60 protein-coding genes and 1 pseudogene (1 of these 61 cut by a window edge) are annotated in these 57,243 nt (G+C 45.4%); 49 read left to right on the top strand and 12 right to left on the bottom strand.

What is annotated here, in order from left to right; translation table 11 throughout:
- The 7 genes from MHH76_RS07870 to splB all read left to right on the top strand — a co-directional run.
- Positions 1-272, top strand: the end of a protein-coding gene (locus MHH76_RS07870; protein WP_020451175.1) for a LacI family DNA-binding transcriptional regulator. The gene continues 700 nt to the left of window position 1, outside the view; only the last 272 of its 972 coding nucleotides appear in the window; its start codon lies off the left edge, out of view; the stop codon is at positions 270-272.
- Between the two features lie 137 nt (positions 273-409).
- Entirely contained in the window at positions 410-1,255 is an 846-nt protein-coding gene (locus MHH76_RS07875; RefSeq protein ID WP_003181243.1) for a transcription antiterminator, read from the top strand.
- A gap of 223 nt (positions 1,256-1,478) precedes the next feature.
- Complete coding sequence (gene ptsG / locus MHH76_RS07880) at positions 1,479-3,575, top strand: glucose-specific PTS transporter subunit IIBC (protein WP_020451176.1); 2,097 nt, start codon at positions 1,479-1,481, stop codon at positions 3,573-3,575.
- Between the two features lie 100 nt (positions 3,576-3,675).
- Entirely contained in the window at positions 3,676-3,942 is a 267-nt protein-coding gene (locus tag MHH76_RS07885; protein ID WP_003181247.1) for a phosphocarrier protein HPr, read from the top strand.
- Complete coding sequence (ptsP, locus tag MHH76_RS07890; protein WP_020451177.1) at positions 3,942-5,660, top strand: phosphoenolpyruvate--protein phosphotransferase; 1,719 nt, start codon at positions 3,942-3,944, stop codon at positions 5,658-5,660. The genes MHH76_RS07885 and ptsP overlap by 1 nt, the downstream gene beginning before the upstream one ends.
- A 120-nt stretch (positions 5,661-5,780) precedes the next feature.
- Positions 5,781-6,014: a transcriptional regulator SplA domain-containing protein gene (locus tag MHH76_RS07895; RefSeq protein ID WP_023857298.1), complete on the top strand. Its 234-nt coding sequence runs from the start codon at positions 5,781-5,783 to the stop codon at positions 6,012-6,014.
- A 73-nt stretch (positions 6,015-6,087) separates the two neighbouring features.
- A complete protein-coding gene (splB, locus tag MHH76_RS07900) occupies positions 6,088-7,116 on the top strand; it encodes a spore photoproduct lyase (RefSeq protein ID WP_023857297.1) in 1,029 nt (342 codons plus the stop codon).
- Between the two features lie 97 nt (positions 7,117-7,213).
- Here splB and MHH76_RS07905 read toward each other — a convergent pair whose 3' ends face one another.
- Positions 7,214-7,816 (bottom strand): GNAT family N-acetyltransferase, encoded by a 603-nt coding sequence (locus MHH76_RS07905; RefSeq protein ID WP_043054301.1) that lies wholly within the window; start codon positions 7,814-7,816, stop codon positions 7,214-7,216.
- 119 nt (positions 7,817-7,935) lie between these two features.
- On the opposite strand from MHH76_RS07905, the gene MHH76_RS07910 reads away from it, so the two are divergent.
- The 3 genes from MHH76_RS07910 to MHH76_RS07920 all read left to right on the top strand — a co-directional run bounded on the left by MHH76_RS07910 (position 7,936) and on the right by MHH76_RS07920 (position 11,679).
- On the top strand, positions 7,936-9,906 hold the full coding sequence (locus MHH76_RS07910) for a methyl-accepting chemotaxis protein (RefSeq protein WP_023857295.1): 1,971 nt from the start codon (positions 7,936-7,938) through the stop codon (positions 9,904-9,906).
- A gap of 101 nt (positions 9,907-10,007) precedes the next feature.
- Positions 10,008-10,793 (top strand): SDR family oxidoreductase, encoded by a 786-nt coding sequence (locus MHH76_RS07915; RefSeq protein WP_023857294.1) that lies wholly within the window; start codon positions 10,008-10,010, stop codon positions 10,791-10,793.
- Positions 10,794-10,806: 13 nt separating this feature from the next.
- Complete coding sequence (locus tag MHH76_RS07920) at positions 10,807-11,679, top strand: NAD(P)-dependent oxidoreductase (protein ID WP_043054302.1); 873 nt, start codon at positions 10,807-10,809, stop codon at positions 11,677-11,679.
- Positions 11,680-11,723: 44 nt separating this feature from the next.
- Here MHH76_RS07920 and MHH76_RS07925 read toward each other — a convergent pair whose 3' ends face one another.
- Entirely contained in the window at positions 11,724-12,485 is a 762-nt protein-coding gene (locus tag MHH76_RS07925; protein ID WP_020451183.1) for a CAP domain-containing protein, read from the bottom strand.
- A gap of 348 nt (positions 12,486-12,833) precedes the next feature.
- Between MHH76_RS07925 and MHH76_RS07930 the strand changes: the two genes are divergently transcribed.
- Positions 12,834-14,942 carry a penicillin-binding protein 2 gene (locus MHH76_RS07930; RefSeq protein WP_043054303.1) on the top strand — a complete coding sequence of 703 codons (2,109 nt, stop codon included), beginning with the start codon at positions 12,834-12,836 and terminating at the stop codon, positions 14,940-14,942.
- 160 nt (positions 14,943-15,102) lie between these two features.
- Complete coding sequence (locus tag MHH76_RS07935) at positions 15,103-16,911, top strand: PAS domain-containing protein (protein WP_043054304.1); 1,809 nt, start codon at positions 15,103-15,105, stop codon at positions 16,909-16,911.
- A 25-nt stretch (positions 16,912-16,936) separates the two neighbouring features.
- Here MHH76_RS07935 and MHH76_RS07940 read toward each other — a convergent pair whose 3' ends face one another.
- Positions 16,937-18,106: an aminotransferase A gene (locus tag MHH76_RS07940; RefSeq protein ID WP_020451186.1), complete on the bottom strand. Its 1,170-nt coding sequence runs from the start codon at positions 18,104-18,106 to the stop codon at positions 16,937-16,939.
- A 191-nt stretch (positions 18,107-18,297) separates the two neighbouring features.
- On the bottom strand, positions 18,298-18,453 hold the full coding sequence (locus MHH76_RS07945) for a hypothetical protein (RefSeq protein ID WP_020451187.1): 156 nt from the start codon (positions 18,451-18,453) through the stop codon (positions 18,298-18,300).
- Between the two features lie 174 nt (positions 18,454-18,627).
- Here MHH76_RS07945 and MHH76_RS07950 point away from each other — a divergent pair, with 174 nt between their 5' ends.
- The 3 genes from MHH76_RS07950 (at position 18,628) to MHH76_RS07960 (ending at position 21,559) form a co-directional block, all read left to right on the top strand.
- Complete coding sequence (locus MHH76_RS07950; RefSeq protein ID WP_020451188.1) at positions 18,628-19,152, top strand: RDD family protein; 525 nt, start codon at positions 18,628-18,630, stop codon at positions 19,150-19,152.
- A gap of 96 nt (positions 19,153-19,248) precedes the next feature.
- Positions 19,249-20,568, top strand: a complete 1,320-nt coding sequence (locus tag MHH76_RS07955; RefSeq protein WP_020451189.1) for an MFS transporter — start codon at positions 19,249-19,251, stop codon at positions 20,566-20,568.
- 73 nt (positions 20,569-20,641) lie between these two features.
- Positions 20,642-21,559: a chemotaxis protein gene (locus tag MHH76_RS07960; protein WP_020451190.1), complete on the top strand. Its 918-nt coding sequence runs from the start codon at positions 20,642-20,644 to the stop codon at positions 21,557-21,559.
- Positions 21,560-21,587: 28 nt separating this feature from the next.
- On the opposite strand, the gene MHH76_RS07965 is transcribed toward MHH76_RS07960, so the two are convergent.
- From MHH76_RS07965 to MHH76_RS07980, 4 genes are all read right to left on the bottom strand, one after another.
- The gene (locus MHH76_RS07965; RefSeq protein ID WP_020451191.1) at positions 21,588-22,049 is read right to left on the bottom strand and encodes a YkyB family protein; all 462 of its coding nucleotides are present in this window, start codon (positions 22,047-22,049) and stop codon (positions 21,588-21,590) included.
- A 141-nt stretch (positions 22,050-22,190) separates the two neighbouring features.
- Positions 22,191-23,492 (bottom strand): MFS transporter, encoded by a 1,302-nt coding sequence (locus MHH76_RS07970; RefSeq protein WP_020451192.1) that lies wholly within the window; start codon positions 23,490-23,492, stop codon positions 22,191-22,193.
- An 88-nt stretch (positions 23,493-23,580) separates the two neighbouring features.
- Positions 23,581-24,078 (bottom strand): L,D-transpeptidase family protein, encoded by a 498-nt coding sequence (locus tag MHH76_RS07975; RefSeq protein WP_020451193.1) that lies wholly within the window; start codon positions 24,076-24,078, stop codon positions 23,581-23,583.
- A 177-nt stretch (positions 24,079-24,255) separates the two neighbouring features.
- Positions 24,256-25,113, bottom strand: coding sequence for a metallophosphoesterase (locus MHH76_RS07980; RefSeq protein WP_268441287.1), 858 nt, complete (start codon positions 25,111-25,113; stop codon positions 24,256-24,258).
- Positions 25,114-25,259: 146 nt separating this feature from the next.
- Here MHH76_RS07980 and fadH point away from each other — a divergent pair, with 146 nt between their 5' ends.
- From fadH to rok, 18 genes and pseudogenes are all read left to right on the top strand, one after another.
- Positions 25,260-26,024: a 2,4-dienoyl-CoA reductase gene (gene fadH, locus MHH76_RS07985; protein ID WP_020451195.1), complete on the top strand. Its 765-nt coding sequence runs from the start codon at positions 25,260-25,262 to the stop codon at positions 26,022-26,024.
- Between the two features lie 68 nt (positions 26,025-26,092).
- Positions 26,093-27,313: an EAL-associated domain-containing protein gene (locus MHH76_RS07990; RefSeq protein ID WP_020451196.1), complete on the top strand. Its 1,221-nt coding sequence runs from the start codon at positions 26,093-26,095 to the stop codon at positions 27,311-27,313.
- A gap of 109 nt (positions 27,314-27,422) precedes the next feature.
- A complete protein-coding gene (locus MHH76_RS07995; RefSeq protein WP_020451197.1) occupies positions 27,423-28,049 on the top strand; it encodes a DUF3993 domain-containing protein in 627 nt (208 codons plus the stop codon).
- 457 nt (positions 28,050-28,506) lie between these two features.
- A complete protein-coding gene (locus MHH76_RS08000; protein WP_003181299.1) occupies positions 28,507-28,749 on the top strand; it encodes a DUF1797 family protein in 243 nt (80 codons plus the stop codon).
- Positions 28,750-28,760: 11 nt separating this feature from the next.
- Complete coding sequence (locus MHH76_RS08005) at positions 28,761-28,910, top strand: hypothetical protein (RefSeq protein ID WP_020451198.1); 150 nt, start codon at positions 28,761-28,763, stop codon at positions 28,908-28,910.
- Positions 28,911-28,967: 57 nt separating this feature from the next.
- The gene (locus tag MHH76_RS08010; RefSeq protein WP_020451199.1) at positions 28,968-29,486 is read left to right on the top strand and encodes a ribonuclease H-like YkuK family protein; all 519 of its coding nucleotides are present in this window, start codon (positions 28,968-28,970) and stop codon (positions 29,484-29,486) included.
- A 138-nt stretch (positions 29,487-29,624) separates the two neighbouring features.
- Positions 29,625-29,804, top strand: a complete 180-nt coding sequence (abbA, locus tag MHH76_RS08015) for an antirepressor AbbA (protein WP_003181305.1) — start codon at positions 29,625-29,627, stop codon at positions 29,802-29,804.
- A 180-nt stretch (positions 29,805-29,984) separates the two neighbouring features.
- The gene (cbpB, locus tag MHH76_RS08020) at positions 29,985-30,428 is read left to right on the top strand and encodes a cyclic-di-AMP-binding protein CbpB (protein ID WP_020451200.1); all 444 of its coding nucleotides are present in this window, start codon (positions 29,985-29,987) and stop codon (positions 30,426-30,428) included.
- 142 nt (positions 30,429-30,570) lie between these two features.
- Positions 30,571-31,446, top strand: a complete 876-nt coding sequence (locus MHH76_RS08025; RefSeq protein ID WP_025811363.1) for a LysR family transcriptional regulator — start codon at positions 30,571-30,573, stop codon at positions 31,444-31,446.
- Between the two features lie 130 nt (positions 31,447-31,576).
- The gene (locus MHH76_RS08030; RefSeq protein WP_020451202.1) at positions 31,577-32,056 is read left to right on the top strand and encodes a flavodoxin; all 480 of its coding nucleotides are present in this window, start codon (positions 31,577-31,579) and stop codon (positions 32,054-32,056) included.
- Positions 32,046-32,940 (top strand): annotated as a pseudogene (locus MHH76_RS08035) (exo-alpha-sialidase). The gene MHH76_RS08030 and the pseudogene MHH76_RS08035 overlap by 11 nt, the downstream one beginning before the upstream one ends.
- Before the next feature lie 29 nt (positions 32,941-32,969).
- Complete coding sequence (locus MHH76_RS08040) at positions 32,970-33,422, top strand: flavodoxin (protein WP_020451204.1); 453 nt, start codon at positions 32,970-32,972, stop codon at positions 33,420-33,422.
- A gap of 106 nt (positions 33,423-33,528) precedes the next feature.
- Positions 33,529-34,239 (top strand): 2,3,4,5-tetrahydropyridine-2,6-dicarboxylate N-acetyltransferase, encoded by a 711-nt coding sequence (gene dapD, locus MHH76_RS08045; protein ID WP_020451205.1) that lies wholly within the window; start codon positions 33,529-33,531, stop codon positions 34,237-34,239.
- A 69-nt stretch (positions 34,240-34,308) separates the two neighbouring features.
- The gene (locus tag MHH76_RS08050; RefSeq protein WP_020451206.1) at positions 34,309-35,433 is read left to right on the top strand and encodes an N-acetyldiaminopimelate deacetylase; all 1,125 of its coding nucleotides are present in this window, start codon (positions 34,309-34,311) and stop codon (positions 35,431-35,433) included.
- A gap of 62 nt (positions 35,434-35,495) precedes the next feature.
- Positions 35,496-35,741, top strand: coding sequence for a YkuS family protein (locus MHH76_RS08055; protein WP_003181323.1), 246 nt, complete (start codon positions 35,496-35,498; stop codon positions 35,739-35,741).
- A gap of 295 nt (positions 35,742-36,036) precedes the next feature.
- Positions 36,037-36,579 carry a biofilm-specific peroxidase AhpA gene (ahpA, locus tag MHH76_RS08060; protein ID WP_020451207.1) on the top strand — a complete coding sequence of 181 codons (543 nt, stop codon included), beginning with the start codon at positions 36,037-36,039 and terminating at the stop codon, positions 36,577-36,579.
- 89 nt (positions 36,580-36,668) lie between these two features.
- Positions 36,669-37,127 carry a redoxin domain-containing protein gene (locus MHH76_RS08065; RefSeq protein ID WP_020451208.1) on the top strand — a complete coding sequence of 153 codons (459 nt, stop codon included), beginning with the start codon at positions 36,669-36,671 and terminating at the stop codon, positions 37,125-37,127.
- Positions 37,128-37,673: 546 nt separating this feature from the next.
- The gene (rok, locus tag MHH76_RS08070; protein WP_020451209.1) at positions 37,674-38,261 is read left to right on the top strand and encodes a transcriptional regulator Rok; all 588 of its coding nucleotides are present in this window, start codon (positions 37,674-37,676) and stop codon (positions 38,259-38,261) included.
- Between the two features lie 144 nt (positions 38,262-38,405).
- On the opposite strand, the gene MHH76_RS08075 is transcribed toward rok, so the two are convergent.
- Complete coding sequence (locus tag MHH76_RS08075) at positions 38,406-39,362, bottom strand: sporulation protein YknT (protein WP_020451210.1); 957 nt, start codon at positions 39,360-39,362, stop codon at positions 38,406-38,408.
- 152 nt (positions 39,363-39,514) lie between these two features.
- On the opposite strand from MHH76_RS08075, the gene MHH76_RS08080 reads away from it, so the two are divergent.
- The 6 genes from MHH76_RS08080 to moaD all read left to right on the top strand — a co-directional run bounded on the left by MHH76_RS08080 (position 39,515) and on the right by moaD (position 43,729).
- On the top strand, positions 39,515-40,102 hold the full coding sequence (locus tag MHH76_RS08080) for a molybdenum cofactor guanylyltransferase (protein ID WP_023857285.1): 588 nt from the start codon (positions 39,515-39,517) through the stop codon (positions 40,100-40,102).
- A 105-nt stretch (positions 40,103-40,207) separates the two neighbouring features.
- Positions 40,208-41,221: a molybdopterin-synthase adenylyltransferase MoeB gene (locus MHH76_RS08085; protein WP_026579783.1), complete on the top strand. Its 1,014-nt coding sequence runs from the start codon at positions 40,208-40,210 to the stop codon at positions 41,219-41,221.
- Positions 41,222-41,239: 18 nt separating this feature from the next.
- Positions 41,240-42,532 carry a gephyrin-like molybdotransferase Glp gene (glp, locus tag MHH76_RS08090; protein ID WP_020451213.1) on the top strand — a complete coding sequence of 431 codons (1,293 nt, stop codon included), beginning with the start codon at positions 41,240-41,242 and terminating at the stop codon, positions 42,530-42,532.
- Complete coding sequence (mobB, locus tag MHH76_RS08095; RefSeq protein WP_020451214.1) at positions 42,499-43,026, top strand: molybdopterin-guanine dinucleotide biosynthesis protein B; 528 nt, start codon at positions 42,499-42,501, stop codon at positions 43,024-43,026. The genes glp and mobB overlap by 34 nt, the downstream gene beginning before the upstream one ends.
- Positions 43,005-43,499, top strand: coding sequence for a molybdenum cofactor biosynthesis protein MoaE (locus MHH76_RS08100; RefSeq protein WP_020451215.1), 495 nt, complete (start codon positions 43,005-43,007; stop codon positions 43,497-43,499). Before mobB ends, MHH76_RS08100 begins: the two co-directional genes overlap by 22 nt.
- Entirely contained in the window at positions 43,496-43,729 is a 234-nt protein-coding gene (gene moaD, locus MHH76_RS08105) for a molybdopterin converting factor subunit 1 (protein ID WP_020451216.1), read from the top strand. Before MHH76_RS08100 ends, moaD begins: the two co-directional genes overlap by 4 nt.
- Positions 43,730-43,759: 30 nt before the next feature.
- Here moaD and MHH76_RS08110 read toward each other — a convergent pair whose 3' ends face one another.
- A complete protein-coding gene (locus MHH76_RS08110; protein ID WP_020451217.1) occupies positions 43,760-44,137 on the bottom strand; it encodes a hypothetical protein in 378 nt (125 codons plus the stop codon).
- A gap of 266 nt (positions 44,138-44,403) precedes the next feature.
- Here MHH76_RS08110 and MHH76_RS08115 point away from each other — a divergent pair, with 266 nt between their 5' ends.
- The 10 genes from MHH76_RS08115 to lepB all read left to right on the top strand — a co-directional run bounded on the left by MHH76_RS08115 (position 44,404) and on the right by lepB (position 56,529).
- Positions 44,404-46,161: an ABC transporter ATP-binding protein gene (locus MHH76_RS08115; RefSeq protein ID WP_020451218.1), complete on the top strand. Its 1,758-nt coding sequence runs from the start codon at positions 44,404-44,406 to the stop codon at positions 46,159-46,161.
- A 12-nt stretch (positions 46,162-46,173) separates the two neighbouring features.
- Positions 46,174-47,994: an ABC transporter ATP-binding protein gene (locus MHH76_RS08120; RefSeq protein ID WP_020451219.1), complete on the top strand. Its 1,821-nt coding sequence runs from the start codon at positions 46,174-46,176 to the stop codon at positions 47,992-47,994.
- A 125-nt stretch (positions 47,995-48,119) separates the two neighbouring features.
- Complete coding sequence (locus MHH76_RS08125; RefSeq protein WP_043054305.1) at positions 48,120-48,815, top strand: Yip1 family protein; 696 nt, start codon at positions 48,120-48,122, stop codon at positions 48,813-48,815.
- On the top strand, positions 48,816-49,952 hold the full coding sequence (locus tag MHH76_RS08130) for an efflux RND transporter periplasmic adaptor subunit (RefSeq protein WP_020451221.1): 1,137 nt from the start codon (positions 48,816-48,818) through the stop codon (positions 49,950-49,952).
- Complete coding sequence (locus tag MHH76_RS08135) at positions 49,949-50,641, top strand: ABC transporter ATP-binding protein (protein WP_020451222.1); 693 nt, start codon at positions 49,949-49,951, stop codon at positions 50,639-50,641. Before MHH76_RS08130 ends, MHH76_RS08135 begins: the two co-directional genes overlap by 4 nt.
- Positions 50,638-51,831: an ABC transporter permease gene (locus MHH76_RS08140; protein ID WP_020451223.1), complete on the top strand. Its 1,194-nt coding sequence runs from the start codon at positions 50,638-50,640 to the stop codon at positions 51,829-51,831. The genes MHH76_RS08135 and MHH76_RS08140 overlap by 4 nt, the downstream gene beginning before the upstream one ends.
- Positions 51,832-52,229: 398 nt before the next feature.
- Complete coding sequence (locus MHH76_RS08145; RefSeq protein ID WP_020451225.1) at positions 52,230-52,985, top strand: DeoR/GlpR family DNA-binding transcription regulator; 756 nt, start codon at positions 52,230-52,232, stop codon at positions 52,983-52,985.
- The gene (gene pfkB, locus MHH76_RS08150; protein WP_020451226.1) at positions 52,982-53,893 is read left to right on the top strand and encodes a 1-phosphofructokinase; all 912 of its coding nucleotides are present in this window, start codon (positions 52,982-52,984) and stop codon (positions 53,891-53,893) included. Before MHH76_RS08145 ends, pfkB begins: the two co-directional genes overlap by 4 nt.
- Before the next feature lie 13 nt (positions 53,894-53,906).
- Positions 53,907-55,805: a PTS fructose transporter subunit IIABC gene (locus tag MHH76_RS08155; RefSeq protein ID WP_020451227.1), complete on the top strand. Its 1,899-nt coding sequence runs from the start codon at positions 53,907-53,909 to the stop codon at positions 55,803-55,805.
- Between the two features lie 163 nt (positions 55,806-55,968).
- Positions 55,969-56,529 carry a signal peptidase I gene (lepB, locus tag MHH76_RS08160; RefSeq protein WP_020451228.1) on the top strand — a complete coding sequence of 187 codons (561 nt, stop codon included), beginning with the start codon at positions 55,969-55,971 and terminating at the stop codon, positions 56,527-56,529.
- 45 nt (positions 56,530-56,574) lie between these two features.
- On the opposite strand, the gene MHH76_RS08165 is transcribed toward lepB, so the two are convergent.
- Together MHH76_RS08165 and MHH76_RS08170 are read right to left on the bottom strand one after the other, a co-directional pair.
- Entirely contained in the window at positions 56,575-56,844 is a 270-nt protein-coding gene (locus MHH76_RS08165) for a hypothetical protein (protein ID WP_020451229.1), read from the bottom strand.
- 12 nt (positions 56,845-56,856) lie between these two features.
- Positions 56,857-57,099, bottom strand: coding sequence for a hypothetical protein (locus MHH76_RS08170; protein ID WP_020451230.1), 243 nt, complete (start codon positions 57,097-57,099; stop codon positions 56,857-56,859).
- Positions 57,100-57,243 lie beyond the last annotated feature (144 nt).

The following is a 57,243-nucleotide window of genomic DNA, read 5'->3' on the forward strand; positions in this document are numbered from 1 at the left end:
AGAAGCCGACAGCTGTTTTTATCGCCAACGACCAAGTAACAGCTGGTATGTTTCTTGAAGCGCAGCGTCATCAGGTGGATATTCCCGGAAGCCTCGCCATTTTAAGCTGTGACAACCAGCCAATCAGTGAAGTGCTGGGCATTTCAACGATCAAAATTAATATAAAGGAAATGGGGAAGCATGCGTTTCGCCTTTTGCGAAAAAGAATCGGCGGTGCCGGCCCGGAAAAACAGACCGTTCCATACAAGCTGATCAAAAGGGCGACTGTGTAATGTAATCAAAACATCAATCATTTTCCAGACAGTGATCAAATTTCGACATTTTTCATCAAAAAGGTCAAAATAAATTGACGCGCTTTCATGAGTTTTGTACGATATGAGAGATTGATGACAAAAAGGAGCTGAGGATCGTGAACAGATCCTTTACCGTTGAAAAGGTACTCAACAACAACGTTTTAATCGCTCTCCATGATGATTACAGAGAAGTTGTCTTGATTGGCAAAGGAATCGGTTTTGGCAAAAAGCGCGGAGATCTTATCGAACATGAGAACTATGAAAAAATGTTTATCTTGGAAAATGATAAGGAACAATCGCAGTATAAGAAGCTCCTCACTTATGTCGATGAAAAAATGGTTGATATCGCCAATGATGTTATCTACCATATCGCGCAAAAAATCGGCCAGCCGCTGAACGAACACATTCATGTCGCGTTGACGGACCATATCGCATTTGCGGTTAAGCGCTTAGAAAAGGGATTTGATATGAAGAATCCGTTTTTGCTTGAGACGGAATCGCTTTATCCGAAGGAATACGAAGTCGCCAAAGAAGCCGTCGATATGATAAATGAAAAATCAGACATTCAGCTGCCTGAAGGCGAAATCGGGTTTATCGCACTTCATATCCACAGTGCGATGACGAACCGCCCGCTTTCTGAAGTCAATCAGCATTCCCAACTGATCTCCAGGCTTGTCCAGGTCATCGAGGATTCGTTCCAGATGCAGGTCAACAGGGAAAGTGTGAACTATTTGCGGCTGATCAGGCACTTGCGCTTTACGATCGACAGGATTAAACGGGACGAGCCGATTCAGGAGCCGGAAAAATTAATGTTATTGTTGAAAACGGAATATCCGCTGTGTTACAATACTGCTTGGAAGATGATCAAGATCTTGCAGCAAGCGCTCAAGAAACCGGTTCATGAGGCAGAAGCCGTTTATTTGACATTGCATTTGTACCGTTTAACTAATAAAATTTCATAACGCCTTTATAACGTGTTACTGATTCGATCAGGCATGAGTGAAAAAAGGGAAGAAATGAAGACGCTGTCTTTTGTTTCTTAGTGTACCCGCTTTCACCCATGCCTTTTTTGTCGTTCTAAAGGCGAAATGTAAACGGTTTATTTGGATGAAAAAGCAGTCTTTTGAACGAAGTTGTCATGAATTTTTGCTGTAAGGTCAAACTATCCTTAGAGGGGGTTAAAACATGTTTAAATCGCTATTTGGCGTTCTGCAAAAAATTGGACGGGCGCTGATGCTTCCTGTTGCGATCCTGCCGGCTGCAGGGATTCTGCTCGCGCTTGGTAATGCCATGCAAAATCCGCAGATGACAAAAGTCGCACCATTCTTAACGAACAGCACCGTTCAGCTTGTTGCGAAAGTGATGGAAAGTTCAGGTGACGTCGTGTTCACCAACTTGGCGCTCCTTTTCGCAGTCGGGGTTGCCATCGGTTTGGCTAACGGCGACGGTGTTGCCGGAATCGCCGCTATTATCGGATATCTTGTTATGAATGTCACGATGAGTGCAGTGCTTCTTCAAAACGGTTCGATTCCAAGCGACGCAGTTGAAAGAGCACAGTTCTTTACTCAAAACCATCCGGAATACACGACAATGCTCGGCATACCGACATTGGCAACGGGGGTATTCGGGGGTATTATTGTCGGTGTCCTGGCCGCTGCCATGTACAACCGATTCTACACAATCGAGCTTCCGCAGTATTTAGGATTCTTTGCCGGAAAGCGCTTTGTTCCGATCATTACATCGATTTGTGCATTGCTGCTGGGACTCGTCATGCTGTTTATCTGGCCGCCGATCCAAGGCGCGCTGAACAGCTTTTCGACAAACTTGCTTGCAGCAAATGAAGCGGTCGCAGCTCTCATTTTCGGAATGATTGAGCGGGCCCTCATCCCGTTCGGTCTGCACCATATTTTCTACTCGCCGTTCTGGTACGAGTTCTTCAGCTATACGAATCAGGCGGGAGAAATTGTCCGCGGTGACCAAAGAATTTTCATGGCGCAAATCAAAGACGGCGTCGATTTGACAGCGGGTACATTTATGACCGGTAAGTATCCGTTCATGATGTTCGGTCTTCCTGCGGCAGCGCTCGCTATTTATCATGAGGCAAAACCGCAGAACAAAAAGCTTGTTGCCGGTATTATGGGTTCAGCAGCATTGACATCATTCTTAACAGGGATCACTGAGCCGATCGAATTCTCATTCTTGTTCGTCGCTCCGATTCTGTTTGCGATTCACTGTGTGTTTGCCGGCCTGTCATTCATGATGATGGACATTTTAAATGTTAAGATCGGGATGACATTCTCCGGCGGTTTGATCGACTACTTCCTGTTCGGAATTCTGCCGAACCGTACAGCTTGGTGGCTTGTCATTCCTGTCGGTTTAGTCCTGGCTGTCGTCTACTACTTCGGATTCAGATTTGCCATCCGCAAGTTCAACTTGAAAACGCCTGGACGCGAAGATGCAGCTGCAGAATCCGCTGATGAAGGCAAAGAAGCAGCAGGAGATCTTCCTTATCAAATTCTAGAGGCGATGGGTGACCAAGAAAACATCAAACACCTTGACGCTTGTATCACAAGACTTCGCGTCACAGTCAACGATCAGAAGAAAGTTGACAAAGAGCGCTTGAAAAAACTCGGCGCATCCGGCGTGCTGGAAGTCGGCAATAACATCCAAGCGATTTTCGGACCAAGATCCGACAATTTAAAATCGCAAATGCAAGACATTATGTCAGGCCGCACGCCGCGTCCTGAAAAAGCACCAAACGCTGCCGAGGAAGTAGAGCAGCAAATCGAAGAAGTCATGGTCGAGCCTCTTCAAAATGAATCAGGTGAAGAAGTATTCGTTTCACCGCTTGCTGGTGAGCTTCATCCGATTACAGATGTTCCGGATCAAGTATTCTCCGGAAAAATGATGGGCGACGGATTCGCGATTCTTCCTGCAGAAGGCACAGTTGTGTCACCTGTAAGAGGGAAAGTGCTGAACGTGTTCCCGACAAAGCATGCGATCGGTCTGCAGTCTGACGGCGGCAGAGAAATTCTGATCCACTTTGGAATCGATACGGTCAGCCTGAAAGGTGAAGGCTTCACTGCATTTGTTTCTGAAGGTGACCGGGTTGAGCCGGGCCAGAAACTGCTTGAAGTCGACATTGAAAAAGTGAAGGACAGCGTACCTTCCCTGATGACGCCGATCGTGTTCACGAACCTTCAAGAAGGCGAAAGCGTGAGCTTAAAGGCAGAAGGCAATGTCAGCCTGACACAGGACGATATCGTCCGCGTTGAAAAATAAATTCACAAAATGGCCGTACTTGTCAGATGACATGTACGGCTGTATGATATAATATTGTGAATGTACTAAAAGCTTTAAATTAAAAGGAGATTGATAAAAAATGGCACAAAAAACGTTTAAAGTAACTGCAGATTCTGGAATCCACGCTCGTCCAGCGACTGTTCTTGTACAAACAGCAAGCAAATATGATGCAGATATTAATTTGGAATATAACGGAAAAACCGTCAACCTTAAATCAATTATGGGTGTTATGTCACTAGGTATTGCTAAAGGTGCTGAAATTACGATTTCTGCTTCCGGCGCTGATGAAAATGATGCTCTTTCCGCACTTGAAGAAACAATGAAAAGCGAAGGTTTAGGCGAATAATGCTTGAACTAAAAGGAATAGGCGCTTCAGCCGGTATTGCGATCGCCAAAGCATATCGGCTTGAGGAGCCTGATCTAACGGTTGAAAAGAAAAACATCTCTGATTCTGATGCGGAAGTAAATCGTTTTGAAGACGCCATCGAGCGTTCTAAAAAAGAGCTTGAAATCATTAAAAACCATGCATTGAAAGAGCTTGGAGAAGATAAAGCGGAAATCTTTTCTGCACATTTGTTAGTATTAAGCGATCCGGAACTGTTAAACCCGATTAAAGACAAAATCAAATCGGACTCCGTCAACGCGGAATTCGCTTTAAAAGAAACGGCCGACATGTTCGTCACAATGTTCGAGTCGATGGATAACGAATATATGAAAGAACGCGCCGCAGACATCCGCGATGTCACCAAGCGTGTCACAGGGCATCTTCTCGGCGTTGAAATTCCGAACCCGAGTCTGATTTCCGAAGAGGTCATCATCGTAGCCGAAGACTTGACACCGTCTGATACAGCGCAACTAAACCGCAACTTTGTTAAAGGGTTTACAACAGATATCGGCGGACGGACGTCCCACTCAGCCATCATGGCGCGCTCGCTTGAAATTCCGGCCGTTGTCGGCACAAAAGCGGCAACAAAAGGCATTCAAAACGGCGTAACAGTGATCGTTGACGGTATCAATGGCGATGTCATCGTTGATCCTGCCCAGGAAACAATCAGCGAATACGAAGAAAAGCATCAAGCCTTCCTGGCGCAAAAAGCCGAATGGGCGAAGCTTGTCAATGAACCGACTGTAACGAATGACGGACATCATGTGGAACTTGCCGCTAATATCGGTACACCTGATGATGTAAAAGGCGTTCTGGAAAATGGAGGAGAAGCAGTCGGCCTTTACCGGACTGAATTCCTTTACATGGGCAGAGACCAGCTTCCGACTGAAGAGGAGCAATTTGATGCCTATAAAACCGTTCTTGAGCGTATGGAAGGCAAATCAGTTGTCGTTCGTACTCTTGATATCGGCGGAGACAAAGAGCTTCCATATTTAGAACTGCCAAAAGAAATGAACCCTTTCTTGGGATACAGAGCGATCCGTCTTTGCCTTGATGAGCAAGAGATTTTCAGAACGCAGCTTCGTGCGCTGCTTCGGGCAAGTACATATGGAAACTTAAAAATTATGTTCCCTATGATCGCGACTGTAAATGAATTTAAAGAAGCGAAAGCGATTCTTTTAGAAGAAAAAGAAAAGCTGAAAGCTGAAGGTCAACAAGTTTCCGAAGACATTGAAGTCGGTATGATGGTTGAAATCCCTTCAACAGCGGTGATCGCTGATCAATTCGCTAAAGAAGTCGATTTCTTCAGCATCGGAACGAATGACCTGATTCAATATACGATGGCTGCTGACCGGATGAATGAGCGGGTATCTTACCTATACCAGCCGTACAATCCTGCGATTCTCCGCCTGATCACGCTTGTCATTGAAGCGGCCCATAAAGAAGGAAAATGGGTCGGCATGTGCGGCGAAATGGCGGGAGATGAAATCGCGATCCCAATCCTGCTCGGTCTTGGACTGGACGAGTTCTCAATGAGCGCGACGTCAATCCTGCCGGCAAGAACGCAAATCAGCAAGCTTTCTAAAAAAGAGACGGAATCGTTCAAAGAGCAAATTCTGTCCATGAGCACAACAGAAGAGGTTGTACAATTCGTAAAAGAAACCTTCAATATGGCATAAGCGATTGAAAATCCGGACCGGCATAACCAATGCCCGTCCGGGTTTTTTTGTTGATCTGAATGATCTCGGCTGCGGCGGAAATAATACATGTGACCAATAGTTAGAAAGGGGGATTTTGATATGCCCAGGCAGCCATTCAAACCGGGTGATGAGGTCTATGTCATTTACCGGAACCCGCATGCCGCCAATGTCGCGCATATAAAGGAAGCTGAAGTCGTTGATCACCCGCTTCACGAAGGTGAACTGGCATTGTTTATGTATGATACATATCACGCCTTTGCCGAAGATGATGCAGTTTTTTCTTCATATGAAGAGGCGGAACGGCTTTACCGTGAGTTATTTGACGGGGTATGAAAATATTACCGGTATATCACATCCTCTAAATGCAAAAAGTAACGGAAATAAGCAAAGGATGTGTCTGTTTCCAATGGTAAAACCGTTTGTTCCCCAGCTCGTCTATATTGAACCGAGAGCGCTGGAATACCCGCTGGGAAAAGAGCTGAGGGATAAATTTTCAAACATGGGGCTTGAGATCAGGGAAACGACTTCACACAATCAGGTGAGGAATATCCCGGGGGAAGGCCACCTGCAAAAATACAGAAATGCGAAATCCACTTTGGTCATCGGCGTCAGAAAAACATTGAAATTCGATTCATCAAAACCGTCCGCAGAATACGCGATTCCGTTTGCAACAGGGTGTATGGGTCACTGCCATTACTGCTATCTGCAGACGACAATGGGCAGCAAGCCGTATATCAGAACGTACGTCAATGTGGAGGAAATACTTGATCAGGCGGACCAGTATATGAAAGAACGCGCTCCCGAGGATACGCGGTTTGAAGCTTCTTGCACATCTGATATTGTCGGGATTGATCATTTGACACACACATTAAAGCGTGCAATTGAGCATTTCGGTCAATCCGACCACGGTAAATTGCGTTTCGTGACAAAATTCCATCATGTCGACCATTTGCTTGATGCCAAGCACAACGGAAAAACGCGTTTCCGCTTCAGCGTAAATGCCGATTATGTCATCAAAAGTTTTGAACCCGGCACATCCCCTTTGGATAAACGGATCGAAGCCGCCGTGAAAGTAGCGGAAGCAGGCTATCCGCTTGGTTTTATCATCGCTCCGATTTATATTCATGACGGCTGGCAGGAAGGCTACAGAGTGCTGCTCGAAAAGCTCGATCGTGCGCTGCCGCAGCATGCTAGGCGCGACATTACCTTTGAAATGATCCAGCACAGATTCACGAAGCCGGCAAAAAGAGTCATTGAAAAAAACTATCCAAAGACAAAGCTCGAACTGGATGAAGAAAAACGGCGCTATAAATGGGGCAGATACGGGATTGGCAAATATATATACCAGAAGGATGAAGAAGCAGAGCTTCGCAGCGCCCTTGAAACGTATATTGATAACTATTTTCCCGAAGCAAAAATCGAATATTTCACATAACAGAGCTTTAGCCGGAAAAGCTCTGTTTTTTGTTTTGAGATGTTAAAAAAGGGTTTTTCCACTCCATTAAGACCGCATAATGAAGCGATTCCTCATCTTAAATGTAGCCGGGAATCACGCAAACCGGCGATCGTCCGCACTGGAGCAGGAATGAGAGCACGGGATCGCGCTTTTCCCCGTCCAATACAGCTTGAACATACTGTTCGGGCGTCATTTCTTCAGCCGACTTGTGATAATGGGGAATCCGTCCGCCGCCAATGAGCCGCTTGAGCCCTTTAAAAACCGTCAGTTCATACATGGACTGCATCAGCCGCTTTCCGATGCCGAGTTTTCGATAGTGAGGGGACACGGAAATATCGACGACATAAAGGGAGTTTCCATCGTTTTGATGTGTGCCGATATACCCGTTGTCTGTCACTTCGTCCCAGCTGTGGTGAGGATGATGCGGATCAAAATCAGTCATGAGCGCCGTCATCGAACCGATGATTCGGCCTTCGGAAACCGCGCAAAGTGCACCATCGGGAAATCGTTCAATATGGGAATGGAGCTGCTTTTCATTCCACAAAAGGTCTTCCGGAAACGGAGGCGGAAAGCATTCTCTTTGGAGTGCAATCAAATCGGGAATATCTTTGTTGTTGTAATTGCGGATGTCCACCTGCTGATAAGAAATGCCGTTATCGACGTAAAACTGTTTATAGATCGCCCATCACTCCTTTTGATATTTCCTTCATTATACCGTTATTTTAGCAGGCTATCTTAATTTTGCGAAATTTTGGCCGATAAAAAGAATATGAAGGTGCATGTAAAGGAGGGTTTCATTTGTTTAAAAAACTGCATGTCAAAATTGCCGGATTTGTTGCCATCCTGCTGATTTTGACGGTTATCGTCCTACAGTTTTCCACAACACATTTGTTGAAATCGATGCTTGAAGATCAAGCAAAAGAATCGACTTCAAGTCTGCTTAACTCGATCAAAGGTAATATCGAGCTTCAATTAGAAAACTATGAAATCGCTTTAAATCGTATGAGCGACAGTCGAATGGCGCAGTCATTTTTAGAAGATGATCAAAATAAATTATTGGGCAGACTGATCAACGACGAATTAAAGCAAATCAAGGATAAAAACGAATTTGTCACCAATGCGTATATAGCGACTTCAAAAAAAGATATATGGATATACCCGAAAGCCGAATTTGATAAAGATTTTGACCCGACGACCCGGCCCTGGTACACATCGGCTGCCAAAACGTCTGATCAAGTGATCTGGACAGAGCCGTATCAAGATGTCGTGTCTGGAGAGATGATGGTCGCAGCGGCTAAAGCAGTCGTTGTCGACAATAAAGTATTAGGCGTCATCAGCTTAGATATTTCATTGAATTCATTAAACAAAATTATCGAAAATCAAAAGATGCCATATGACGGCTACGCATTTATTTTGGACCAAAACGGGACAATGCTTGCCCACCCGTCAAAACAAGGTGACGATATATCGAAAGACAAAACATATCGGGACATCCCGTCATCCAAAGACGGAATCAAAGTAGGCAAAGATACTGTGATCGCTTATCAGACCGTCGGTGGTACGGGCTGGAAAGTCGGTACGCAATTCGACACGGCGAAGCTGATGTGGGTCGCACAGGAAATGAACAAAATGGTCATGATCGTTTCAATCATTGCTTTGGCAGCGGCGATCATTTTAAGCTATTTCCTTGCCAAAACGATCACAGGCCCGATTAAGCAGCTGATTGCCAAAACAAAGGCTGTCGCGGGCGGTGATTTGACGGTCCAGACAGCAGCTGCCTCAAAAGACGAAATCGGTATATTAACAAAAGACTTCAACAAGATGGTCGAAAACATGAAAGAAATGATTGTGCAAGTCGGAACCTCGTCCGGAAAAGTATCGAAAACGACCGATCAATTAAGCGCTGTTTCAAAAGAAACGGTTTCTGCGAGCGATGAGATTGCCAAAGCAATCGAAGAAGTGGCGACAGGTGCGACAGAACAAGCGGCAGAGATCGAAAATGTAAATGAACAATCCGAACGGCTATCTGTCAAAATTAAAGAAATTGAACATCATGCCGACAGCATCAAGAAGCTTTCGAGAACATCAGAAGATGCAAGCTATACAGGAATCGATGCCCTCGGGCAGCTGCTTGCAAAATCAAATGAAGCCAACTCGGAGACGAAGAAAGTGGAACATATGCTTTTGCAGCTTGAAGAAAAAACGAAAAACATTGAAGAGGTTGTTACAGCCATCTCGGCGATCTCTGATCAAACAAACCTGCTTGCTCTGAACGCCAGCATTGAAGCAGCCCGTGCCGGCGAAAGCGGACGCGGTTTTGCGGTAGTTGCAGATGAGGTGAGAAAGCTTGCCGAACAATCGGCGGTCTCTTCACAGCATATCAGTGAAACGGTCAAGCAGATTCAGCTGGAAACGAAAGAAGCCGTATCAGCGATGACGGAAGCAAGCAAGATGAATGAAGAGCAAAATGGAATGATTCATGAGACAGGAGAAGCGCTCAGCAAAATTACTGCAGAAATGCAGGCGCTCGTCAACTCAATTGACCACATTTACTCTGAAATCTCTGGTATGAGCGGAGAACAGCAAAAAATGTCTGATTCGATCCAAAGCATTTCAGCTATTTCCCAGCAGTCAGCAGCGGCTGCGGAAGAGGTCAGCGCTTCGACAAACGAGCAGCTGACAGCGCTGGAAAGCATCGCCAAATCGGCTGAAGCGCTGAGTGAGGCCAATCAAGAATTATTAAATGCGATCAATAAGTTTAACGTGTAATAAAGAAGTCCCTCTTTTTGAAAGAGGGACTTTTTCAACGCTCACAATCCCAATTTTCAGAATATACATGTTACACTATAAATATGAAGGGAGTGATGATTGTGGACTTAAAGATGAATGGCAAAACGGCGCTTGTGGCAGCAAGCAGCAAAGGACTAGGCAATGCGATTGCAAAAGCCCTTGCGAAAGAAGGGGCAAATGTCATGTTGTCCGGGAGACACGAAGCGGACTTGAAAAAAGCTGCGGAAGAGCTGAATGGACTTGGCGGCGGATCTATCTCATATCAAGTATGCGATCTTGCAGATGCTGACGGGATCAAAGCGCTCGTTCAAAAGACCGCTGATACATTTGGAACGATCGATATGCTCGTCAACAATGTCGGAGGACCGAAAGGCGGCAGCCTGCTCGATCTGACAGACGCTGACTGGACTTCTTCATTTGAATTGCATCTGCTCAGCTATGTCCGTTTAATCCGCGAAGCTTTTCCATATCTAAAAAAGGATGGAGGCCGCATTGTTAATATCGCTTCTTCATCAGTCAAGCAACCGATTCCGGGGTTGCTGCTTTCCAACACGTTTCGAATGGGAATCGTCGGTCTGACAAAATCCATTGCGGAAGAGTTGGCCGAACACCGCATTTTGATCAACACGCTCGCCCCTGGGAGAATCGCGACAGATCGCGTGGCAGAGCTTGACCGGCTCAAAGCCGAGAAAACAGGCCTTTCCGAGCAGCAGGTGAAGGAAAGCTATGAGAAAGAGATTCCGCTCGGCTCCTACGGAAAACCTGACGACTTTGCACAATATGCAAGCTTTCTTTTATCAGAATGCAATACATATATGACTGGACAGACTCTGCTGATAGATGGCGGAATGGTAAAAGCAATTTAAGGGGGATGACATCATGAAAAAAACGATCGGATTTATCGGACTCGGTGTAATGGGAAACAGCATGGCCTCGCATATTTTAGCTGCAGGCTATCCCGTCAGCGTCTATACGAGAACAAAACAGAAAGCGGACAGCCTTGTGGAAAAAGGGGCGGAATGGAAATCATCCGTCAAAGCACTGGCGCAGTCGTCTGATGTGATCATCACAATGGTCGGCTACCCAAAAGACGTTGAAGAAGTTTACTTTGGAAGCGAAGGCATTATTGAAAATGCCAAAACAGGTTCTTACCTCATCGATATGACGACTTCCAAGCCTTCTCTCGCCAAACAAATCGAGGCTGCTGCAAAAGAGAGAGGACTTTACGGTTTAGATGCTCCGGTTTCAGGCGGGGACGTCGGCGCGAGAAACGGCACGCTCGCCATTATGGTCGGAGGAGAACGGAAAGCCTTTGATGAATGCTACCCGATCTTTTCGATCATGGGTGAAAACATTCAATATCAGGGGCCGGCCGGAAGCGGCCAGCATACGAAAATGTGCAACCAGATTGCGATTGCTGCAGGTATGATCGGTGTCGCAGAAGCGATGGCCTACGCCAAAAAATCCGGACTCGATCCCGACAATGTGTTAAAAAGCATTACGACCGGCGCTGCGGGAAGCTGGTCCCTCTCAAATCTCGCGCCTAGAATGCTGAAAGGCGACTTTGAACCGGGCTTTTACGTCAAACACTTTGTTAAAGACATGGGCATCGCGCTAGAAGAAGCGGAGTTGATGGGCGAGAAAATGCCGGGGCTCGAGCTTGCGAAAAGCCTTTACGACACCCTTGTGGAAAAAGGCGAAGAAAACAGCGGCACCCAAAGTGTGTACAAGCTTTGGACAGAATATAAATAACGAAAAAAACCACTTGCTCAATGCAAGTGGTTTTTTGCTGGTTCTTATTTTCCGATGAACTGCTGAGTCCAGTAGTTGCCGTCTTTCACATATCCAACACCGATATGCGTGAAGTTAGGGTTCATAATGTTTTTTCTGTGACCTTCACTGTTCATCCAAGCTTTGACAACTTCCTGAGGCGTTTTTTGGCCTTTCGCGATGTTTTCTCCGGCAGTGCGGTATGTGATGCCGAATTTCTTCATCATGTCAAATGGAGAACCGTAAGTCGGGCTGTTGTGATCAAAGTAATTGTTATCTTTCATATCTTGAGATTTCGTGCGGGCAACCTTGCTCAGTTTTTCATCCAAAGTAAGAGGTTTTAGCCCTTGTTTCTTTCTTTCCGCATTCGTCAGCTCAACAACTTCTTTTTCATACGCGCTTACAGAAGAAGATGAAGGCGCTGTATTTTGCTTTTGCTGTGAAGTCTGCTCTTTTGAAGCCGCAGGCTTTGAAGCTTCCTGTTTTTGAGTCTGCGTGCTTTCAGGCTTTGAAGCTTTAGGTGCAGAAGACTTCGGTGCAGAAGCTTTAGGCTGTTGAGTGGCTTGTTTCTTATAAGAATGAAGCAGGGACTGAATTTTTTCCTGGTCAGCTTTAGAAAGCTGGTTCATGTTTTGGATATTCAGTTTGCCTGCGAGATCAGTTACATTTATGGAATGAACGGTTTTGACTTGTACTTGCTGCTGCTCTTTAGCGTCAGCGTGTTGAACGCCGCTGAATGTGAAGAGCGTTGCTGCAGCTGCTGCTGATAAAAGAAAAGCTTTTTTCATAAACAGTAATCCTCCTAAATGTTGTAGTTGTTGTTGTTTCGTACACTAGAATCATAACACGGCTTTTTTGAAATAATAGATCCATATATTCCCTTTGACAAGGTATTATTGTTAATTTTGACATAAAAAAAGAAAAATCCTTTGCTGCCAATATGCAACCAGATCGCTCTTTTACGCGTCTTGTCATAAACGTGGTAAAATTTAAATGTGTTAGCTAAATTTTAATATAAAAAGAGATTGACAGCTTTTTTAAAAACTTTAGATTGTAACAACCATTACAAAAGTGTTACAATATATCTCAGTTAATTAATGTAAAAATTGAATATTGTGAGAGGAGAGAGAGTTTCAGTGACAGAATCTCAACATGATCCGGCTGAAATCAAAAAGAGCAGGCGTTCGCGTTTATGGCGGATCAACCTGTACTTCTTTGCGGTGTTCACTTTGTTCGCTGCGCTGATTGTCAAGCTGGGCCTCGTGCAAATCGTCAATGGAGAAGCGTATGAGCAGGAAGCTTCGAAAACCGAGGCGAAAATTGCGTCATACCCGGCGCCGCGGGGTAAAATGTATGACAGATACGGGCGGGTGGTTGTCGACAACCAAAGCGTTCCCGCGATCACATATACGATGATGACAAGCACAAAAACGGAGGAAAAAATCAGCACAGCCAAAAAACTCGCAGAATTGATCGATATCGATACTTCGTTTCTGAAAGAAAGAGATTTGAAAGATTACTGGCTTGCCAGACATCCGAAAAAAGCTGCTGCACTTCTGAAAGACGGCGAGAAAACCCTCAAGTCTGATCAAACATACAAGCTGCAGGTTGACCGAGTTCCGGCAGAAGAGATCAAAGCGCTGGAAAAGGACAAAGACGAGCTTAAAGTCGCCGCGATTTTCAGAAGGTTTTCAGGCGGCTATGCGTATGAGCCGCAGATCGTCAAAGCGATGAGCCCGAAAACCGAGGGGAAAAACGATGCGCAGCTCCTTGATGAGAAGGCTTCAAAACAGATGCCGGCCAACGATTTAACGTATGAGGAAGTCTCACGCGTTTCCGAGCATCTTGAAGAGCTTCCCGGCGTTGACGTCATCATGGACTGGACCAGGAAATATCCTTATGAAAAAACGCTCTACTCCATTTTCGGAGGCGTCACAACGCCTGAGCAAGGGCTTATCAAGGACCGGGAAGACTTCTACCTGACAAGGGGATATGCCCGGAATGACAGAGTGGGAAAAAGCTATCTCGAGTATCAATATGAAGAATATTTAAATCCGAAAAAAGCGAAAGTGCAATATACAGAAAACCGCTCAGGCAAGGTCATCAGCCAGGAAACGGTTGATGAAGGAAGACGCGGCTACGATCTGCAGCTGACATTCGACATGGAGCTCCAAAAGAAAGTCGAAGAAGCTATCGAAGAGGAGCTTAATAAATTCCGCGGCTCAAACTACATGCTGGACAGAGCGTTCGTCGTCATGATGGACCCGAATAACGGAGATATCCTGTCCATGGCCGGAAAGCGAATCATCGACGGCAAAATCACCGACTATTCAATCGGCGCGTTTACGACCCAGTACGAAATGGGATCGGCAGTTAAAGGTGCGACCGTGCTGGCCGGCTATCAGGACGGTATGCCACATGGGCAGAGTTATTTTGATAATGGAAAATTGACATTTGCAGGTCCTGTTGAGAAAGGCTCTTACACAACCTCTATAGGTTGGGCTAATGAGGTTAGAGCACTGGAAAAAAGTTCAAACGTTTATATGTTTTATGTAGCGATGAGAATGGCAGGGATCACATATAAACCGGGCGGCCCCCTTCCTGCAAACCTCGAAGATTTAAATAAAATGAGGTATTATTTCAATCAATTTGGCCTTGGGGTAAAAACAGGCATCGACTTGCCGCAGGAGTCGGCTGGAATGCAGACAAACCCAAAGATTGTCGGGGGACTCCTGCTCGATGAAGCGATCGGCCAGTTTGACACGTATACGCCTTTGCAGCTCGCTCAATATGTTTCAACGATTGCCAACGGCGGATACAGGTTACAGCCGAGAGTCGTGAAAAGCATTCATCAGCCTGAAAGTGAAAAACTCGGTTCAGTCATTGAAGAGCGCTCTGCCAACGTTTTGAATCGTATCAACAATTCCCAAAGCGACATCGCCATCGTCAAGCAAGGATTTAAACGAGTAACCCAGACGGGAACGGCCGCGGGAACATTCGGTTCGCTTGACGTATCAGGCAAAACTGGAACGGCACAGACGCACTACTACGGCACAAACCGAAACTGGTGGGGGAAAGAGACTTATAATATCACTTTTGCCGGCTATTATCCGTCGGAAAATCCGCAGGTCGCCTTCAGCGTTGTCGTCCCGTCTGTTGACGACAAAACGAAGATGAACAAAAACATCGCCGCCAAAATCGTCAAAGCCTATGTCGATCTGCAAAAAAAATACAGCAAGGATTAGACAAAAAAGAACACGGATTTTTTCCGGGTTCTTTTTTTGTTATCAAAATTTGACGAATGCTAGAAGTTTTGAAGGAGATTTCTCGCATTTTAGCGAATCCTTTTAAGCAAAATAGTTTTAATGAATGCTGGTCATGAATAGGGTATAAAGGAGGGATATGATGGAACAAAAAACAAAACGTTTTGAGCAATATAAGCCACATATGAATTTACAGGCAGTCCTGTCAGCTAACGGCCGTTTTATATACATATCTGCAAATTGCAAAGAACTCTTAAGCTACCAGCAGAATGAACTGATCGGTACGTATTTGAAGGACTATTTACACGAAGACGATCTTTTTCTGGTAGAAAGCTATTTTTACAATGAGCATCATTTGCTGCCTTGCACCTTCAGATTTGTGAAAAAAGACTACACGATGATCTGGATCGAAGCATCGATCGATTTCGTCACGACCCATGTTGGAGAAAAAGAACGCGAGATTGTACTCAAAATGAAAGTGTTTGAAGACCGTCCCTCTAAGAAAAGCAGCTCCATAAAAGAGGAAGACACACCGGAAGAAGCTGCCAGGCTGCCGGCAAAAGAGGAATTCGAAGCCTTGGTGGAAGGCTTGCCAAACCCTCTGTGCATCAGCGTTCAAGGGGAAATAGTCTACGTCAATGACGCCATGGTCAACCTGCTCGGAGCCGAGCACAAACGGCAAATTATCGGAAAGTATTCCTACGATTTTATCGACAAAGAGTACCATGACATCGTCAAAAACCGTATCAAGCGGATGCAGCAGGGACTTGATGTCGGAATGATCGAGCAAACTTGGCATAAGCTCGACGGCACGCAGATTCACCTCGAAGTCAAGGCGGCACCGACCATTTATCAAAAACAGAAAGCGGAGCTGCTCCTGCTCATTGACATTTCATCGAGGAAGAAATTTCAGACCATTTTGCAAAAAAGCAGGGAGCGCTATCAGCTCTTGATTCAAAACTCAATCGATACGATAGCCGTTATTCATAAAGGTAGATGGGTCTTTATGAATGAATCAGGCATTCGTCTGTTTGAAGCAAAGACGTATGAGGATTTAATCGGCAAAGATATTTATGAACATCTGCATCCGTGCGATCACGAAGATGTCAAAGCGAGGCTGGAACGGATTACAGACCGAAAATCCGAATCTGAAATCATAAAGCAGACGTGGTATACATTTGAAAAAAGGCTCATCTATACAGAAATGGTTTGCATCCCTACGACATTTTTCGGGGAAACGGCCGTTCAGGTGATTTTAAGGGATATTTCTGAACGCAAGCAGACCGAAGAGCTGATGGTCCGTTCGGAAAAACTGTCGATCGCCGGACAGCTTGCAGCCGGGATCGCCCACGAAATCCGCAATCCGCTCACCGCGATCAAAGGGTTTTTACAGCTGATGAAGCCCACGATGGAAGAAAATGAACATTATTTTAATATTATCTTTTCCGAATTAAGCAGAATCGAACTGATCTTGAGCGAGCTTCTCATGCTGGCAAAGCCGCAGCAAAACGCATTGAAAGAAAAGCTAGATCTGATCAGGCTGATCCGCGAAGTGACGGCCCTTTTAGAAACGCAGGCCAACTTAAACGGCATTTTGATCAATACGATCCTCCCGGACAATATCTATATTAAAGGGGATCAAAATCAATTAAAGCAAGTGTTTATCAACCTGATCAAAAACGCCGTCGAATCCATGCCGAACGGCGGTACGGTCCATTTGACCGTCAGAGAAACCGAAGATTCGGTCATCGTCGAGGTGGAGGACGAAGGAGAAGGAATACCTGAACATGTCATGAAGCGAATCGGCGAGCCGTTTTTGACGACGAAGGAAAAAGGAACAGGCCTCGGTTTGATGGTCACCTTCAATATCATCGAAAATCACAACGGAACAATCGAAGTCGACAGCAAAGCAGAAAAAGGCACGACATTTAAGATTTCATTTCCAAAATAAAAAACAACGGCGTAAAAGCCGTTGTTTACGTAGTCTGTATCGATTGCCTCTTATTGAAAACAAAGGACTCCAGCCGGTCAAGACCTTCCCTTAGCGTATCAGGAGAATATGCGTAAGAGATCCTCACATAGCCTTCCCCGTATTCAGAAAACGAGCTGCCCGGCACGATCGCAAGCCCCTCTTCCTCAAGAAGCGACATGCAGAAATCAAAGGAAGACATTCCAAACGATTTGATGGACGGGAAAATGTAGAATGCTCCCGACGGTTTAATCACATCGAGGCCCATTGTCACAAGTCTGTCGTACACGTAGTCAAGCCGTTTTTTATATTGCTCGCGCATGATCAGCGCATCATCAAACCCGTTGGTGACGGCTTCCAGAGCTGCTTTTTGAGAGATCGATGAAGCGCATGATACGTTGTATTGATGGACTTTTAAAATATGTTTGGCGATTTCCTTCGGCGCGAACAAAAATCCGATTCTCCAGCCTGTCATGCTGTGGGATTTGGAAAGTCCGCCGATGACGATCGTCTGGTCCCTTAACACAGACGCGATGGAGTGGTGCGGTCTGTCAAAAGTGAGTTCGCTGTATATTTCATCCGAAAGCACAAAGACGTTTCGACCTTTTAAAAGGGAGGCGATGTCCTTCAGCTCTTCTTCGGACAGCGTCATTCCCGTCGGATTTGACGGATAAGGAAGAACAACACATTTTGTCTTCGGCGTCAGCGCTTCCTCGATCAATTTTGCTGTCAGCTTAAAGCCGTGAGACGTGGTGTCAATGATCAATGGAGACGCTCCGCACATTTTGATGATCGGCTCGTATCCGGGGTATACCGGCCCCGGAAGAATGACTTCATCGCCAGGTGATAAAATCGTGCGGAATGCCGAATCGATGGCCTGGCTGGCTCCGGTCGTCACAATGATCTCGCTTTCCGCTTCATAATTTAAATCGGCTTTTTTCTTCATATAAAGCTGTACAGCCTGCCTCAGTTCGGGATATCCGGCGTTGTGAGTGTAAGATGTTTGATTCTCATCTATCGCTTTTTTGGCGGCCTGTTTGACATGGTGGGGGGTGAAGAAATCAGGCTGGCCGATTGTTAAAGAGATTACGTTTTCGTACTGGGATACGAGGTTTGAGAACTTGCGGATCCCTGAGATTTCGATTTCTTTTACATTTGGATTAAGCAAATGTTCCATTTAGCATCACCTTAAAAATGTTATGGTTTATCTTATTTTACCATCATCAGACCAATTGTCATCTTTTAATCAATCAATTTTATAAAAACTCGTAACAAGTATATGCAAAACAATGCAAGGTATGCGGACATGCGGATGGCAGCAGATAGAAAAATAAGACAATCAAACGATTGTCTTACGTTATATTTCGTTTAGTAGCCGTAATCGAAGTCAACATCTTCTTTCCACGAAATATATATTTGTTCTTCACTGTCTGAAGCATCCTTGAGCATTTCTGTGTAAACAGCACGGCTGACCCCTTCTAAAATGGTCATTTCATGATTTTTAATCGTTACAATTGTTCCCATCATAAACACCTTTCCTGAAAAATCCTTGACCATTGTAACACGATAAATGTCAAAGTCAATGAAAAACTTGTGAGCCGTACATTAATTTAACTTTAAAAAAACGTGATACGTATTGATAATATTCAGCGAATCTTAGTAGTATATAGAAGTCAAGATGTTAGGAGGAAAAGCACATTGGAATTGGAATTAGACAAACACGAAACTGCTCCTGAAAGGAGCGAGTATGCCGGAATCGGCGCGCGTTTTGTAGCTTCCCTGCTCGACGGATTGATTCTCGGGATTCCCGCATATATTTTCACGTACGTTTTAACAGCGGCGTTGATGTTGGGAAATTCGGATATCATGCTCATGATGGAGACTGATCCCGAGTATTTGAGCGATCAGGAAATCTTTACGTTTATCATCAGCATGTTCAAAACCATAGCGATCGTTGGAAGTATTACTTTTATTGTTTATTTTCTTTATTACACGCTGATGGAATCATCCAAATGGCAAGGGACGCTCGGCAAGAAAATCATGAACGTTCAGGTGGCGAAAGCAGAAGGCGGAAGAATCTCTTTCGGCCGTGCGGCCGGAAGGTTTCTGGCCAAAAGCTTTCTTTCTCCGATTTTATTGGTCGGCTACATTATGGCCTTTTTCACAGAAAGGCGCCAGGCGCTTCATGATATGTTGGCAGGAACCATTGTCGTAAAAAAATAACGGGTAAAAGACAGCACGCTTTCAGCATGAATGCGTGCTGTCTTGTTCAGGAAAATGTTTCACGGCAGGAATAAAAATAAGGAGGCATCAATCCAGATGGATACTCAGCCGGAACGTGAACAAGCTGTAAAGCGGGCGCAAAGAACGGGAATCAAGCTCTTTTTGACGTTGCCGATTCTATCTTGGGCGTTATACGATTTTGCAAACACGATTTTTTCATCAAACATTGTGACGATCTTTTTTCCTTTTTATTTGCAGGAGGCAGTCGGCGAAAACGCCAGCATGAATCAGGTGGCAAGCACTTTTATCTCCTATTCGAACGCAGCCGCAAGCTTCCTGCTCGTCATTTTCACGCCTTTATTCGGGGTGTTGATTGACCGGACGGGCAGAAAGAAAAAATACATCGGTCTGTTTACGATGATTTGTGTTTTGTGCACCATCTTAATGGGGGTTTTTGCGGGCGCTTCGTTTCAGAAGGACATATACGGGCTTCCGTTATCTTTGATCCTTGTTGTTGTCATGTTTGTGACCGCAAAGTTTTTCTATCATTCAAGCTTGGTGTTTTATGATACGATTTTGGCTGATTTGGGTACAAAAGAAGAAATTCCTCTCTTATCAGGATTCGGGATTGCGATCGGATATATCGGTACTTTGGCCGGCTTAACGGTTTACCTTCTGGTCGGGAACCAGGATTTTCACCGTGCTTTCATCCCGTCGGCTCTCTTGTTTTTACTTTTTTCACTTCCGTATTTGCTCTTCACGAAAGAGAAAAGAAAACCGGAACCGAAAGAAAAAAAATCGTTTTTCAGCGGATACAGGGAAATCGTGCAGACGTTCAAGGACATTCGCCTGTACAAACCGGTCTTCTTGTTCATGATCGCCTACTTTTTCCTGAATGATGCGCTTGCTACAGCAATAGCCATGATGGCGGTTTATTCAAAAACGGTCATCGGTTTTACGACCGGTCAATTTGTATTACTTTACCTTGTTTCAACGGTCTCAAGCATCATCGGTTCATTTTTGCTCGGCTTTGTAACAAAAAAGATCGGCGCTAAACACGCAGTCAGTCTTGTCGCCGCCATTATGATCACCGCTTTGACGATTGGAGCATGCACGACGTCAACAGTCTTGTTTTGGATTGCGGGAAGCCTTTTCGGTATCTCGCTTGGAGGCACATGGGTCGCATCAAGGACACTGATTATCGAACTGACGCCCGAGCATAAAAGAGGCGAATTTTTCGGATTGTTTGCTTTGTCGGGGAAAATCTCTTCCATTTTCGGTCCGGTCCTGTACGGATCGATTACTTTGCTGTTCAGGGATTTAGGGAACATGGCCAGCAGAATGGCTTTCGGATCTTTAGTGTTATTGGCAGCGATCGGCCTGATCATTCATCAAAATGTTAAGGCAAAAGCTTAACCCAGAGCATCAACTTTTAACAAAAGACGCCGATATAAAAAGTAAACACAAAGTAGGATAGAGAGGGATATCAGTGTCTTCAAACCAACAGGAAATTTTATTAAGTTCGGGAACCAATGAATTAGAAATCGTGAAGTTCGAAGTTGGTCTCAACATTTTCGGCATAAATGTCATGAAAGTCAGAGAAATCATTCAGCCGGTTGACATTACGAAAGTGCCTCATTCGCACAAGCATATGGAGGGCATGATCACATTGCGCGGGGAAATTCTTCCCGTCATTGATTTATTCTCTTTCTTCGGCGTCGAACACGGTGAGGACGAGCATCAAGAAAAATACATTGTGACGGAATTCAACAAGCGGAAAATCGTCTTTCACACTGGATCGGTTTCGCAGATTCACCGGGTGTCGTGGGAAGAAATCGAGAAGCCGACCGCTTTAAATCAAGGAATGGACCGTCACCTTACCGGCATCATTAAGCTCGACGGCACAATGATTTTCCTGCCTGATTACGAAAAAATCATTTTTGATCTTGAGTCTGAGTCAGGTACGGACCCTTATCAAATGAAAGATGAAAAATTTGATCAGAGACGGACTGACAAAAAGCTGATGATTGTCGAAGACTCTCCGCTCCTCTTGCGGCTTTTGGTGGAAAAGCTGAATGAAGCAGGGTATAACAACATCGTGTCTTTTGAAAACGGAAAAGAGGCTTACGAACATGTGCTTCAATTGATGGAAGACGGCACAGCCCTTCACGAAAAAGTCGATCTCATGATCACGGATATTGAAATGCCGCAGATGGATGGACACCGGCTCACAAAGCTGTTAAAAGATAACCCGCTGAGTTCGGAGCTGCCGATCTTGATTTTCTCTTCTTTGATTACAGACGATCTTCGCCATAAAGGGGAACAAGTCGGAGCTGACGAACAAATCAGCAAGCCAGAGCTCAACGAACTGATCGAAAAGCTTGATAAATATATTTTCAAGAACTAAAAAAAGCCTCTTTTTGAGGCTTTTTTTATTAAAAATAGCTTTCGCCAAGCTTCTTGAAGACGGGCTTTGAGGCAGGGCGCTTCCGGTTTGTGACGAGCGGTTTTTCCTTAATTCCCGTGTAGTTTTGAAGAAGCTGTTTCGCTATATTCAAGGACATATGAGCTTTAGGGTTCCGATACGAATGATTTAATGTACCTAAGTGTGGAAGGCTTGCGAAGTCTTCTTTTGTTGGAGGCATGTGAAAAAAGTAGTCTCCGAGAGAAATCAGCACATCTGACTGCTGCTGGCTGAATCTTGGATTTTTCGAAAAGTGAAGGCCTACCTTTTTACCCTTTCCTTCATTAAGCAGCTTTTGCAAAGCTTTCTTTTTCAGAAGATACAGGTATTTGGGATTAGTCGCGGTTTTTGCATGGCGATTAACTGTATAAATCGCTTTTGAAAGGTTTTCAACTGTCGGTTTTAATTCTTTCGTATGATTATGGTCGTCCATTTTTTCTCTCCTATCCATTCGTTTCTAGATCACCTCCTAAAGTTGCAAGGCTTATGTCTAAATTATACGAAATAGAACAGAAAATGCAAATATCTCATAGAAAAAACGCGCGATTTTTTAAGGAATCGCGCGTTTTCATCTTTATAAAACAGAGTTCATTTTTGCTTTTGTATTTTTTTGTCTCTTCAGCGCCGCTTGAACGTCGATTTCCGCGTTCTCGGCGCTTAATTTAGGCAGGACGATAAAATAGTACATCGCCGCCAGCAGAATAATTCCCGCCAAACCGTAATATATATAATCCACATCGGCGATGATTCCCGGGAATAAAACAGCGATCACGCCAAGCGCTGAGGATTGCGCCATCATTGTCAGCGGATCGGTCCACCCGCTGACTCTTCCCATCAGCCTTGGGTGGACGATTTTGGGAATCCAGCCGCCAAGCGCTGTGTTGATCGGTCCGATGCATATCCCGGCAAGAAACGCAGCCGAGTAATATACGGGCAATTGATCTGTAAAGCCAAGCAAAATGATAAAGGCACCCGCAATAAAAATCGGGACTGACATCATGTATGCCGGCTTCACTTTTTTTTCAAGCAGAGCGGCGACGGCAATCCCTGTCAAAAGTCCGATACCCAGTACGATTGTAAAGAGGGATGTGTGCCACTCATAACTGTCAGGGGACAGCTCATACTTCATTTTAAACATCGGCAGAACCGAAAGTCCCCCGCTGACAAGTCCGAAGATAAAATATCCGAATACGAGAGAGGCAAGCAATTTATTTTTTAATATATAAACGATGCCTTCCTTAAAATCGTGCATCGAATCTTTGACGGTCATGTTTTTCCAGCCTTTTTGCCCGTTCGGCTGCCGCGCTTCTAGCGGAATATCGCAGGAACGGATTAAAAAGCCGGATACGATAAAGCTCACAAAATCAAGAGCGATAGCACCATGCAGGCCGATCGTCTTGTACATAAAAGCTCCAATTCCTACGCCGAACAATAGAAACAGGCTGAAAAGCATCTGGTTCAGTCCGGCTGCCTTTGCATACTGATCCTTTCTTAAAATGGCCTGGACCAAACTTGCTTCGGCCGGGTAGAAAAATTTTGTAACCGCGCTTCTGATAAATAGAACTAAAAACACAAGCGGTATGATCTGAAGATACAGTACAAAGAAAAGAACGACAGTCAATCCCGCTCTGATCCAATCACAGTTTTCCGCGACTTTCTTGCGGTCAAAACGGTCAGCGACCACCCCGACGATAAAGAATACAAAAACCGTCGGCAAGGAATACATCAGCTCGGCGATTGTCGTGTAGGCCGGCTGGCTGCTGAACCGGTCGAGCAAGAAAAAAGCGAAAGCCATGTTTCCGACTGTCGTTCCCATTTGAGAAGCGAAAGCTGCGAAAAAAAGTCGGACGAAATTACGATTTTTAAAAAGATCCATATATACGCTCCTTACCCTAAAGGTCCCATTATATCTTAATACAAGATGTTGTATTGTTCAAATTGCATTTGTCTGGAAATGTACTGGTCTAAGGTGTAATGGACACTCGGGTTCCGTTGGGTACGATAGAAGCAAGTTCCAGAACATCCTGATTGTGCATGCGGATACATCCCCTTGAAACAGCTTTGCCAATTGACGCCGGGTTATTCGTGCCATGGATGCCGTAGTGCTGTTTTGAGAGGCTCAGCCAGTAGGCGCCGAACGGGCCGCCCGGATTTGGCTGCCGGTTGACAATGACAAATTCGCCTCTCGGCGTCTGTGTGAGGATTTTTCCGACGGCAATCGGATATGTTTTTACAAGTCTGTTTTGCTCATATAATCTGAGCGTTCTCCCGCTGAGAGACACGACAATCCGGTAAGGGATTGTGTCCGGGTTTCTAATGCCGGGAATGATAATCGATTGGCCTGCGGACACTTGGCCGCCGTTTAAGCCCGGATTCGCCTGCAGCAAAGCCTGCCGGGTCATTCTGAAATCGGCGGCGATGCTTTCCAGAGTTTCTCCAGATTTTACTTGGTACATCAGCAATAATCAGCACATCTCCTTTTCAAAACGAAAAGAGAGCCTTTTCCGCTGCTAATATATAGACGGAAAGAGGCTGGGGAAGTTTCGTTTTTTTAATGAGGATTGGATGAAATGAGCGGGAATGCTTTTACTTAATGTATGCAGATGCCTTTCATTTTGAGCCAAAAGGCCGGTTAAGGATTAAGTGGATTCAAGCTGGAACACGGTGATTTCAGGCTTTGACAAAAAGCGGAGCGGCAGCCTGGTCGTGCCGATTCCTCGATTGACATAGATTTTCATTCCAGCTGTTTCATACATCCCTTCCGTATAAATTTCTCCGTACGGAGGCGTGATTAAAGGACCAAATACGGGAATCTGAATTTGTCCGCCGTGGGTGTGTCCGGATATTTGCAAATTGACGGGGGATTGTTTTACCGTTAAAGCAGCGTCTGGCTCATGGACGAGCAAAATCGAGAAGGCTTTTTTACTCAGTTTTGACAGGATGCCTTCATAGTCGGGGCTGCCGAGCATCAAATCATCGAGTGACGCGATCTCTATTACGCTTCCGTCTATCAATTCAAGCTTCATGAAGTCGTTTCGCAGCACCTGAAAACCGGCCGATGCCATGAGCGTCTGATAGACTTTTGTTCCATAGCCGCCGTGATCATGGTTTCCGAATATGGCAAGCTTTCCATAGGGGGCTGAAAGCTTTTTTAAGGCGTTGACAGCATGCTCGTGTTCCCGGTAGCGATGCGGTTTATCTATTAAATCCCCGCTGAATACGATAAGGTCCGGGGAAAGGGCGTTCACTTGGCTGACAACATTTGAAAGCTCGTCTGCTGTAAAGTATTCGCTTAAGTGGGTGTCGCTGAACTGAACGATCCGAAACTGGTCAAACCCTTTAGGAATGAGACGATGCCGAATGGGAATCAAGTTTGTTTCAAGCATGTGCGGCTCGAGATAGCGCGCATAGCCCAAGCCGCCGGCAGCGGTAAAGAGCCCTGCTGCAGCAAGGCCTAAGAAGCCTTTTAAAAATTGTCTTCTGGACGGATTTTTCATAAGCAACCAACCTTTAATAGAATCTCTACATTATATCATCCAGAAAAGCCATTTTAGGACAGTCCGCGTGTTTTGTTAATTTTTTTTAACTTATATGATAAACTATGAATTGAATGAATACTCATTCATAAACAAGGGGGATGGATATGGACAGAAAAGTTGTAATCGTGACCGGCGGGTCGAGCGGAATGGGAAAAGCGATCGCCAAAAAGCAAGTCGAAGAAGGCTGGAATGTGATGATTACAGGCAGAACGCAAGAAACGCTTGAAGCGGCCAAAGAAGAAATTGAAACATTTACGGGGCAGGTGGCTATATGCCGGATGGATGTCAGGTCTGTTGAAGATGTGGAACAGATGATCACAGAGACGGCAGGACGCTTTGGTACGATCGACGCTTTGGTTAACAATGCCGCAGGGAACTTTATCTGCCCTGCTGAAAAACTGTCGGTCAACGGCTGGAAGGCGGTCATCGATATCGTGCTGAACGGCACATTTTATTGCAGCCAGGCAGCCGGCCGCTACTGGATCAAGGAAAAAAAACGCGGCCAGATTTTAAATATGGTCGCGACATATGCATGGGGCGCGGGTGCCGGTGTCGTTCATTCCGCGGCGGCAAAAGCAGGTGTCCTGTCGCTGACGAGGACGCTTGCCGTCGAGTGGGGAAGTGCATACGGGATCAGATGCAATGCCATCGCGCCCGGTCCGATCGAGAGGACGGGCGGTGCCGAAAAATTGTTTGAATCGGAAGAAGCCGCGCACGCGACAATCAAAAGCGTTCCGCTCAACAGGCTGGGAACTCCTGAAGAAATCGCGGGACTCGCCGCATTTTTGCTTTCTGAACAGGCGGGATATGTCAACGGGGAGTGTGTGACGATGGACGGCGGCCAATGGCTGAATCCCCGTCCGTTTTAAGATTTCAAATTCAAAGGTGCGGGCCAGTATGGTATAATCAGACAAAGATTAGAAGCAGGTGATATGCCATGTTGGATCCACTCGATATTTTAACGAACATTGAAGATGTTATTCCATACTATCAGCCGATCTTCAGTGCTGAAGAACAAAAGGTGATCGGCTATGAAGTGCTGGGGCGTATCAAGGTAGAATCTGAAGTGAAGAGTCTCGGGCCGTTTTTTTCTGATCCGACAATTCCTGAAGAATACAAGAAAGAGGTTGATCTCAAGGTGATTCGCCAGGCGCTTGATCATTTTTTGGAGAGCGGGCGCGACCTGCTCATCTTCGTCAATCAAGATGCAAATGTGCTGATGATGGATCACGGTGAATCGTTCCTCGACCTGTTGATGGAATATCAGGATAAAGGGCTCGAGCTCAACCGTTTCGTTATCGAAATCACGGAGCAAAAGTTTGAAGGGGATATTGAACAGCTGCATCATTTGCTGACCTATTACCGTACATACGGAATTAAAGTCGCTGTTGATAATATCGGAAAGGAAAGCAGCAACCTCGACAGAATCGCTCTTCTTTCCCCTGATCTGTTAAAGATCGACCTTCAGCCGCTCAAGCTGTCTTCTCCTTCGCCATCCTATGAATATGTGCTTTACAGCATATCACTCCTTGCCAGAAAAATCGGCGCCGCATTGCTTTACGAGGATATTGAGGCGAGCTTTCAGCTGCAATACGCATGGAGAAACGGAGGCCGGTATTTTCAGGGGCAGTATCTTGAAGTGCCGAAGGATGAATTTATCGAACGGAATGTATTAAAGGACCGGCTGCATGCCGAGTTTCACCAATTTATCACACATGAGAAGAAGAAGCTAACCATTTTGTACGACCACTCTGAGCAGTTTTACAAACGGATTCATCAGCTTGTCACATCGCTAAAGAAAACAGCTCAGTCAGACGATGAGTTTCTCTTCAATCTCGGAAAAGAACTGACCGATTGCAGCTTTAGAATTTACATGTGCGATGAAGACGGGATTCAGCTGACGAAAAACGTGTTTAAACATGATGGAGCATGGATATTTCAGCCTGAGTACATCGGCAAAAACTGGAGCTGGCGCCCTTATTTTCTCGAGAATATCATGAGGATGAGAACGATGAGAAAAGGGTTTTTCAGCGATTTGTACAGCGATATCGAAACGGGGGAAATGATCAGAACATTTTCCTATCCGATGGATGAAGAATTGTATCTGTTCATTGACCTGTCCTACTCATATTTATACGAACAAGACGGATTAATTTAAGCGGCGGCCTTTCGCCGCTTTTTCTTTTCGAAAAAATGAATCCCGAGAGGTTTGTTTTGCGTATATAAAGGAAAATGTGAATATATATGCTAAAAAAGGGGCGGATCATATGAAGAACGTTTGGTCATCCTTACTGTGCGGACTATTGACTGCGGCTTTTGTATTCCTCTGTGCGGATTTTGCCGAAGCCGGAGAAAAACCGACAAGAGCGTCGTTATTTGAGACCCTTCAATCCGTATCCGACGTCCATTTTCAGCTGACCGAAAAGGAAAGAACGAAAAAAGACATGATATCCCTCTTGGAACCTTATATGGAACACGCCATGGCAGCGAAGTACGTGGAGGCGAACGCCTTCCCCGAACAAGCGGGGTGGATTTTTTACGGGACAGACGCGCCGGAAGTTGCAATCCCTTTCTTCAGCTATGATGAAAACACAAAAGTGGCGGTGAAAGACGGAAGCTATACCGTATACGAATGTGTTGGAGATCAAGACCGCGGTCCTGTTTCATATCAAAAAAATTATCAGACGGTGACGCTAAAGAATATCGGCGGCAGCTTCAAAGTAACGGCTATCGGCCAATCTGATACAAAACCGGCTGGAGAAGACATGATGGCCGAACAACCGGATGAGAAAGAAACAAACTCGAATTTTGCGGATAACAAGAAAGAAGACCACGCTGTATTCCCGCTGTTTGTCATCGATGTTAACTGGACATTGGCCGAACTTTTCAGCTAGAAAAAGAATTTTTAAAAAATTCATTGACAATGATACTGATAATCATTATCATTTAATTATAGAGAGATGAACCTCTCTGTTCCCCAACCCCTCTATCAGATCAAGGTTTTAAAAAACTTGGCGCTGCCCCCGCCAAGTTTTTTATTTGCGTGGAATCCTGCATTGCAAATGGCTGCGGGATTTTTGGGCTTTAGGTGTGGGACAGGAATAAGACAATCCTGTTGCCCCATAAATCTAAATTGGTGGTTAAAAAGGCTCCTCTGCAGTCAAAAAAATATTTTTCATGTATGACATGAAAAAAGAAAACTCAAACTATGAAAAGCGGTTTTTCTTTTTCATGATCAGAAAGGAAAAATGTCATCGGCTGATACTTTGTGGTATGATGCGTGTAGAACTTGTATTATAATTAATACTTGTTGATCCTGAAGTTGTTTTTTTGAAAGGAGTCTTTTTTAGAATGTCACAATTAATGGGTATCATCACGAGACTGCAGAGCCTGCAGGAGACTGCGGAGGCTGCCGGAGAACCGACGCAGCGCAATTTTGAAGTAAACGGAGAAAAAATTTGCAGCGTAAAATATTTTGAAAAAAACCAAACATTTGAGCTGACAGTTTATCAAAAAGGCGATAAGCCTACCACATTTCCGTTTGACAACATCGATATGATTTCAATCGAAATCTTTGAACTGCTTCAGCAATAGGAGGATATGGCATGAAAGCTTTTCCAAGCGTTATTTGTCCGAATTGCAAAACAACCGAGCATATGGATCAAGTGCTGACAGCCCAGTCCAATCAGAATGTAATTTACAGATGTGACAGCTGCGGGTTCAGCTTGAAAAATATACCGACCAAAAAAGGATAGCAGACAGACGAATCGTTCCATCTTCGGTGCAGATCAAAAATGAAAAGGGGCATTCCAATGGCTGATTCTTTTCTTTTTTATAATCTTTCTGAAGATCAAATGACATTTCCTGAAGTGATCGGGAGACTGAAGGCGTTCATACGCCAAGATCCGCGGGCAAGCTATCTGCTGTCCGTCGGAACAGACTCGCAAATACATCAGAACTGCACAAAGTTTATCACGGCTATCCATTTGCACCGCAAGGGCAAAGGAGCGTGGGGCTGTCTGAAAAACACGGTTGTCAACAGACCGATACATAGCCTCAGGGAGAAAATATCGCTTGAAACAGCTTACAGCCAAGAGATTGCCGCATATCTTTTAAATGATTACTTTAATGAAATTATGGATCTGCTTCTTCCGTTTACAGACGAGGGAGCAGATTTAACCCTTGAAGTTCATTTGGATATCGGAAAAAAAGGAATGACAAAGGATTTAATCCAGGAAATGACGGGCCGGATCACCTCCATGGGAATCTGTGCCAAAATTAAACCTGACTCCTATACAGCTTCAAGCTATGCAAACCGGTACACAAAATAATTGTTTGAAAGAAAATCGAACAGATGTCGAAATGTGCGGTTGACGTTTGAATTGCAATTTCATATTCTAGCCCTATAGAAACTAGAGAGAACATATTGTTTCTGACTCTAGCTAAATCAATTAGGGGGCTGGTTAAGAATGGAACGCTTTTCAGAAGAAGAGAGAAAACTGTTGCTGAACGTACTTTTGGACCATGAGTATGCCGTAGAGCTACTAAGCAGTGAGATCAATGATATAGAAACGGGTACAAAAAATGTGGATAGCCTGACATATAAAAAACTGGTTACCTTATACGACCGTGTCCGGTCTGAAAATTAGGTCAGATTATATCAATTGATACTCATTAGAGTATCTTTTTTGTTTCCTAAAAGGATATGGAATGATAAACTGACCTTGGAAGAAAGGAAAGTTTTCGACAAATATTGATATCGTTTATATTATTGTAGTATAGGGAAAATATGCGTTGATGGATTAAAGCTGAAAAGGAGTCGAAAAATCATGATTAGTATGCAATCAGATGAACTTCTTGAAACGACAGTAGGTCAGTTTATGATCGATGCTGATAAAGTAGCCCATGTTCAAGTCGGAAATAATCTGGAACATGCCCTTCTCGTGTTGACGAAAACCGGATATACCGCGATCCCTGTACTTGATGCTTCTTTCCGTTTGCACGGATTAATCGGAACGAATATGATCATGGATAAAATCTTCGGCTTGGAACGAATCGAATTTGAGAAGCTTGACAAGATTCATGTTGAAGAAGTCATGCTGACAGACATCCCACGCTTGAAAATTGACGACCCGATCTTAAAAGGATTCGGACTGGTCATCAACAACGCGTTTGTATGTGTCGAAAATGAAGAGCAGGTTTTCGAAGGCATATTTACAAGGCGTGTCGTGTTAAAACAGCTGAATAAGCATTTGAGAACGTTGAATAAATAGGCGCGGCAGCGGCCTATTTTTTATTTGCAGCGCTCCACCAAACCCTCCGCACATTCTCCGAAGCCTGACTTTCCGCTTGATTAAAAAACAGCCGTTTGATTAAATGTATGATAAGAAAAACTTATTGGAATGAGGAATGTCCATGCAGCTTCAAGAGCTCCACATGCTTGTCGTTCTGGCGGAAGAATTAAATATGCGGAAAGCGGCTGAACGCCTGTTTGTTTCCCAGCCGGCTTTGTCCCAACGCCTGCAGACCATTGAGAAATCATGGGGAACGAAAATTTTTTTGAGATCGCAAAAAGGGCTGACGGTTACGTCTGCCGGAGAAAAAATCATCCAGTTCGCAAAAGATGTGACATTGGAACAGGAAAAAGTGAGAGAGAATATCGATGAGTTGGAGGGCGAGATTCACGGTACGCTCAAATTGGCGGCCGCTTCGATCATTGGGCAGCATTGGCTTCCCAACGTTCTGAAAACCTATGTCAAACAATATCCAAACGTGAAAATTTCGCTCGTGACCGGATGGAGCAGCGAAATGCTGAAAAGCCTCTACGAAGACCATGTTCATGTCGGCATTATCAGAGGAAACCCGGAATGGAAAGGACCGAAGCATTACTTGATGCGGGACGAATTGTACCTTGTCGATACAGAGATCCGTAACATTGAGGACATTGCCAAAACGGAACGGCCGTTCATCCAGTTCAAAAGCGACAGTTCGTACTATCAGGAAATTCAGCACTGGTGGCATCAAAAGTTTAAAACGTCGCCAAAGCAGACCATTATTGTCGACCAAATTGAAACATGCAAACAGATGGCTTTCCACGGAATCGGCTATGCGATCCTTCCATCTGTGACGCTTCACGGAAGCGGGAGCCATGTTCATCAAATCCCGCTGCTTGACGCTAAAGGAAAAGCAATCGGCAGAGATACGTGGCTGCTCGGTTATGAGCCGGCTTTCCAACTGAAGCAAGTACAGGCGTTTGTAGAGGTTGTGAAAGAATGTACGGCAACTGAATAAACATCAGAAAGGCAGGACTCAAAAAAGAGGGCTGCTTTTTTTGTGCGATTTATTGACATTGATAATCATTATCATTTAAAGTGTATCTATATAATAATGAAAATCATTATCAATTTCAGAGGTGATTCTGTTGTCTAAAGCATTAATTGCATATGCCAGCATGTCCGGCAACACGGAGGATATCGCGATGATCATCAAAGATACATTGAAGGAGAACGGTTTTGATGTCGCAATTCAGGAAATGGATGATGTCGATGCCGATTCATTGGCTGAATACGATCTTCTTTTAATCGGCACCTACACATGGGGAGACGGGGATCTTCCTTATGAAGCGGAATCGTTTTACGACGAGGTCTCTTCGCTTGACCTTAAAGGAAAGAAAGCGGCATGCTTCGGATCCGGCGACTATGCATACCCCCGCTTTTGCGAAGCGGTCAACACGTTTTACAGCATGCTAGAACGAACCGGCGCCGACCTTTATCGAGAGACCTTGAAAATAGAACTTGCCCCCGAAACGGATGAAGATGCCGAGTGCTGCAAGGAATTTGCCGAAGGTTTTATAAGATGGGCAGAACACGAAAAGCGGCAGGCTGAGACCCATGTTTCATAAAGGTGCGACGGCCGTCGCTTCGGCAAAGCATTCCGGTTACTTTGTCGCCATCAAGCGGGAAGGGATTTTTCAATATTCACTTGAGCAAGGCTGGACAAAGCTCTTTCAATTAAAAAGCAAAATATGTTCCATCACCTATATCGGCGATTAATTTATTCGGCGCAGGGGAGAGGGGAACGATTATCAGATCGTCTGACCAAGGAGCAACCTGGTCAATCTCAAGCTTTCCGACAAACGCTACGATTTGGTCGATCACAGGGACAACGGACGGCTTTGTTTGTGCCCATGGGAAGCATTGCATTTACATATCAGAGGATTTCGGCGTCTCATGGAAAATCGTCAAGCCGTTTTCCGCTTTGAGTCATCCGCCCGTTATCCGCTCTCTGTGCCTCCATGAGGAGCGCCTTTACATCGGAACGCAGATTCATGAAGTGCACGGTGGTGTTTGGGCATACGATTTAGCAGCAGAATCGGCTTTTTTGATCAAAAAAGAAACCGGCCGCATGACCGCCTCGATGATCGCATTTGAAGGCGAATGGCTGGTTTGTGCGATGGGATCTAAAAAAGGAAATCACGGTGCCGTCAATTTGGTCAACATCCACACGAATGATGAAATACAAATCAGCCAGGGCCTTGTTGAGAATGAAGAATCATTCCTGGATGTGTCCGAAGACAACGGAATCATCTATGTCACGTCGGCTCAAGACCGAGACGGATTTTCAAGAATCTACCGGCTTGATTTCTTTGAAAGAGAGCTGAAATGGTTTGACACGATTAAAGGGCATGGATTCAGAGTCGCCAATCAAAAGGAGAACTTCTTTTGCGCGGGTCTTTATGAATGCAAATTTGTCAGGCCTTATGAACAGCCTGCTGCAGCCCACTGATTTTATAGCGTTTTATAGGAGGAATAACGATGGGGAAAGTTTTGCTGGTTTATGCAAGCATGTCTGGAAATACAGAAGCAATGGCCGATTTAATCGAGAAAGGCCTTCTTGAGGGCGGGGCCGAAGTTGACCGCCATGAAGCGATGGATGTAGATGCGGCGCTCTTTAACGATTATCAGTATATGATATTTGGCGCTTATACATGGGGCGACGGGGATCTCCCGGATGAGTTTTTGGATATTTACGATGATATGGAAGGGATGGATTTCACAGATAAGATGTTTGCCGTTTTCGGGTCCGGAGATACTTCTTACGAGCATTTTTGCGGTGCCGTCGACATACTTGAGGACAAAATCAAAGAGCTTGGCGGAGACACGGTGCTTCCGTCCGTCAAAATCGAAATGAATCCGGAAGATGAAGAAGAAGACATGCTGCTTCAATTCGGCAGGGATTTTGCAAAGAAATGTGAAGTGCCGGCATGACATTTGCTAAAAAAGGAAACGGGACGCCCCCTTTCCTTTTTTTCTTGTTTTTAAATCTTTCCTTTGATACAGTAATGAGGAGAAAAAGAGAAGGAGGACTTACATAATGAAAATGATGGATGCAAATGAGATTATCTCATTTATTCAAAATAGTAAGAAATCAACACCTGTTAAAGTGTATGTGAAAGGCGACCTTGAAGGAATTGACTTCGGCGCTTCAGCCAAGCCTTTTATTACAGGGCATACTGGGGTAGTATTCGGTGAATGGGCGGAGATTCAAGCTGTGCTCGAAGCAAACAAAGGTAAAATTGAAGACTATGTTGTCGAAAACGACCGCCGCAATTCGGCGATCCCAACGCTCGATTTGAAAAATATTAAAGCGCGAATCGAGCCGGGTGCGATCATCCGCGATCAAGTGGAAATCGGCGACAACGCCGTTATCATGATGGGAGCTTCCATCAACATCGGCTCTGTAATCGGCGAAGGAACGATGATCGATATGAATGTCGTGCTGGGCGGACGAGCTACCGTCGGCAAAAACTGCCACATTGGAGCGGGTTCCGTGCTTGCCGGTGTCATTGAGCCCCCTTCAGCAAAACCTGTCGTTATTGAAGACGATGTCGTCATCGGTGCAAACGCCGTCGTACTTGAAGGTGTGACTGTCGGAAAAGGAGCCGTCGTTGCTGCCGGCGCAATCGTTGTGGAAGATGTGGCACCTTACACAGTAGTTGCCGGAACGCCTGCGAAAAAAATCAAAGACATCGATGAAAAAACAAAAGGCAAAACAGAAATCAAACAGGAATTGCGTCAGCTTTAAGAAGCGGCGGCGAAAAGTGCGTGGATGTGACAATCCACGCATTTTCGTATCGCCGGGGAGGTTAGAAAGATGAAATTGGACGAATTAGCAGCGATTCGCAGAGATCTGCACCAAATTCCTGAACTCGGTTTTCAGGAATATAAGACACAGGCTTATCTTTTGAACCACTTACTAAAGCATCCGGAAGACCGGATTGAAATCGAAAAGTGGAGAACCGGACTGTTTGTAAAGGTTAAAGGGACAGCCCCTGAACAGATTTTGGCTTACAGGGCGGATATGGACGGGCTCTCGATTCGGGAAGATACCGGATATTCTTTTTCTTCCATACATCAGAACCGGATGCATGCGTGCGGGCATGATTTTCATATGACGATTGCCCTCGGCATCATCGATCATTTCGTCCGCAACCCGGTTAAACAAGATCTGTTGTTTTTGTTCCAGCCTGCTGAAGAAGGGCCGGGCGGCGCTGAACCGATGCTTGAAAGCGATTTGTTTAAAAAGTGGGAGCCGAGCATGATCACAGCGCTGCACATCGCGCCTGAGCTCCCGGTCGGAACGATCGGAACGAAAAGCGGGCTGCTCTTTGCCAATACGTCAGAGCTTGTAATCGAACTTGAAGGAAAGGGCGGGCATGCCGCATATCCCCACCTTGCAGAAGATATGGTGGTCGCCGCCAGTTCGCTCGTTACGCAAATGCAGTCGATCGTAGCCAGGAATGTCGATCCGCTGGACAGTGCTGTCATTACCATCGGGACGATTACAGGCGGATCAGCACAAAACATTATCGCTCAGCAAGCAAGGCTTGAAGGGACGATCAGGACGCTGTCCCCGGGATCAATGGAACAGGTGAAGAAAAGGATCGAGGCGATGGTGAGCGGCCTGGAAACGGCTTATCAATGCATCGGTAAAGTCAGCTATCCGGCAGCATATTATCAGGTCTATAATTCAAGCGGTTTAGTTGAAGACTTTATGAAGTTCGTTTCTGAAAACGGCCTTGCAGAGGTCATCCGTTCAAAAGAAGCGATGACAGGAGAGGACTTCGGCTATATGCTGAAAAAGTATCCGGGCTTCATGTTTTGGCTCGGCGTCGATTCACCTTACGGACTCCACCATGCCAAACTGCAGCCGAAAGAGGAAGCGCTTGAGACGGCAGTCCGCGTTATGACGGCTTATTTCTCTTCCAAAGCCAATTAGAACAAGCGGCTGGTATAAAAAATCAGCAAACGTGGCATCTTAATTGGTGGAGGTGTTTCTTCATGTCGAAAAAAATCGGAATCGAACAATCTCTTTCTGATGTCGAGGCTGCTTTGAAGGAAAAAGGGTATGAGGTTGTAACGATGAAAACCGAAGACGATGCAAAAGGCTGCGACTGCTGTGTTGTCACTGGTCTGGACACTGACATGCTCGGGATTTCAGATACGATGACCGGAGCATCTGTCATTCAGGCGACTGGTTTAACTGCCGATGAAATCTGTCAGCAGGTTGAGCAAAAACTTCAGTAATAAACATAAAACCGAAGTTCCAGCTTCGGTTTTAACTTGTTTTTCCAAAAAAACGGCTGTCGGGTGTTAAACGGTTGTTTCATCATCCGGAGGCATGTTACACTTTTTTTAAAGGCTTAAAAAAAGAACAACCGCTAATTTAAATTTATTATCAATTAATATTGACTAAAAATATGGTAAGTATTATAATGAATTATGTATGTGATGTTATTAACTAAATGAGAATTTAATATTTAAATTCTCATTTTGATATGGGTAGCAGAACCCAAAAATCACAATTGGAGGGATACATAAAATGGCAGAACGCATGGTAGGTAAACAAGCGCCGCGCTTTGAAATGGAAGCGGTTCTTGCAAACAAAGAATTTGGAAAAGTAAGCCTTGAAGAAAACATGAAGAATGATAAGTGGACGGTTCTATTCTTCTATCCTATGGACTTTACTTTCGTGTGCCCGACAGAAATTACAGCAATGTCTGACCGCTATGACGAGTTTGAAGACCTTGATGCAGAAGTAATCGGCGTTTCAACTGACACCATCCACACTCACTTGGCATGGATTAACACAGACCGCAAAGAAAATGGTCTCGGCCAGCTGAAATACCCGCTTGCTGCCGACACAAACCATGAAGTATCCCGTGAATACGGCGTACTGATTGAAGAAGAAGGTGTGGCGCTTCGCGGATTGTTCATCATTAATCCGGAAGGCGAACTTCAATATCAAACAGTGTTCCATAACAACATCGGCCGTGATGTAGACGAAACATTGCGCGTGCTTCAAGCGCTGCAAACAGGCGGTCTTTGCCCTGCAAACTGGAAACCGGGTCAAGCAACTCTTTAATTTTTATTCTCAAATTAGAAATCAGATTGGAAAGGTCTAACATTTGTTAGACCTTTTTAATCGACAAAAATGACAATGGAGGAAAAATCATGAAATTACGCCAGCCGATGCCGGAACTGACCGGCGCAAAAGAGTGGTTAAACGGAGAAGTGACAAAAGAGCAGCTTATCGGAGAAAAGCCGACATTAATTCATTTTTGGTCGATCAGCTGCCACTTGTGCAAAGAGGCAATGCCGCAAGTCAATGAGTTCCGCGACCGCTACAGCGATAAACTAAACGTGGTGGCCGTGCATATGCCGCGTTCAGAAGACGATTTAGACTTGAATAAAATCAAAGAGGTTGCCGCTGAACATGATATTACTCAGCCTGTTTTTGTTGACAGCGACCATAAGCTGACTGACGCTTTCGAAAATGAATATGTTCCGGCTTATTACGTTTTTGATAAAACAGGCCAGCTTCGCCATTTTCAAGCTGGAGGAAGCGGGATGAAAATGCTCGAAAAACGTGTAAACCGTGTTCTTGCCGAAACAGAACAGTCTGCTGAATAAAGATGAAAAGCCCCGTTTTCATGGGGTTTTTTGTTTATTCGGCTCCTCATTGCAAAAAAAGCAAAAAAATTTCCTCTATCCGCCCCTTTCGACAAATGGATCATTAGACACTGTTTATTTTACTTGATGAGTCTTATGTCCTGTTTTTGTTTCAGGAGTATTTCTGACTTTCCCTGTACACAACAAACTGCGAATTCGACAAGTGAGATCTGGCAATTTTGAATATTCTGGATTTATAAGCCGGATTAATCATTGATATTTCACACTTTCCATCACGATTAAACAGTAGAGTCTATTCCTAAATTATGTTTCGTTGAAAAGTAATTTTCTATGTTCCTTCATTATTTACCATTTTTCGACAATGGGTTTAGAGTAGGCCGAAATGCTTCGAAAACTCCTCAGGCTTCAAGTTTTCCGGAAATTTAGTTCTATTTTCTTAACGGAAAGCAACAGTAGAAAAACGAAAAAATAGTTGATAAAATTAGTTTGGTAATCTAATATTTTTATTGGAAGGTTTATTTATTCTGATAGGAGGGTATAAACGGTATGTTTAACGAGAGGGAAGCATTGCGTTTAAGATTGGAGCAGCTGAATGAGGCTGAGGTTAAGGTGATTAGGGAGTATCAAATTGAGCGGGATAATATATATGCAAAGCTGCGTGAATTGGATCGTCCATCCAGCTTTAATGATACAAAAAAAGATTTTCGCCCGGAGCGTAAAACGGAATCTCTCCCTGTTTTAGCTGAATTAGCTGCGCAGGAGATGAAGAGCTATCAGCAACAACAGCAGCAGCCGCAAGCATCTCAAAAGAACCAGCAGCAGACTTCTCCGCAAACCTCCTCACTGCCTGCCGGAATTCCAGATGGAACGACAAGGCGCAGAAGGGGTACAGCACGTCCAGGCTCAAAAGCTGCAAAACTGCGTGAAGCGGCGATTAAAACATTAAAACGCCATAATGCGGCCATCAAAAGCTCCGAACTTCAAAAAGAAATCGAAAAAGAGAGCGGACTTGAGATCCCTAATATGACAACCTTTATGCAAAGCCTGATTAAAATGTACCCGGAAGTCAAAAAACCATACCGCGGTCAATATATATTAGAGGGTGAGATTTCTACCGAGACAGAGCAGCAATAGTCAAACCCTTGCTTTTCCAGATAGCGTTTCCATTTTGAGGAACACCAAGGCGGCCGCTATATACGCCGCCGCCCTAATCAACTGCTTGAGACAATCGACTCAAGCGGTTTTTTATAAAATCCAAATTATTCCTTAAAGTGGTATTCAATTTAAAGGTTTTGTTTCTTTGTCTTTGCGTTTAATTTGATAGACCCATTTTTGCGGGGTTGTTTCTTCTTTCGTCTGCTTTTTCCATTCAGTTATTTTCTGATCCATTTTCATGTCATTTTGTTTGATGACGCTCAATTGCTGTTGGAGCTGATCGACTTGCTCCGTAACTGTTTGAAGTACCGCCTCGATCTGCTCTGACCGTTCAAAAAGCTCTTCGTTTTGTTCAAGCGCCTTCTCCGTCTGCTGAGATGTATCAATATCGGCAAAATGAGAAGCGATCCACTTATCACTTTCATCGAGCTGCCTTTTATAGGATAAAATCGTTTCGTAAAACAGCGCTTCTTTTGTTTTTTCAGCCTCCAAAAGGCGGTTTTTCGTTTCTGTCACCCGCTCTTTTAATACCGCAACATCTGTTTCGATTTGTTTGAGCTGAAGACCTTTAGCATGAAGTTCGTCTTTCAGGCGGGCATTTTCGTGTGCAGCGTTTTCGAGCTCATGCTCCTTTTTTTCCCTCAGCGTTTTTTCTTTTTCCGCATGAAGCTTTTCATATTCTATTTGGCTATGTAAGCTTTTTTTCTCTTCTTCGGCTTTTACATTTGTTAAATGAAGGCGGTGCTTTTCTTCTATCTCTTGTTTTCTTGCATAGGTTTCTTTTTGAAGGAGCTCCTGAAGAACAACGATTTTACCCAGCAGTTCGCTTTTTATCCGGTTGAGCGTTTCGGCCGACTCGTCTTCCTTGTTTGCCGAAATCCGCTCCAGTTCGATTGACAGCTGCTGAAGCTGCTGCTTCAGCGCTGCGTTTTCCTGGCTGAGCTTATGATTTTTTTGATGAAAATAGCTTGCTTCAAGCTCGTGGATCAATTGATGTGACCTTGCCAGCTCCGCTTTTAAAAAAAGGTTTTCCTGTGATAAATCATGAAAATAAGGCAGCGAACCCGTTGTTTTTTTCATGGTGACCAGCCCCCTATTAATGTTACAACTACAATATGCATAAATGAAACACGGCATGCCTTTTGAAAAAGAGATTTTACAGACTTGTTCGGATTTCTAAAATTTTGCTATGATGTTCGCAGGCAGAAACACGCGAAGGAAGGTTGAGCTGCATGAAAGAAATACATGTCATATTATCGGGGGGCCTTTCACGCCGTTTTGGGGAACCGAAAGCGTTTGCCCGCTGGCAAGGCAAGCCGCTTTATCAATGGTGCAAACATGCGCTGGGAGGCGATGTCCTGATATTGAGCCGTCCGGGGCTGACGGAGCGGTTTAAAGAACTCGGGGAAAAAGCGGTGCTGGAAGATATCGAACCGTTCAGTGGGAGAGGGCCGCTTGCAGGTATGTACACAGCCATGGTTCGGGCGGAAGGGGAATGCTATATTTTTTCGGCCTGTGATACCCCGCTTGTCCGGCAGGAGACCATATCGGCTTTAAAACGGCAGATGACCCCGGCGGATGACGCCGTCGTGCCGGTCGCAGACGGAAGGGCGCAGCCGCTTGTTGCTGTCTACAGCAGAAGGGTGAAATCCGTCCTCCTCGAACAGCTTCAGCAGAACGAGCTGAAGATCAGCAGTTTCCTCGACCGCATCCGCGTCAAGTATATTGAAGCTGATAGGGTCGGGGCAGAGCCGTGGGAATTTATAAATGTCAATAAAAAGTCGGATTTAGATAAAATAGAACCGTTCTTTCCGGGATGAAATATTTTATTATAGATTGCAAGGGTTTTTCGGAAAGTGTTTTTCAAAAAACAGCGGACGGAAAAATGATATGATATAGAAAAGGAAGTAAAGGGGATCATCCTGATGCATGAACGGTATTCAAGACAAATCAGATATCAAAACATCGGACAGGCGGGTCAGGACAGAATCAGGCAGAGCCATGTTTTGATCGTCGGAGCCGGGGCGCTCGGCACGTCGGCTGCCGAGGGGCTTGTGCGCGCAGGCATCGGTACACTGTCTATTATAGACCGCGATTATGTGGAATGGAGCAACCTGCAAAGGCAGCAGCTCTATACAGAGAAAGACGCGGAGGAAAGGCTTCCGAAAGCGGCAGCCGCAAAAGAACGTCTTTCCCAGATCAATCGCGATGTTGAGCTTCGTACATATGTTGCCGACGGCACCGTGGAAACACTCAGACCGCTGATCAAAGAAGCGGATGCTGTCATCGATGCAACGGATAACTTTGAGACCCGCATGATCATCAATGACCTTGCCCAAGAGACGGGCACTCCGTGGGTTTACGGCGCTTGTGTCAGCAGTCAGGGCATGTATATGACGATTATTCCTAAAAAAACGCCGTGCCTTGCCTGCCTGTTTGAAGATGTTCCGATTGGCGGGGCTACATGCGACACGTCGGGGATTATTTCGCCGGCCGTTCAAATGGTGTCGGCTTATCAGCAAGCTGAAATTCTAAAAATCTTAACGGACAACCAAGATGCGCTTGAAACCGCTTTTGTCACGTTTGATTTATGGGCGAACACCCACTTTCGAATGGAGATCGGCCGCAATGAGACATGTCCTTCGTGCGGAGAAACGCCGGTTTTTCCTTTCCTCAGCAACATGAGCCAAAAAAAAGCCGACGTTCTGTGCGGAAGAGAGACCGTCCAAATTCGCAGCGATATGTTAAAACGTCTGCCTAAAGAGGAACTCATGAAAAAACTTTCGGGCATCGGAAAAGTGGATGCGAATGATTATTTGCTGCATGTACAATACGAGACATTCAGAATCGTCATATTTAACGATGGAAGAGCCCTTGTTCACGGCACAAATGATATAAAAGAAGCCAACTCCATATTGGCGAGAGTCATCGGAATGTAACAACAGGAGGTTTTTTTAATGATTGAAAAAAGAACGCCCATTCCAGTTTTTGAAGCCGCTGCGCGTGTCTCTCGGCACTGGAAGCAGGGAGATACAGAGTGGATCCACCTTGAGGAGAGTCTCCATAGATTTTTAGCCGAAGATGTAAAGGCTGATCACGACGTGCCCGCTTTTGACCGTTCGCCGTACGACGGCTTTGCTGTCCGAGCTTGCGATACCGCCGGTGCTTCACGGGAAAATCCGCTGCAATTCGAGGTGGTTGATCACATTGGAGCCGGAGCCGTGTCAGGTAAAACGCTCGGTCCTTTTCAAGCTGTCAGAATTATGACCGGAGCGCAGATTCCGGAGGGCGCTGATGCGGTAGTCATGCTTGAGCTGACGAAAACCTACTCAGAAGACGGTAAAAACTATATGGTGTTAAAACGCTCATTGGAGCCGGGAGAAAATATTTCAAAAACCGGAGAAGATGCGAGAAAAGGATCAGTGCTTGTGAAGAAAGGAACCCGGATCACACCGGGTGTCGTCGCTTTGCTTGCAACATTCGGATATGCAGCGGTACCTGCAGTCAAAAAGCCTGTGGTAGGCATCATTGCCACCGGAACGGAGCTCCTGAATGTCAGCGATCCCCTCGTTCCCGGAAAAATCCGCAACAGCAATGCAGGCATGGTGGCCGCCCAGGTTGAAGAAGCAGGCGGAACCCCCCTTTATTTAGGGAAGATTTCTGATCGATTTGACGAAAGCTTTGCAGCGGTGGAAAAAGCTTTGGACAAGGTGGATTTTCTGATTACGACCGGAGGGGTGTCCGTAGGGGACTTTGATTTTCTGCCGGCAATTTACGAAAAGCTCGGGGCCGAGGTCCTGTTTAATAAAGTGGCCATGCGTCCGGGAAGTGTAACGACTGTTGCTCAATTAAACGGCAAATTGCTGTTTGGGCTCTCCGGGAACCCGTCAGCCTGCTTCGTTGGATTTGAGCTGTTTGTCAAGCCGTCCCTCCACACCTGGCTGCATCATCAAAAGCCGTATTCTTTATGTGCAGAAGCGGTTTTAAGCAAGGATTTTCCAAAGCCTAATCCGTTTACAAGATTTGTCCGCTCGTTTGTATCCATTAAAGACGGGGCGCTTCATGCGGAGCCTGTCGGCCTGGATAAATCAAGCGCCGTCACGTCGCTGGCAGATGCCAATGCGCTGATGGTTTTGCCGGGCGGAACGAGAGGCTATGAGGCCGGGGCAAGAGTGCATGTTCTGTTATACCGGGATGAGAACGGAAGTGAAGAGCTGTGGCCGCACATTTTCCAATCCTCCAGATCGTAGGGTACCAAAACAGCGGCAAAACGACGTTCGTTGAAAAACTAGCGGAAAAGCTCGGTCAGCTCGGAGTCAAGATTGGCTGCCTGAAACACCACGGACATGGAGGAGAACCGGATGTTTTCGCCGAGGGAAAGGATTCCGACCGCTTTTTTCGGGCTGGAGCGGCTGCGTCCGGCGTCGAAGGAGCAGGCGTTTTTCAGCTGAGGGCGCGCGGCGAGTGGACGCTTGATCAACTGATTGCCGCTTATGGAGTTTTAGCGGTTCAGTGTCTTCTCATCGAAGGATTTAAACATGCGCCATATCAAAAAGTTGTCATGGTCAGAAACGAAGCGGACTGTCAGCTCTTGGAGGAATTGGACGGCATCATCGCCGTCATTTATCAAAAGAGCGAGCCGAAAACGGATGTTCCATCCTTTCATATTGAAGACCCGAGCGCCGTGGCTTTTATTCTGAATCATCTAAAGGAGGAAGGCGTTTGTCTGAACGATTTGTTATAACAAAAGAGCCGATTGTCATCGAAGATATCGTCAAAAAAGTTGAAAAAAGGGAAGCCGGTGCCATCACGACGTTTATTGGAACAGTGAGAGAATGGACAAATGGAAAAAAGACACTCTATCTCGAATATGAAGCATATGTTCCAATGGCGGTCAGCATGCTTGCTCAGATCGGGAAAGAAATCAATGAAAAATGGCCTGGTACAGCTGCAGCGATTACCCATCGCATCGGCAGGCTGGACATCTCCGACGCGGCCGTGGTGATCGCGGTGTCGTCACCTCACCGGAAAGCGGCATATGAAGCGAACGAATATGCGATCGAAAGGATAAAGCAAATTGTGCCGATTTGGAAAAAAGAACATTGGGAGGACGGCGAGACTTGGATCGGCGACCAGCTTGAGACAACTGAATACCCGGAAGGGAAACCAGATTTGGAAGCAGCGGCTTCCGACAGAAAAAGAGGTGCTGACCTTTGATTAAAATTTTACTGTTTGCCCAGCTTGCCGAACAAGCGGGTGCGCAGAGCGTTGATATAAATGAAGAAAAAACGACAACAGACGACATCAGACAGTTTTTAAAAGAAACTTACAATCTTCAGGGGACGGACCGAGCGATGATCGCTGTCAACGAAGTGTACAGAAGAGGAAACAGTGAGGTTAAGTCTGGAGATACGGTTGCTCTTATTCCCCCGGTCAGCGGAGGTTGAGAACGTCGGTCGGTTCAGGCATAGAGCCTGTTACCGACCGACGTTTTTTTTCGAACCGTTTTCCAGATAAATAAAACAGCCGCGCCGTTCTTTCGAAATGTTTGGTTCTAATTTTTGAATCAAGTCATAAAGCTCACTAATACGGTGAACGTTAAAATTGGTTCTTTCTTTCAGTTTCATTTTCAGTTCTTTTGTCGTTACAATTTTTCCTTTTTGCTGTTTAATAATGTCTACGCAATGTGCTGCATAATACTCTTTAGTGGAACGTCTATGTCGCTGGATTTGTCTGTCAAGTTCTCCTAACCTTGCGTAAATCCCTTCGCGTTCTTTCCGGAAGTCCTTCCAGATTTTTTGTTCCAATTCACCTAAGAGGAGAAGCTGTTTTTTTAAAGCCTCTCTTTTCGCCATTGCAATCAACTCCGTCATTCATAATTTGATAACATTTTCTATTATTTTACATCATCTTCCTTCATTCATCAAAAAATTTCCTTTGCCAACAAGAAACTATTTTTTATTGACTGTCACATTTTAAAAAAGATTTATTTCAAGCGGAAGAAGGAGGAAAACTCCATAATAAGTCTGAATTTTGTAAAATCGGTGGAATTTTATTTCGCAAACCGATATATTAGATGATGTGTCCTTGTTTTACATGAATTGGAAAGGTGCTGGTGCAAATGGAGTCCCTTAAAAAACTAAAAGATTTTTATTGGCCTTATAAAAGAATGTTCTTGTGGTCGCTTGTGTCGATGCTTCTGATGACGGCGATCACTGTTGTTTACCCGATTATTCTGCAAATGACAATTGATGAAGTGATTCTCGGCGGAAGGTACGGTTTGGTCATATGGATCAGCCTCGGGTTCATTGCTGTCATGGCGGCGAAGGGCGCAGCTACTTTTTTTCATCAGTATCTTGGAGATATGTTCGGAATCCGCTCGGTCTACCGGTTAAGAAAAGAGCTGTATTCGAAGTTGCAGCGTCTGCCGTTCAAGTATTATGACAGCGCTAAAACGGGAGATTTAATGTCGAGGCTTACGGCTGACGTCGAAGGCATCAGATTCTTTTTATCTTTCGGTTTTGCTGAGGCGATTCGCTTTATCCTGCTTGTCACCTTCAGTCTGTCTGTCATGTTTTCTTATTCTGTGCCGCTGACTCTGGTAACGATTGCTTCTCTGCCGTTTTTAGGAGCGGTTGTCTACAGGTTTGATAAAAAAGTGCATCCGGCTTTTCGGAACATAAGAAAATCTTTCGCCCGTTTAAATACGAAAGTTCAGGAAAATATCAGCGGCATGAATACCGTTAAATCTTTATCAAAAGAAGATTTTGAGATTCAAAACTTTACTCATTCAAATGACCATTTTCGAAATAAAAACTTAAACGCTTCGTTTATCATGTCTAAATTCTTTCCGCTGATGGAGTTTATCGGCAATATTTGCCTCGTTGCCCTGTTGTCGTTCGGCGGCTGGCTCGTGATGCAAAACAGCTTAAAACCGGGGGAGCTTGTCGCTTTTTTCAGTCTTGTCAATTACTTAATGTGGCCGATCATGAACCTCGGTTATGTCATCAACCTGTTTTCACAAGCGAAAGCATCAGGAGAGCGGCTGCTGGAAATTCTTGATGCCAAAGAGGAAATCACCGACAGCGGACATGCGGTGAAAAACGGCAGACTGAACGGCGATGTCGTATTCAGCGATGTTTCCCTTCAATATACAAAAGAAAACGCTGAAGCACTGCATGGAGTGTCTTTTCAAGCCGAGCGCGGCAAAACGATCGGGTTAATCGGTGCGACGGGGTCAGGAAAGAGCAGTATCATTCAACTGCTGAGCCGCTTTTATGAGCCGACATCCGGCCGGATCATGATCGACGGCAAGCCGCTTGAACACTACTCATTAAAAATGCTGCGCTCCAATATCGGCGTCGTCCCGCAGGAATCGTTTTTATTTTCATCAACGATCAGATCAAACATATCTTATGGAAATCCTGATGCATCAATGGAAGAGATCATCGAAAGCGCGAAAAGAGCTCAGGCGCACGATTTTATCATGGAGCTTCCGAACCAATACGATACGATGCTCGGCGAGAGGGGGCTCGGACTGTCCGGTGGCCAAAAACAGCGAATCGCGATTGCGAGGGCGATTTGTCTGAACCCGGGCATTCTCATCCTCGATGATTCGACGAGTGCCGTTGACATGGAAACGGAGCACCGTATTCAGCTTGCATTGCGGGAAGTGATGCGGGATCGGACGACGTTCATCATCGCTCACAGAATCTCATCCTTAAAGCATGCCGACGAAATTCTTGTGCTCGATAAAGGTGTTGTTAAGGAAAGGGGAACACACGAACAATTATTGGAAGAAAACGGTTTATACAAACGGATTTTTGATTTGCAGTATAAAGATCAAAATGTGTTGAATGAGCCGCATTTTGCAGGATAGGAGGCTCTTGCTATGGAAAATCAGGCGAAAAAACAAACATTGATGAACCGGTTTTTTTATACTTCAGACCAAATCATTGAAAAGCCTTTTAACTGGGCGCAGATGTGGAGGCTGCTCAAATATTTAAAGCCTTACCGAAAAAATCTGCTGCCGCTCTCCTTTTTAACGGTCATGATCTCGGCGGCGATCCGGCTGACGGTGCCGATTTTGATCGGCGTCTATGCGCTCGACAAAGCAATCGCAGGCCGGGATATGAATCTTCTTGCGATTCTGATCTCCGTCATCAGTGGATTATATCTTGTCAATTATGTTAGCAATGTGTTGAGAATCCGCTGGATGAACAAGCTTGGCCAGCATGTCATTTATGATCTCAGACAGCATTTATTTACGCATGTTCAGCGGCTGTCGCATCGCTTTTTCGATGAGCGTTCGGCAGGTTCCATCCTTGTCCGGATCATGAATGACATCAATTCTCTGCAGGAATTATTTACGAGCGGAGTCATCAATTTATTGATGGATATCCTGCTCCTCTTCGGTATTATCGTCATTCTGTTTTCGCTCAGTCCTGAGCTGACCATCGCCATCATGGTGACGCTGCCTGTTATGTTCTTCATTTCAACCAATCTCAGAAGGAAAATCCGACGATCCTGGCAAAAGGTGCGCTTAAAGCAGTCCAAACTGAATTCCCATTTGAATGAAAGCATTCAAGGCATCCGGGTCACTCAGGCATTTACGCAGGAAAAAGAGAATATGATGTATTTTGAAGGCGTCAACAGCGAAAACTTTGAAGCCTGGCGGGAAGCGACGAAAAAAAATGCGACATTCCGCCCGCTTGTAGAAATGACAAACGCCGTCGGGACGGCTATTTTAATCTGGTACGGCACGAGCTTAATCATCAATGAAACGATTACGATCGGTGTATTTGTCTCATTCGCCTTCTATCTCGGAATGTTCTGGGAGCCGATTTCAAGGCTCGGCCAAGTCTACAACCAGCTGTTGATGGGGATGGCTTCGTCAGAGAGGATATTTGAATTTCTGGATGAAAAACCGAGTGTCGCAGACAAGGAAGATGCGGTCAAAATTAAAGAATTAAAAGGCCGGATCGAATTTGAACAGGTGGTATTTTCTTATGACGGGAATCGCAAGGCGCTGCACAGCATTTCATTTGAGGTGCCGGCGGGAACATCGCTCGCGCTTGTCGGACATACAGGATCAGGGAAGACGACGATCGCGAATCTGATCAGCAGGTTTTACGATGCAACAGGCGGGACTGTCAAAGTGGACGGAATACCGATTACCGATATCTCGCTTTCCGATCTTCGTTCGCAAATCAGCATCGTGCTGCAGGATACGTTTATTTTTTCCGGAACGATTATGGAAAATATTCGTTTTGGCCGTCCGAATGCCGCCGATGAAGAAGTGATCGAAGCAGCAAAAGCTGTCGGGGCCGATTCGTTTATTTCAGCGCTTCCGAATGGATACGCCACAGAAGTGGAAGAACGCGGCAATGTATTATCGGCAGGTGAGCGGCAGCTCATTTCATTCGCGAGGGCGCTCCTGGCAGACCCTCGCATTCTGATCCTTGATGAAGCAACCGCAAGTATTGACACAGAAACGGAAGTCAAGATTCAGGCTGCATTGAAAACCCTGCTCCATGGCAGAACGGCTATTATGATCGCTCACAGGCTTTCAACGATAAGGGATGCGGATAAAATCCTGGTTCTTGACCACGGCCGGAAAATAGAGGAAGGAAATCACCAGGAATTAATCGAAAAACGTGGAATGTATTATGAGCTGGTGAAAGCGCAGTATCAAATGTTTCAGCGAAACTAAACTGAAACTGTCCGCGGCCGCATATTCTGAAATGCGGCCGGGGCGTTTTTTTGAGAAAACAGAGGTGAAACATTTTAGATGATTCTGCGTATAAACTGGTAATTCATTTTTTAAGGGGGATACATATGGAAACGCATTTAGAAACTGAAAAAGTAAAAAATCCGTCATTGTTCGGATTGATTACCCATCCCGGAGAACAGTTTGAGAGAATGAGAGAAAAGCCGGCTGTCTGGTTTCCGCTTGTTATTGTTTTATTATTGTCGGTTACCGGCGCGTATATGCTCAGCGAAAAAACGGTGTTATCTACCGATTTGTCGGAAATGCCGGGAGATGATGAAACATTTGAAGCCACTATGAAGAGAATCGGGATCATCGGCGGGATCATCGGCGGGATCATCGGCTTTGTGATTGCCTTGCTGATCAGCGCTTTAATCTATTGGCTGATTGTCAAAATCGGAAGAGGAACAACCAATTTTGTTCACATGTTTTCGCTGTCTGTTTTTACATATTTTATTGCGGCTATCGGGCAATTCATAGGCGTGCTTGTGATCTATTATTCAAATATTGATCCCACGATCGCCATCACGTCTTTAAGCAGCATCATCCCGGCAGACGAGCCGCTCAAATCGGTATTAGGTGTATTTGATATTTTCACCATCTGGTCGCTCGCACTGGTTGCACTGGGTCTCCAAAAGGTTGGGGGCATCTCCAAAAAAGCGGCTTGGACCGGTGTGATCATTTTATTTGTGATCTCCATTTTGCTCGCTTTAACAGGCGGAATCGCGAGGAATTTCTTCGATACATTTGAAGGAGCAATGTAAATGAAAAAAATATGGATCGGCATTATCATTGTTGGGGCTGCTGCGCTTTTTATCGGACTCAACCTCTACCGCTCGGTGCAAACGGGCGGAGGGGCTGAAACAGCGGTCCAAACCGTCAAATTGGAAGAGAAAGAGATTTCTTCTGAAGTCATGGTTCCGGGCGCCCTAAAGTTTGCCAACGAACAATACGAATATTTTGAACCCGAAAAAGGGAAAATTGCCGACATCAAAGTAAAAGAAGGCGACAAGGTGAAAAAAGGAGATGTGCTTTTCACCTATACGAACGAAGAAATTCGCCTGGAAAAAGAACAGAATGCTTTATCCATTCAATCGAAGGAACTCCAGCTTGAACAGGTAAAGCGAAAAATCAGCAGTCTAAAAAGCAAGGAAGACGAGCTGAAGGCTGAGCTGGGAGCGGAAAAAGCCAAAAGGCAAATGGATGACGAACGGTCCCAGCTTGAAATGGAAGAAAAATCGCTTCAGCTTGAGCTGAAACAAGCCGACCTGCAAAAGGAAACGCTCGCGAAAAAATCTGCAGCGCTGCAAGTAAAAAGCGGCATTGACGGGACAGTGATCACCGCTGATAAACAAGCCGCCTTAAAGCAATCGGATATTCAAAAGCCGGTTATACATATAGGTAACGAGGACAAGCTTGTCGTTAAAGGTGTGCTGTCAGAGTATGACACATTGAAAGTGAAAAAGGGACAGAACGTGACCATCACATCGGATGTCATCCAAAATAAAGAGTGGCGGGGCAGAATCTCTCAAGTCGGATTGGTTCCCGAAGAAGAGGCGTCTGCAGGTGCTGCGGGAGGAAAGGAACAAGCTGTTCAATATCCGTTTGAAGTCAAAATAAAAGGGGAGCGTCCTAAAGCAAAGCCCGGCTTCAATATGATTCTCAAAATCCAGACGGACAAAAGAACCATTCAGGCTCTTCCTGAAGATGCCGTCAAGCAGGATGATGATCAATCATACGTGTATGCCGTCAGAGACGGAAAGGCGAAAAGGATCAATGTCAAAACCGGCGAGAAAGCAGATGGCGTCGTTGAAATTACCGGCGGTCTGACGAACAAGGACCGGGTTATCGCAAACCCGGCCGAGGACATGAAAAGCGGAACGGAAGTGAAGCTTCAATGATTGAGCTTTCCCGCGTGAAAAAAAGCTACCAAATCGGAGGGGAAACCATTGATGTTCTCAGGGAGATCAATATGAAAATTGAGCCGGGTGAATATCTGTCCATCATGGGGCCTTCCGGTTCTGGAAAATCGACAATCATGAACATTATCGGCTGTCTTGACCGCCCGACATCGGGTATTTACAGGCTGGACGGCGAGGATATTTCATCATATGGTGAAAGGGAGCTTGCCGGCGTCAGAAACCGTTTAATCGGTTTTGTTTTTCAGCAGTTTCAGCTTCTGCCGAGACTGAATGCCATAAAGAATGTGGAGCTTCCGATGATCTACTCCGGCATTCCAAGAAAAGAGCGGCGGGAGCGGGCCGAACGGGCGCTTGAAAAAGTCGGGCTCAAGGACAGAATGCGCCATTTGCCGAACGAGCTTTCCGGCGGCCAAAAACAGCGTGTAGCCATCGCAAGAGCGATCGTCAATGAACCGAAGCTGATATTGGCCGATGAACCGACCGGAGCGCTCGATACGAAAACAAGCCGGGACATCATGGAGCAATTCACCGAATTGAATGAGGAAGGAACGACGGTGGTGCTCGTCACCCACGAACCGGAGATTGCAGATTATACAAGCCGGATCATCATGGTGAGGGACGGTGTGATCGTCTCGCCGGAAACAGAGCGGAGGGGGACGGTGCAATGAATCTCATCGAAAACTTGAGAATGGCGTTAAGTTCCATCCTTTCCCATAAACTGCGCTCGATTTTAACAATGCTCGGAATCATTATCGGTGTAGGCTCTGTTATTGTCGTTGTTGCAGCGGGGCAAGGAGGAGAGCAAATGCTCAAGCAGACGATCAGCGGGCCCGGCAACACGGTCGAAATCTATTATCAGCCCAGCAATGAAGAATTGACGTCCAATCCCAACGCCTATTTAGACGCCGGCTTCACCGAAGAAGACATCAGAAGTTTAAAGTCACTCGAAGGCGTGAAGCATGTCGTTGCGAAAACTACCGAGTCTATGAATGTCCGTTTCCGGGATGAAAAAACGGATGCCGCTGTAAACGGCATTAATGACGGATATATCAGCATCAACTCGATGGAAGTCGAAAAGGGAAGAGAGTTTTCAGAAGAGGATTACAATGCCGGAAGCAGGGTCGCCGTCGTTTCGCCGAAACTTGCGGAGGAACTTTTTTCTCAGCAGTCGCCTCTCGGCCGCGTCGTATGGATCAATGGCCAGCCCGTTGAAATCATCGGCGTATTAAAAGAAGAAACCGGGCTGCTTGCGTTGGGGATGAATGAGATGTATGTTCCGTTTTCAATGTTAAAATCGTCCTTCGGCATCAGCGACTATGACTCTGTCTCCGTTCAAGCTGAATCTGCCGACCATCTGCAAGCCGTCGGAAAGCAGGCTGCCGCGGCCGTCAACAACAATCACGGCACCACGGACTCGTACGAAGTGATGAACATGGAGGCCATAGCGGCCGGGATCAGCCAGATTACAACAATTATGACGATGTTCATCGGCTCAATTGCAGGCATATCTTTACTCGTTGGCGGGATCGGCGTCATGAATATTATGCTGGTGTCGGTCACGGAACGGACGAGGGAAATCGGGATTCGAAAATCGCTTGGTGCAACAAGAGGCCAGATTTTGATGCAATTTTTAATAGAATCGTCTTTGATCACGCTGATTGGCGGGGTGTTTGGCATCGGCCTCGGATACGGCGGAGCCGCCCTAGTTTCGTTTTTTGCCGGTTGGCCGCCGCTCGTTTCCTGGCAGGTGGTCCTCGGAGGCGTCCTGTTCAGCATGGCGATCGGGGTTATCTTTGGCCTCATCCCGGCCAATAAAGCGGCCCGCCTTCATCCGATTGATGCATTGAGGTATGAGTAAAGCGGCATATAGCCGTCAGCCGATAAGCGTACGGGCGGCTTGGATCGGTGTTTTCGTCATATTTATTATGATGCTGATGTTGTCTTATTTATTAGGCTTATGGCAAGTATTTTTAGAACGTTCATTAGGCTGATGCATTATTGTAAAACCTCATGCGGCGAGCATGAGGTTTTTCTGAATGGTGTTTGAAGGAATAGATAATAATAATGTCACATATTTTTGCGGATTTTTATAGTTTATACAGTTTACAAACGGTACATATCACGATAATATGTTAAAATGTGAAAGATTTTGATGGTTATTGAATGAATTTGAAAGATTTTTGTTGAGTTATGTCGAAAAAGCGTTTACAATGTAATTGTAAGCTAAATGAAGGCGTTTCCAAAAGAGGTGATAATGTGTTGACTCCCGAACGGCATCAGTTGATTATTGACGAGATTGAAAAGCATGATGTCGTGAAAATCCAGTACTTAATGAATTTAACGAACGCATCTGAGTCAACGATCAGAAGAGATTTGTCGACGCTGGAAGCCCGCGGATATTTAAAGCGTGTTCATGGAGGGGCATCGAGGCTTTCCGATATTCGTACAGAGCCTGACATGCTAGAGAAATCATCCAAAAACCTTCATGAAAAGAGAAAAATCGCTCAAGAAGCGGCCTCACTTCTTGAAGAAGGCGATTGTATCTACCTTGATGCCGGAACGACCACATTGCAAATGATCGATTTTATCGATCCGGAGATGGATATTATCGTGGTCACAAATGGAGTCATGCACATTGAGGCATTAGGTAAAAAAGGCATTACTTTTTATTTATTAGGCGGGTATGTGAAGTATAAAACCGGAGCAATCGTGGGCGGTTCGGCTTTATCAGCCATCAGCCAATACCGGTTTGACAAAAGCTTCATCGGCGTCAATGGCATTCATAAAGAAGCGGGATTTACGACTCCGGATCCTGAAGAAGCGCTTTTGAAAACAAAAGCTGTCAACCAGGCGAAAAAAGCATTTATTTTAGCTGACGTTTCCAAGTTTGGGGAAATTTCATTTTCTGCCTTTGCCGGTTTAGACGAAGCAACTATCATTACAGCAGGATCTGCAAAACATTCATTTGATAACTATCAAGAAAAAACTGTCGTAAAGGTAGTGAAAACATGATATACACTGTAACTCTCAACCCATCGGTCGACTATATTGTTCACGTTGAAGAATTTTCCGTAGGCGGGCTGAATCGTTCAGTCTATGACACGAAATATCCCGGAGGCAAAGGAATCAATGTCTCACGCGTACTGAACAGACACCATGTACCTTCTAAAGTTCTCGGTTTTATCGGCGGTTTTACCGGGGGGTACATCAAATCATTTCTCGAAGAAGAGAAGCTTGAAACGGCTTTTCATGAGGTGAATGGAGACACGCGCATCAATGTCAAATTGAAGACCGGGGATGAGACGGAAATCAACGGGCAGGGGCCCGTCATCAGCCAAGAAGATTTCGCGGCCTTTTTAGACCAGTTTTCAGCGATGAAAGAAGGGGACATTGTCGTATTGGCTGGCAGCATTCCTTCTTCATTGCCGCAGGACACCTATGAAAAGATTGCAGAAAAGTGTGAAGAGCAAAATGTCCGGGTTGTCGTTGATATTTCGGGTGAGGCACTCCTAAAAGCAGCAGAAATGAAGCCGCTTTTAATGAAACCGAACCATCACGAGCTCGGTGAAATGTTTGGAACAACCATCACTTCAGCGGAAGAAGCGGTGCCTTATGGTAAGAAACTCGTTGAACGCGGGGCCGAAAACGCGATCGTTTCCATGGCTGGGGAAGGCGCACTTTTATTTACAAAAGACGGCGTCTACCATGCCAACGTACCTAAAGGAAAGCTCGTGAACTCAGTCGGCGCCGGAGATTCAGTGGTTGCAGGCTTTCTCGCAGGCATTGAAAAACAGCTCGACATCAAAGAAGCTTTTCGCTTAGGTGTCGCGTCAGGAAGCGCAACCGCCTTTTCAGAGGAGCTGGGAACGGAAGAGCTCGTTCACAAGCTGCTTCCGGAAGTTCAAGTCAAAGCGATTTAAAGGAGGAAAGGTTATGAAAATAACAGAGCTACTAACGAAGCATACGATCAAGTTAAACCTTGAGAGCAGCCAGAAAGAAAACGTTATCGAAGAACTCGTCAGCGTTTTGGATCAGGCGGGCAAGTTGAATGATAAAGAAGGCTACAAAGAAGCCGTGATCAACCGTGAGAAACAAAGTTCCACCGGTATCGGCGAAGGCATCGCCATCCCTCATGCGAAAACGGCAAGCGTTAAAGAGCCTGCGATCGCGTTCGGCCGTTCAAAAGACGGCGTCGATTATGAATCCCTTGACGGTCAGCCAAGCCATCTCGTTTTCATGATCGCTGCTACAGACGGCGCGAATAACACTCACTTGGAAGCATTGTCAAGACTATCGACTTTGCTTATGAGGGAAGAGATTCGCAAACAGCTGCTTGAAGCTTCATCCGAAGACGAAATCATCGACATCATCAATCAGCATGATAAAGATGATGAAGAAGAAGAGCAGGCCGAAGAAGCATCTGCACCATCAGCAAAAGGAAAAATCCTTGCGGTTACAGCATGTCCGACAGGGATCGCCCACACGTTCATGGCTGCCGATGCTTTGAAAGAAAAGGCGAAAGAGCTCGGCGTTGATATCAAAGTTGAAACGAACGGTTCAAGCGGTATTAAAAATGGTCTGACAGCGCAGGAAATCGAAGATGCGGTTGCGATCATCGTCGCCGCCGATAAACAGGTTGAAATGGATCGCTTTCAAGGCAAACATGTCATTGAAGTACCTGTAACAGCAGGAATCAGACGTCCGAAAGAGCTGATTGAGCAGGCGCTGAAACAAGACGCGCCTATCTATCAGGGTAAAGGCGGCGGTGCATCTGCATCTGCTTCTGAAGACGGAGCTGCCAAAGGAAAAGGCGGCGGTTTCTACAAACACTTGATGAGCGGTGTCAGCAACATGCTGCCATTCGTCGTCGGGGGCGGGATCTTAGTTGCGGTTTCATTCTTCTGGGGAATTAACGCGACCAAACCGGGAGATCCCACTTATAATGAGTTTGCAGCTGTATTAAATACTATAGGCGGAACTCAAGCACTTGGATTAATTGTCGCTGTATTGGCAGGATTTATCGCGATGAGCATCGCGGATCGTCCGGGGTTTGCGCCTGGTATGGTCGGAGGTTTCATGGCGACGCAAGCCGGCGCCGGTTTCTTAGGCGGACTGATTGCCGGTTTCTTGGCTGGTTATATTGTTGTCCTATTGAAAAAAGTGTTCGCTGGTCTGCCGCAAGTGCTTGACGGATTAAAACCTGTCCTTCTTTATCCGTTGTTTGGAATATTCTTGACCGGAATCATCATGCATTATGTTGTCAATACGCCTGTCAAGTATATTATGGATGGCATGACACATTGGCTTGAAGGTCTTGGAACAGGAAACCTTGTTGTAATGGGTATTGTTTTAGGCGGTATGATGGCGATTGATATGGGCGGTCCGATCAACAAAGCGGCCTTCACATTTGGTATCGCGATGATTGAAGCTGGAAACTTTGGACCTCACGCAGCGATCATGGCGGGCGGTATGGTGCCTCCGCTTGGAATTGCCCTTGCAACGACTTTCTTTAAAAATAAATTTTCAAAACGGGATCGCGAAGCCGGAATTACCAACTACGTGATGGGCTTGTCATTTATTACTGAAGGTGCGATTCCTTTTGCGGCAGCCGATCCGGCGCGCGTCATTCCTGCTTCTATCATCGGATCAGCAGTTGCCGGAGGTTTATCTCAATTTTTCCATGTCACACTGCAAGCGCCGCATGGCGGAATATTCGTTCTCTTCTTTACGACGAACCATGCGCTGCTGTATCTCCTCAGTATCTTGATTGGTGCGGTTGTGACGGCTCTCATTCTCGGCATCTTGAAAAAGCCGGTTCCAACTGAAAAATAAGTGCTGAAAGTGCCACAGTAATCCCTGTGTGGCACTTTCTTTTTTACCGTTTTTGCCGGAAGTGAACGCGGGAATTATGTATTCGGCAGGAACTTGTGATAAAGTATAGGAAAGCTTTATTTTGCATGTATGCTGTGACAGACTGTTTTTAGGAGGAAGCGTTTTGACTGAAGAAAAATCCACCCAAAATAAAAACTCTCTCTTTGAATGGGTAAAAGCCATTATTATCGCAGTCGTTCTGGCGTTATTGATCAGGGCATTTTTATTCGAACCGTATTTAGTCGAAGGTACATCAATGGATCCGACGCTGCACGACGGAGAGCGGCTGTTCGTCTATAAAACGGTTAAATACGTAGGCGAATTTAAGCGGGGAGATATCGTCATTATCGACGGCGATGAAAAAAATGTCCATTATGTGAAGCGCTTGATCGGCCTGCCGGGAGATACCGTGCAAATGAAAGACGACACGCTGTACATAAACGGGAAAAAGGTGTCTGAGCCGTATCTTTCGGAAAACAGAAAAGAGGCGGAAGCAGTCGGCGTCAAACTGACGGGCGATTTCGGCCCTGTGAAGGTTCCGGAAGGCAAGTATTTCGTGATGGGAGACAATCGCCAGAGATCGATGGACAGCCGGAACGGACTCGGACTGATCGATAAAAAACGAGTGGCCGGGACTTCACAATTTGTGTTTTTCCCGTTCAACGAAATCCGAAAAACAGACTGAAAAATGCCTGATGTCCATTTGGACAATCAGGCATTTTTGCTTGATTTATGCGGATAATGATGCCAGTACTGCGATAAACAGTACGGTAACGAACACAGAGGCCATAATCAGAAGAACGCTGTATAAGATTCTGATTTCCGCGGCTTCTTTTCCCCTTTTTGACAGCATTCGTTTCGCCGCGATATGAACGAACACGTAAATCATGGCAATCCCGATGTAAAGGCCCACATCCCGTGCTGTAAAGCCGGTTACGGCAAGATAAACCCCTGCGAAAAAAATAAACATGCAGTATTCCGTCAAAGTGATAAGCTTCATGTCTTCCTCCGTCTAACGATCCGAGTTTTCTTCAAATATCACCTTTTTATAATATATCTTTTGCAGCCATCCCACAAGGAGGCCGAAGCCGATCAGCAGACAGGAAAATATCAAAAAGTCCGAGGTCCACATATCAAACCCTTTGAAAAGCCCGATAGACATCGTAGAAATCACCATGGCCACTGACACGAAAAGCGCTTGGCGCGGCCTTGAATTGATCCACCTGATGATATCAGGATCATCTTTTAATTTCATTATTCCTTCCCCCATTCTTCAATAATTGTAACATATTGTCACAAAGAAAGTGTGAACAAGTGTTTTTTTGATATATTTTTCTTTAAAACTTTATCGTAAAAAAGCAAAGCATTTCTCTTGCGGAATTTTCGTGTTATACTCTTT

The sequence above is a fragment of the Bacillus sp. FSL L8-0193 genome (assembly GCF_037976065.1).
In the GTDB taxonomy this organism is placed as follows: Bacteria; Bacillota; Bacilli; order Bacillales; family Bacillaceae; genus Bacillus; species Bacillus paralicheniformis.

Excerpts from the sequence above, each read along its gene's own strand:
- MHH76_RS08170 (WP_020451230.1), bottom strand. The coding sequence starts at position 57,099 with ATGAAATTAAAAGATGATCCTGATATCATCAGGTGGATCAATTCAAGG.
- MHH76_RS08140 (WP_020451223.1), top strand. The coding sequence starts at position 50,638 with ATGAATCTCATCGAAAACTTGAGAATGGCGTTAAGTTCCATCCTTTCC.
- dapD (WP_020451205.1), top strand. The coding sequence starts at position 33,529 with ATGAAAATGATGGATGCAAATGAGATTATCTCATTTATTCAAAATAGT.
- MHH76_RS07940 (WP_020451186.1), bottom strand. The coding sequence starts at position 18,106 with ATGGAACATTTGCTTAATCCAAATGTAAAAGAAATCGAAATCTCAGGG.
- MHH76_RS07895 (WP_023857298.1), top strand. The coding sequence starts at position 5,781 with ATGCCCAGGCAGCCATTCAAACCGGGTGATGAGGTCTATGTCATTTAC.
- MHH76_RS08055 (WP_003181323.1), top strand. The coding sequence starts at position 35,496 with ATGTCGAAAAAAATCGGAATCGAACAATCTCTTTCTGATGTCGAGGCT.
- MHH76_RS07965 (WP_020451191.1), bottom strand. The coding sequence starts at position 22,049 with ATGGACGACCATAATCATACGAAAGAATTAAAACCGACAGTTGAAAAC.
- MHH76_RS07980 (WP_268441287.1), bottom strand. The coding sequence starts at position 25,113 with ATGAAAAATCCGTCCAGAAGACAATTTTTAAAAGGCTTCTTAGGCCTT.
- cbpB (WP_020451200.1), top strand. The coding sequence starts at position 29,985 with ATGATTAGTATGCAATCAGATGAACTTCTTGAAACGACAGTAGGTCAG.
- MHH76_RS08115 (WP_020451218.1), top strand. The coding sequence starts at position 44,404 with ATGGAGTCCCTTAAAAAACTAAAAGATTTTTATTGGCCTTATAAAAGA.
- rok (WP_020451209.1), top strand. The coding sequence starts at position 37,674 with ATGTTTAACGAGAGGGAAGCATTGCGTTTAAGATTGGAGCAGCTGAAT.
- pfkB (WP_020451226.1), top strand. The coding sequence starts at position 52,982 with ATGATATACACTGTAACTCTCAACCCATCGGTCGACTATATTGTTCAC.
- MHH76_RS08040 (WP_020451204.1), top strand. The coding sequence starts at position 32,970 with ATGGGGAAAGTTTTGCTGGTTTATGCAAGCATGTCTGGAAATACAGAA.
- MHH76_RS08120 (WP_020451219.1), top strand. The coding sequence starts at position 46,174 with ATGGAAAATCAGGCGAAAAAACAAACATTGATGAACCGGTTTTTTTAT.
- MHH76_RS08085 (WP_026579783.1), top strand. The coding sequence starts at position 40,208 with ATGCATGAACGGTATTCAAGACAAATCAGATATCAAAACATCGGACAG.
- MHH76_RS07920 (WP_043054302.1), top strand. The coding sequence starts at position 10,807 with ATGAAAAAAACGATCGGATTTATCGGACTCGGTGTAATGGGAAACAGC.
- MHH76_RS07925 (WP_020451183.1), bottom strand. The coding sequence starts at position 12,485 with ATGAAAAAAGCTTTTCTTTTATCAGCAGCAGCTGCAGCAACGCTCTTC.
- MHH76_RS07885 (WP_003181247.1), top strand. The coding sequence starts at position 3,676 with ATGGCACAAAAAACGTTTAAAGTAACTGCAGATTCTGGAATCCACGCT.
- MHH76_RS08065 (WP_020451208.1), top strand. The coding sequence starts at position 36,669 with ATGAAATTACGCCAGCCGATGCCGGAACTGACCGGCGCAAAAGAGTGG.
- MHH76_RS07990 (WP_020451196.1), top strand. The coding sequence starts at position 26,093 with ATGTTGGATCCACTCGATATTTTAACGAACATTGAAGATGTTATTCCA.
- MHH76_RS08005 (WP_020451198.1), top strand. The coding sequence starts at position 28,761 with ATGAAAGCTTTTCCAAGCGTTATTTGTCCGAATTGCAAAACAACCGAG.
- MHH76_RS07935 (WP_043054304.1), top strand. The coding sequence starts at position 15,103 with ATGGAACAAAAAACAAAACGTTTTGAGCAATATAAGCCACATATGAAT.
- MHH76_RS08130 (WP_020451221.1), top strand. The coding sequence starts at position 48,816 with ATGAAAAAAATATGGATCGGCATTATCATTGTTGGGGCTGCTGCGCTT.
- abbA (WP_003181305.1), top strand. The coding sequence starts at position 29,625 with ATGGAACGCTTTTCAGAAGAAGAGAGAAAACTGTTGCTGAACGTACTT.
- ptsG (WP_020451176.1), top strand. The coding sequence starts at position 1,479 with ATGTTTAAATCGCTATTTGGCGTTCTGCAAAAAATTGGACGGGCGCTG.
- glp (WP_020451213.1), top strand. The coding sequence starts at position 41,240 with ATGATTGAAAAAAGAACGCCCATTCCAGTTTTTGAAGCCGCTGCGCGT.
- MHH76_RS08135 (WP_020451222.1), top strand. The coding sequence starts at position 49,949 with ATGATTGAGCTTTCCCGCGTGAAAAAAAGCTACCAAATCGGAGGGGAA.
- splB (WP_023857297.1), top strand. The coding sequence starts at position 6,088 with ATGGTAAAACCGTTTGTTCCCCAGCTCGTCTATATTGAACCGAGAGCG.
- fadH (WP_020451195.1), top strand. The coding sequence starts at position 25,260 with ATGGACAGAAAAGTTGTAATCGTGACCGGCGGGTCGAGCGGAATGGGA.
- MHH76_RS08080 (WP_023857285.1), top strand. The coding sequence starts at position 39,515 with ATGAAAGAAATACATGTCATATTATCGGGGGGCCTTTCACGCCGTTTT.
- ahpA (WP_020451207.1), top strand. The coding sequence starts at position 36,037 with ATGGCAGAACGCATGGTAGGTAAACAAGCGCCGCGCTTTGAAATGGAA.
- MHH76_RS08155 (WP_020451227.1), top strand. The coding sequence starts at position 53,907 with ATGAAAATAACAGAGCTACTAACGAAGCATACGATCAAGTTAAACCTT.
- ptsP (WP_020451177.1), top strand. The coding sequence starts at position 3,942 with ATGCTTGAACTAAAAGGAATAGGCGCTTCAGCCGGTATTGCGATCGCC.
- MHH76_RS07945 (WP_020451187.1), bottom strand. The coding sequence starts at position 18,453 with ATGGGAACAATTGTAACGATTAAAAATCATGAAATGACCATTTTAGAA.
- MHH76_RS08110 (WP_020451217.1), bottom strand. The coding sequence starts at position 44,137 with ATGGCGAAAAGAGAGGCTTTAAAAAAACAGCTTCTCCTCTTAGGTGAA.
- MHH76_RS08010 (WP_020451199.1), top strand. The coding sequence starts at position 28,968 with ATGGCTGATTCTTTTCTTTTTTATAATCTTTCTGAAGATCAAATGACA.
- MHH76_RS07995 (WP_020451197.1), top strand. The coding sequence starts at position 27,423 with ATGAAGAACGTTTGGTCATCCTTACTGTGCGGACTATTGACTGCGGCT.
- MHH76_RS08025 (WP_025811363.1), top strand. The coding sequence starts at position 30,571 with ATGCAGCTTCAAGAGCTCCACATGCTTGTCGTTCTGGCGGAAGAATTA.
- MHH76_RS07970 (WP_020451192.1), bottom strand. The coding sequence starts at position 23,492 with ATGGATCTTTTTAAAAATCGTAATTTCGTCCGACTTTTTTTCGCAGCT.
- MHH76_RS08125 (WP_043054305.1), top strand. The coding sequence starts at position 48,120 with ATGGAAACGCATTTAGAAACTGAAAAAGTAAAAAATCCGTCATTGTTC.
- MHH76_RS08000 (WP_003181299.1), top strand. The coding sequence starts at position 28,507 with ATGTCACAATTAATGGGTATCATCACGAGACTGCAGAGCCTGCAGGAG.
- MHH76_RS08075 (WP_020451210.1), bottom strand. The coding sequence starts at position 39,362 with ATGAAAAAAACAACGGGTTCGCTGCCTTATTTTCATGATTTATCACAG.
- MHH76_RS07955 (WP_020451189.1), top strand. The coding sequence starts at position 19,249 with ATGGATACTCAGCCGGAACGTGAACAAGCTGTAAAGCGGGCGCAAAGA.
- MHH76_RS08165 (WP_020451229.1), bottom strand. The coding sequence starts at position 56,844 with ATGAAGCTTATCACTTTGACGGAATACTGCATGTTTATTTTTTTCGCA.
- MHH76_RS08050 (WP_020451206.1), top strand. The coding sequence starts at position 34,309 with ATGAAATTGGACGAATTAGCAGCGATTCGCAGAGATCTGCACCAAATT.